The following is a 53,170-nucleotide window of genomic DNA, read 5'->3' as shown; positions in this document are numbered from 1 at the left end:
ACGGTCACCGTCTTGTTGAAGGCTAGCCAGCCACCGCAGACGCAGATTCAGCACCTACTGGAGGAGGTCTTGAGGTTCTCGATGTGATCAACTGAATGTGGGTGTACGATCGCTATCGGCGTGAACTGCTTACGCTTTTGATCGTCGCAGCGACAGTCATCGGCATACTCGAAGGATTCCACATCGGCCAAATTGCGCTGATAAAGGTCGCGTGGGCTCTTGTGTCCGTTTCGCTTCTTTCCGTTGCAGTCTTGAAAACGCTCGCAGTCGCCGACAGCGTATTCATGCTCGAAGCAGTGTTCGTCTCCATCACCGTGCCACCGTTTATCCAGCCGACAGTTCGATTCGAGTTACTCGGTGTCGGGCTCGCAGTCGCATTTCTCGCCGGGGCTATCGCTCATCGAGCGCGGCCAAACCTCGAGCCAGAACACCTCAGGTGAAAACAAAAACGGGGGCGATCGTTTCGGTTACGAGAACAACCGTTCCATCAGTACTCGCTTAATTGGGCTTCGCGAGCCGCTGCGATCGGCGGTCTGCACCATAAGCGCCGTACAGTCGACAGACTCAACCAGCCTGTTTCCAGGTCTGCCGCGGAACCGTCCGAGGAATCCTGGCGTGTCGACACCCGTGATCACGAGGTCGGCCGGCTGTGCGAATCGAGCGGCTGCGGCCACGTCGTCGTCGGCTTCCAGAATTGTCGATCGGGTTGGAACCGTCGTGATAGAAATCAACGCCGTGTGATACTCTTCGACAGTACGACGCTGTGTTTCTGGTGGATCCTCAGGAATCACCTGTATCAGGTTGATTTCTGCACCCGTTTCTTCGGCGACCGCATCGGCAATCAGCAGCTTCAACGGGTCGTACGCGCCACGGTTTGCGACGACCGCAATTTCGTCGGCCCCTTCGAACCCCCGGTCTTCAACTAACACAGTGTCACAGGGCGCGTTTTTCAGAATCCAACCGGTTTCATCACCGAGGATACGGCGGTGAAAGTCCCCTCGGTCGCGTTCTAACACGAGGAGATCGTAGCCCTCGTAGGTCGCGACATCGACGATTGCACGCTTGTGATCTTCACTATCGATTTCGCGGTGTTCAATGCGTGTGCCACGCGTTGTCGGCAGATCCTCGCCGGTATCGCCAACACGGACGCCGCCGGAGGTCCGCGTTGGCTGGCCAACCTCAACGTCTGGCAGCCAGTCGGGTCGATCCGCGCCCGATTGCAGCCACTCAGGGGGGTCTCGAACCTGGATCTCGGCGTGGTCTTGGGCAAACACCCGGTGAGGAATGTTCAGAAACTCAACGAGTGCGACAGTGGTTGTCCGCAGCCGACCAAGATCAGTTGCGATCCGGAGCATGCCTCGCTTCGTCCGATCGCTCGTCCGCTCTGTCAGCGCGACAAGCACATCGAGTTCTGCATCGGTGTCAAACAGTTCGCGGGTCCGGGCAACGGCGTCGTCGCCGACATTCCGCCGAACTGCATCTGTCGCCGCACCCTCGCGAGTGACTCGCGACCGAACGTAGGTGTAGTACCAGAGGAGTGAACCGGCAATGATGACGATGGCACCGACGATCGGCACGGTCCCCATCTGGCTCAATAGGACGAGCCCTGCAACAATGCCAAAAAGCTGCACCCAGGGATACAGCGGCGCGATCCACGTCGGATTGTACTCCTCAACAGCACCCTCGCGAAAGCCGATCAGTGCGATGTTAATCAACACAAACACGAGAATCTTGAACGCACTCGCGAGCTTTGCGATTTGCAAAATCGGGAAAATAGCGATCATAAGCAAAATGACCGCACCTGTCAGCATCACAGCGCGACTCGGGGTATTGAACCGCTCGCTGATCGTCGTCAGTGACGGCGGCGCGAGGTTGTCACGCGCCATCGCAAAGGGGTACCGCGAGGCAGAAAGAATCCCAGCGTTCGCAGTACTCACCAGCGCGAGTGTTACTGCGATAGTGACAATCGCAACGCCCGGCGTCCCAAGCAGCAGTTCGCCAGCCTGTGCAACGACGGCGTCTTCTGCGCCCGCTGTGGTGATCGTCCCGAGTCCTCCCGCAGCGTTGACGGGCAGAACCCCCAGCAGTACGTACACGGTCAAGACGTACAACGCACCGGTAAACAACAGCGATCCGAGCATCCCGATCGGAATGTTTCGTGATGGATTTTCGATCTCTTCGGCGACACTTGCGATTTTTGTTACGCCCGCGTAGGCAACGTACACCGCGCCCGTTGCCTCCAAAAGCGAGAGCGTCCCCGAGGACCGTGGGTCGAACGCCCCAGAGAGTCGCGAGCTTTCGACCGCCGGAAGCCCTGCGACGACGAAGACTGACATCGCAGCAAGCATCACGACGACGATCCCGACTTGGAACCGCCCAGTCACATCTGAGCCGACGAGATTCAACACGATGAGGACGATCGCGATTGTAATCGCTACGATCCTGATCGAGACCGGCAGCTCGCCACCGAGTAAATAGATAAGATACGGCACACCACCGACCAGCGCGAGCGCGCCTTTAAACGACAGTGAGAACCACGTACCGACACCCGCGATTGTTCCAAACAGCGGCCCCATTCCTCGTTCAATGTACAGGTACGTTCCCCCATCCTGCGGCATCGCGGTTGCCATTTCGATCTTACTCAGGGCCGCCGGCAACACGAGCAATCCCGCCAGCAGGAAGGCAAGAAGCATTGTCGGGCCCGCGATTTTGAATGCGAGCGCCGGGAGGATGAAGATCCCCGAACCGACCATCGCTCCGATGCTGATGGCCATGACAGAAAACAGCCCGAGATCGCGTTTCAGGCCGCCTGCCATCGGATCACCCCTGTATGAGTTGTATTCAAACTACAGTCCACACCCAACGTATCACCGACAGCGTGAGACCATGTGTCGGCAAACCGAGTAATTTTATCCGGTGGAGTACTACCAGAACACATTATCGACAGTCAAAGGTAGTGGATATCGGAAATTATGTGTTTCGGGCACCGAGGAATTTTCATCATATGTATGTTAATTATGCCCTAAGCGTTCGGCCTCAAGACCGGAGTATCCATTGAACAAAATAGCCAACCGCGTTTTTGACGGGATGCCAGCACTCGAACGATCGATCGGCCCTAGAAGACAATCATAAGTACGACCGATCCTGAGTTACGATAATGTCGCTTCGTCCCGACTGGCTCACCTTCGGCCGGTTCGCGGCCGCGACGACGGGGTTGACCCTCTCGCTCATCACCCTCGGCGTCTACACCGCCGCAACTGGATCGGGGCTCGCCTGTAACGCAGAGTGGCCGTTGTGTTCCGGACAGCTCATCCCAGCGTTGACCATCAACCCGGACTTCATCGAGTGGTTCCACCGCTTTGTCGCGATGATCACCGGCTTTTTGATCCTCGGAACGGCCCTCTGGGCGTGGATCGGCGGGCAGAGCAAACGGACACGGCTCGCATCTACGCTCGCAGTTGTCCTGTTGCCGCTGCAGATCAGTATTGGCGCGGTGACGGTGACAATCAACGGACTCGTCCCCGGCGGCTACTCTGTGCCGACCCACGCTGCCCACTTGCTGGTCGCGCTGTCAATCTTCTCACTGTTGACGCTGACGACGCTTTGGGCCTACGACGGCCGATTGGCACAATCGCGGGCCGATCGACTGCAGGCGGCGCTCGGCGTTGGTGCGATCGGGCTCGCGGTGAGCACGCTGTTCAGCCGTGCGGTGCCGATCATCGTCTACGATGCCGGCGCACAAGCGTGGTTCGTCGTCGGGAGTCTCATCGCCTTCAGCAGCCTCCTCGCCGCACTCGTCTGGGCGTGGTCGGCTGGTGATGCGGTTCGAATCACCGCAGCGATCGCGCTCGTGAGTCTGTTTGTGACGATGTTGTTGGGCCGCGACATCGTTCTCTACAGCTCAACCGCCCGAGTGGTCAACCTTGGCCTGCTCGTCCTCGCGTGGGCAGGGGTGGCCGCCGGGTACCTCCTGTTGCGCCGATCAACACCCGAATCGCGGTCCGGTCCGGTTTCGGAGTCCGATCCGCTGTAGGTGGAAGTGAATTCCACAACCGAATTCGGCTGTCGATTCAAAGCTTTGTTATACTCCTGCTCACTTCGTTACAGACGACTATGCAACGACGTCAGTATGTGAAAGGTGCAGGAATCGCGCTTGCTGCGCTCAGCACTGCCGGCTGTCTCGGCGGCGACGATGGCAACGGAAACGGAAACGGAAACGGAAACGGAAACGGAAACGGAAACGGAAACGGAAACGGAAACGGAAACGGAAACGGAAACGGTGATGATGAGGACGAAACGATCGTCATCGGCTCAGATATTCCGTACCGCCCGTTCGAGTACTACACAGAGGACGACGAACTCGTCGGCTTCGACGTCGAGATCGCCGAGGCGATCTTTGCCGGCGAGCTCGGCTCCGAGTACGAGTTCCAGGAGACGGCCTTCGACGGCATCATCCAGTCGCTCAACAACGGCAACTTCCGCGTGATCATGAGCGCGATGACGATTACCGAAGAGCGTGCCGAGCAGGTCGACTTCTCGGACCCCTACTTCACGGCGTACCAGACGGTGGTCGTCCCTGTCGACAGCGACATCGAGAGCCAAGAGGACCTCCGCGGTCAAACGGTGGGCGTCCAGCGTGGGACGACGGGTGCCGGCGCGGCCGACGAGCTGCAGGAGGAATTCGACGATGACCTCGAGATCGATCGCTACGACCAGATTCCAGACGCGTTCCAGGCGCTTCTCAACGGGCAAGTCGATGCAGTCATCAACGACAATACCGTCAGCGCCGAGTTCGTCAACGAGAACGAAGATCGAGTCCGGTTCGTCGAAGGCGAGGGCGTCGCCGAGGGTGAAGACGCGCCGGATTACCTCACACTGACAGTCGAAGAGTACGGGATCGCGTTCAGACAGGACGATGATCTCGTCGAAGATGTCAACGATGCGCTCGCGGCGATCCGCGACAGCGGCGAGTACGACGACATCTACGACGAATACTTCCTCGCCTAAGCGTCAGACACAACTCAACGCCCATCCATCATGTCCGACGCATACACAGACGGCGCTGCGGCCGACAATTCAACGATTGAACGGTTTCTGAACGACCACACGCTGAAACGGGTGGGCGCAGCGATCGCCGGAGCGTTCACACTGGCGGTGGGCGTGCTTTTGTATTTCATTATTGACTTTGCGAATCCGGACCTCTTCGTCCGGATTATTCCACGATTCCTCGAAGCGTTCGTACTCGTGCTCGGGATTGTCGCCGGTGGCAGTATCCTTTCGATTCCACTTGGGATCTTTGTTGGTCTGGGACGCGTTTCGAAGACACGCTTTACGAACGCAATTTCGACGGGGTACGTCGAGTTTTTCCGTGGGACTCCGCTTTTGTTTCAGCTGATCGTGATCTACTACGGCATCCCAGCGCTTTGGATCCAGAACTTCGGAGACTTCCCGATCAGCAATTGGGCAATTCCGGCGGCGATTATCGGGCTCATGTTGAATCACGGCGCGTACGTTGGAGAGGCGATCCGCGGAGGAATCGGCGCGGTTCCGGAGGGACAAATGGAGGCCGCCCGATCGCTTGGGATGTCCTACGTGCAGGCGATGCGGGAGGTCATCTTGCCGCAGGCGTGGCGCAACGCGCTGGCGGCGATCGGCAACGATCAGGTGATCCTTGTCAAGGATACGTCGCTTTTGACGGTCATCGCGGTCCCTGAACTCATCAGTGAGTTCCGGCAGGTCAACAGCGCGACATTCGACCCATGGACGCCGATCATCCTTGTGGCGATCTTGTATCTCTGTATCACGATCCCACTTGGCAAGTTTGTTCGCTACCTCGAAGCACGCTCCGACTGGGGCGGAGGTGATCGGCGATGAGCGATCACTCGCTCTTGGAGTTCGACAACATCGACAAGTACTACGGAGACACCCACGTGCTCAAGGAGGTCAGTCTTGAGGTCGACGAGCAGGACGTCTGTGTGGTGATTGGCCCGAGTGGATCGGGCAAGTCAACGCTGCTTCGCTGTGCGAATCGCTTAGAGGAGATTCAGGCCGGCGAGATCCGTCTCGACGGGACGGCGCTGACCCATCCCGACGCAGACATCAACGTGCTCAGACAGCGGATCGGGATGGTGTTTCAGAGTTTCAACCTCTTTCCGCACAAGACCGCGATCGAAAACGTCACGCTCGCGCCGCAGAAGGTCAAAGGAATCGACGATGAGATCGCCTACGAAGAGGGAATGTCGATCCTCGAAGATGTCGGGATGGGCGATCACGCGGATGCCTACCCAAACCAGCTGTCTGGCGGCCAACAACAGCGGATTGCGATCGCCCGCGCGCTCGCGATGGACCCGCGGGTCATGCTGTTCGATGAGGTCACAAGCGCGCTTGACCCTGAACTGGTCGGAGAGGTGCTGGAGGTGATGCGCGCGTTGGCCGAGGAAGGCATGACGATGATGGTCGTCACCCACGAGATGGGATTCGCCCGTGGGGTCGGCGACAAAATCGTCCTTATGGCCGACGGGAAGGTCGTCGAAACCGGCGAGCCGAAGGCGTTCTTCGAGAACCCCCAGACCGATCGGGCCAAGCAATTCCTCTCGCGGATGCTGTGATCGGCCAGGGGCGATCTCGGTCCACAGGCAACGTGTGGCGATCAGCCGAAATCGGTCACGACCTCAATCCCGTCGGTCGCGTATTCGTCCATCGCCTTCAGTCGATCAGAGACATCTGCTACGGCGACTTCCTGGGTGATGAGCGCGCCCGGATCGATATGGCCAGCCTCGAGCAGTCCAAATAGTTCGCCGTAGCGGGTCGGCGGCATGCCACGCGATCCGAGGAAGTCGATCTCCCAGCGGGTCATCCAGTCGGTCGGTAGCGACACCTCGCCTCGTTCGTCGTCGGTTGTGAGCCCGAGTTGGACGTGGGTTCCGCCGTGGCGAAGGCATCGCACGGAGTTGCGACACGTTTCGGCGATGCCGAGTGCGTCAACGGAGACATCTGCCCCGGCTGTGCCCGATCCGTCATCAGTGATCGCAGCGATCGCCTCGATCGGATCTTCGCGTTCGGCGTGGACTCGCTCGATCGCCCCGAGTTGGCGAGCACGGTTGAGCGCAGTGTCTCGAACGTCGACAGCGATCGGCCGTGCGCCGAGCGTCGCGGCGAGTTGGATCGCCGAGAGGCCAACGCCGCCACAGCCGTGGACTGCGACCCAGTCGCCAGCTCCGACGGCCGCGCGGTGTTCAAGTGCGTGAAAGGCAGTCATGTACCGACAGCCGATCGCCGCAACCTCTCGAAACGAGACGCCCTCAGGGATCGCCATCGCGTTGTAGTCCGCGTGCGGGAGGTGGACGCGCTCGGCGAACGCACCGGGGGCATCGGGCTCGAAGCCGATCGCGTAGCCGTCCGCGCAGATGTTTCCGCGGCCGTTTCGACAGCACGGACAGGTGCCGTCGCCGACGCTGAACGGGACGGCAATCCGATCGCCGACGGCGACCGTCTCGACTCGATCGCCAACCTCGATCACCCGGCCGGCAGGCTCGTGGCCGAGGATCTGTCCGAGCGGGACGCGATCGTCGGCCCACTTGCCGTGTCCCTTCCAGGCATGCCAGTCGCTGCGGCAGATCCCACAGGCTTCGACGGCAACGACGACGCCGTGGGGGTCGGGCGACGGGTCAGGAACCGATCGGATCGACAGCGGGTCGTTGTACTCGGTAAGTAACGCTGCGCGCATAGATGGACCATAGAGGGAGTGTAACAAAAATGGACAACCTCGAAAAGTGGTCGACTGAAGGGATAGACATGATGAGTATAAGATAGAAAACATTTACATATTTGAGCGACCAACGATCGAAAGAACAGATGGTGTCGATCACATCTCCGTGTACCCATTCGGCCGACACACAAAGCCGCCGTAACGTGGCCTAACCGATGTCAGGAGAACTAAAAAACTCCTTTCCCGGCGTCATTTACTGGTGTTTGACCGACCCGTCGTGGACGATGCTTGGAATCGACGGCGGCTGTGAAGAGCTCACCGGCTACGATTGTTCGGCACTCAAACACAGCGAAGTGACGTTTGGAACTGATTTGATTCACCCAGACGATCGCGATCGACTCCAGCGAGACGTTGAGAGAGCACTCGCAGAGGGCGAGGCCTTCGAGGTCCAATATCGGATCGAGACCGCAGACGGCGAGACCAAGTGGGTCCACGAATCCGGTCATGGCATCTCGGACGCCGGTATGGAATCACTGCCCAGTCAGGTCAATTCGATCGAGAACGCCGACGGGGGGCTTCCCATCATCGAGGGCTACATCCGTGAAATCGCCACCGAGTCGCCGCTGGAGGCCGAGCGCGATCGCAAGGCACAACTGCTCGATTCGCTGTTCGATTCAATTCCAATACACCTTTTTGTCAAGGACGAGCAAGGTCGACACCTCTACGTCAGCGAAGGCCACGTTTCGGAGTATGAAGACTCTCTGATTGGCAAGACTGACCTCGAACTGGACGGCGTCGACGAGTCACATCGCCGATCGGCCTACGAGGACGATATGCACGTCATCGAAACCAGCGAGCCGATCCTCGACAAAGAGGAGTACATCGAGGCGTACGACAAGTGGAATCTTACATCGAAGGTCCCTTGGCGGGATGAAACAGGCGAAACGATTGGTCTCATCGGAATCGCGCGAGACATCACCGAACGCAAAAAGCGCGAGCAAGAAATCCAACGACAGAACGAGCGCCTCGAACAGTTCACCCGCGTCGTCTCTCATGATCTCCGAAACCCATTGAATGTTGCCGAGGGACGAATCCAGCTCGCACTCAAGGAGGCCGACGAGGACGATGCAAACCTGACAGCGGCACAGGGGGCACTCGACCGGATGGAGCAGCTACTCGACGACCTGCTCGCGCTGGCAAGACAGGGCCAGCCGATTGACGATACGAAACCAGTGTCGATCGACGCCATCGCCGATCGCGCGTGGTCGACAGTGCCAACTCAGGGCGCGACGCTTACCGTCGTCGAGTCGATCGGAGCAGTCCACTGTGCAGAAAGCCGCATCCAACAGCTGTTCGAGAATCTCTTTCGCAACAGCGTGGAACACGGTTCCACGGGCAGCCAGACTCCGCCCGGCGGCGCGATCGAACACGGCAGCATCAAAGACGAACCAATCAAAATCATGATCAGCCCGCTTGATGACGGGTTTTTTGTTGCGGATACAGGCACAGGAGTTCCTGAATCGATCCGTGAGCAGGTGCTCGAACCGGGCTATACGACCGCCGATGACGGCACCGGCTTCGGGTTGTCGATCGTCAACGAAATCGCCGACGCCCACGGCTGGGAACTGACGATCACCGATAGCGAGACAGGTGGCGCACGGTTTGAATTCCGTGGCGTCAAAGGCGCGTGAACCGCCTCGAGCTCCAGCCCCGAGGCTTCCCGGAGAGAGCGTGAATTCTCGCCACAGCGTCGCCGATCGAATCAGATGAAGTCCGAGAGCCCTGCCTGGCCGTCATCGGTGGCGGTATTCTCGTCGTCGCCGGGATCATCGTCCGCAGATTCGGCTTCGTCCTCATTCGTGTGACCTGCGTCCTCGCCAGCACCGTTCGGACCGATCGCTTCGGGTCCCGTCGTCGCCGCATCGTCGGTCGTGTCAGGCTCGTCGGCTCGCGGCGCGAACGCGTCAGCAGTGTGTTCGGTCATCACCGCCTCGCGGATTGCCTGGGCATCTTTGACGATCGAGGCGACCTTTTTTGTCGTCTTGCCGCTCCCAGTGACGAAGGCGACACCTTCCTCGTCGAGGTCGTAGGCAGCCGCCATCGCAACCGTCAGCTCCCGAGGCTTACAGTGGTGGGTCATCGCCGAGAGGTACGGGAGAATTTCGCGGCGAGCGATCGCCATGCTGACGCCGCTGCGTTCGGCGATCTGCTGGCAGAGCTCCTCGCGCGTCGAGTCAGATGAGCCCCAAAACTGCGGCCGGCGATAGCGGGTCCAACCGCCCTTCGGTTCGTCGCGTGCGGCCGCGACGCCCGCCGCGAGGTTGTCGGTCGCGTACCGCCAGTAGCTGTAGTTTTGACTCGCACGGACCCGCCCCAGCCAGCGATCGGCGTTCGAAAGCGCATCGTACGCGGAGATTGCCTCTCTGGCGGTGTACACCGACAGAAGATTGTGTTCGATCCAGGCAGTCAGGTCGTCGGGCGTCTCGTCGACCGCGTACGCAGACTGTAGCGCCGCTTCGGCGGATTGTTCTTTGAGCACCGCGTCGAGGAACGGAAACAGGTCCATCGATCGATCGCGATCGCTCGTGACGACATCTTCGAGAACGAGGCGATCTTTCCCTTCTGCGACCGCCTGGAGATCCTTGACAGCACCCCTGAGATCGCCGCTGTTGGCCTCGGCGATCCGATCGAGCGCATCGGTGTCGAACTCGATGCCCTCGCGGCGACAGATATCGCGCAATACGGGGACGATCGATCGCTTCGAGACGTCGCGGAACTCGATCTCGCGGCAGGCGTTTCTGAGCCCGCGACTCATATCGTAGAACTCGTTGGCGATGAGGACGATCGGCTGGCCCGAGGATTTGACGAGCCGGGTGATCGCCGAGGCGCCGCCGCGATCGTAGTTGCCGTGGATGTTGTCGGCCTCGTCGAGGATGACGAGCTGTCGGCCTCCACTCGTGTCGCCCCCGGCGTCGCCGCTGGCAACGCTGCCGGCGAGCGTGGCGTTTTGTGCGGCCCGCCCGGCGAAGCGCTCGATCACGTCAGCGGTTCGCTGATCGGAGGCGTTCAGTTCGACGGTCTCCCAGCCCATGTCGGCGGCCAGCGCGTGGGCGGCGGAGGTCTTGCCGATTCCGGGACTGCCGTGGAGGATCGCCGCCTCGCAGTGGTCGTCCCAACTGGTTGCCCACTCTCGGAGCGCGTCACGGGCCTTGTCGTTGCCGCGCAACTCAGAGAGTGACTGTGGACGATACGTTTCGGTCCAATCGGCCATTACCGAAGACAAGTGTGTGCGTCGTATAGTGGTTGCGGAGCGCCAGTCGCAGCCGGAACCGTCCAGTTCGATCGGGGGCACAGATCAAGAATACATTGCGTGACGGTCAAAGAAGACAAAACACGTTCCCAGATTGTGTGCGGGTTTGGGTTAACGTGAACATTACCAGAAGGGAAGAATTGAATATAGAATTACACAACCAACCGATAATAGATAGACATGACCACTACAATACTCACAGACGACGAGATGGCCGATTTCCTCAAGCCCGGTGGGACCGGCGTGATCTCGATTTCCCGGGGGGACGAGGAACCGCCGTATTCGATTCCAGTTTCGTACGGATTCGATCCCGACGCCGATCGGTTCTGCTTTCGACTCGCCCGAACCGACACCGAGAAAAATCGGCTTGGTCGGTCACACCGCCCGATTACGTTCGTCACGTACGGGCGGGTGTCCGGGCGGTATCACAGCGTGATCGCCACGGGGATGCTCAGCGAAATTGTTGAACAGTCGATCGATTCAGACGTGCTGGATTCAATGCAGCGGGTGATGATTCCCGTTGTCGACATTTTTGAGGCGCATCCCCGAGAGATGTCCTTCGAGTTCTACCGGCTCGATCCGGAGACGATGACGGGGATCGCAGAACCGCTCCGTGATGATTGAGACGGGTTTGGGCGTCTGAGTAACTGACAGAAATATCGTAAGAGACACTGGGCGTATAGCGATTGGAGTTTACGGGTCGGCGGCGAGAAGAGACTCGGTAGCACAGTGCATTCTAATGAGAAGCGTTATGTCTTACCAAGACGTTACAGAGCTTCGAGTACTATGACTCACAACGCATCGGTAGACGAGAGTATCGCGATCGGGCGCCGTACAGCCTTGAAAACAGTTGGCCTCGGATTGGCTGGTACAGCTCTTCTCACCGGCCCCGTCGGAGCCGTGAGCGCGAGGAGTGACGAACTCTCCCACGAGCTTAAACAAACCCGGGCAGCGACCCGAACGTACCGGAACGTGGCTACCGCCCGAGAAGACGGATACGGCACCATGGTATCTCCGTACGTCCCGAACATGGGATTCCATTTCGTCAATCCAGGCCTCGTCGCTGCTGACGCAGATACCGAGGTGAACCTTTCGGAACCACCCATCCTCGTCTACTATACGACCGGTGACTACAACCCTGGACCAGGCGACGTGCATGACCCGGCACACGACGACGACCTTCGGCTCGGGGCCGTTGAATTCGCCCACGCAGAGACTGGTGTCGCCGGCAATGTGTTCTCCGACGAGTCCACCAGCCGAACGCTCAAAGTGTCGGAATCGGACGGTTGGGGGCCGATACCCGGCGCACCGCTCATGGCGGTTCACGTCTGGGTTCACCGTGGAAACCCCGCTGGCGTGTTTAACCCGACGAATCCGACGATCGAGTGACGAAGTCCCCCAACGATCGTCTCCAGAGGCTGGTGAATAGACGCTGTGTCCTGCGTGCGCTAAAACCGACCAGGATTAACCAACGGAACGAGTGGAACGCGCAAGGCTACGGTTGACGAACCACTGAAAGCTATCAGAGAGACGAATATGTTGGCCGGCACACAATCTGTCTTACCGAAGGAAAACGGCTATCACGCTCCCCACAGAGGCTCTCGTATGGATCGCGCGACGCTCGCAGGGATGATCGACCACACCGTATTGGGACCAAAGACGACGATCGCCGACGTCGAATCCGTCCTCTCGGCTGCGGAAACGTACGGCATGAACGCCTGTATTCCGCCGTGTTACGTCGCCGAAGCGGCCGAGATGGCCCCGGATGTCACGATCGCAACCGTGATCGGATTTCCACACGGCCAAGATAGCATTGAGGCCAAACGCGAGGCCGCCGAAATCGCATGGAAAGCTGGGGCGGACGAACTGGACATGGTGATCAATGTTGGCCGAGTCAAGGCCGGCGAAGACGACCTCGTGGAAACCGAGATCTGCGAACTCGTTGCTGCGGTCCCGATCCCGGTGAAAGTCATCATCGAGACCGCCTCCCTCACTGACGAAGAGAAACACCGCGCCTGTGCGGCCGCCGTGAACGCGGATGCCGCGATGGTCAAGACCTCGACAGGGTTTGCAGATATCGAGGATCTCGACGTCGAGACGGCTGGTGCGACTGTCGAGGACGTTTCGCTCATGGCTGAGTATCTCCCAGTGAAAGCAAGCGGTGGGATCGGCGACTACGAGGCGGCGATGGCGATGATCGACGCTGGTGCCGAACGAATCGGCGCGTCCAGCGGCGTGGCGATCCTCGAAGGAGCACCGGCGTAACAACACGGTCGTCGTCTTGACCCATTCCTATCGACAGAGAGACAGATCGACGATCTGTTGGCTCGCTCATCGATATCGCACAGTTTCTTAAGATGCACTTGTATACCGGCAGGTATGAATCGTGACGACGAGGCCGAGACTGACACCCCACTCGCGCCGGTGCCCGTACCGATCGCCAACGAGGCGAACGGACTGGCGACGACACAAGCATTTGAACCGCATCGCTTACATCAGGTCACGGTGCTGCACGTCGTCGAAGCACTCTTTGGTGCCGCCGTCGGGGGCGCTGCAGGCTCAATCGCATCTATACCCCGACCCAGCGGTCGCCTCATGCGGTCGCTCGCCGGGAGGTGGTCGATGAAGTCACGCCCGAACACACCAATTCTGAAATCCTCACTTGTTGAGTCGGGGGGAGCGGTATGAGCGAGGAAGAACTCGCCAAAGACCTCGGACTTGTCTCGGCGATGACGATCGGGATCGGGACGATGATCGGCGCAGGGATCTTCGTCCTTCCGGGGGTTGCAGCCAACGCTGCCGGGCCGATCGTCGTCGTCTCGTTCGTCGTCGGTGGAGTGATCGCGATGGTCAACGCCCTGTCGGTTTCAGAACTCGGCACCGCGATGCCGAAAGCCGGGGGTGGCTACTACTACATCAACAAATCGCTCGGGCCGATGTTTGGCTCGATCGCCGGTATGGGCGATTGGATGGGGTTAGCGTTCGCCTCAGCGTTTTACTGTATCGGCTTCGGGCAGTACCTCGTCGTCTTCGTTGGGTTGCCCTCGATCGCGTTCCTCAATCCGATCCAGATCGGCGCGCTCATCGCGGGGCTCATCTTTGTAGGTGTCAACTATATCGGCGCGAAAGAGACCGGCGGCGTCCAGACCGTTATTGTCTTTTTGTTACTCTCGATTCTCACTGCCTTTGCGGTCGCGGGATTCTTTTCGTTCGATTACGCCACGCTCGCCGGCGCTGACGGACTCACACCGTATGGGACTGGAGCGATTCTCCCGGCGACGGCGCTCGTGTTCGTGTCGTTTCTCGGCTACGCGAAGATCGCGACCGTCGCCGAGGAGCTCAAAAATCCCGGGCGAAACCTCCCGATCGCGATCATCGGAAGCGTGGCGATCGTAACAGTCATTTACGCAATCTTGGTCACGACGATGCTTGGGGTAATCCCGTGGCCCGAACTGAGTCAAGATGCGCCGGTCGCACAGGCCGCCGAGGTCGCGTTCCCGCCGTCGATTGGCCCCATCGGCGGAATTGCCGCCGCTGCTGCGGGCGTGATGACGGTGGGTGCACTCCTTGCGACCGCCTCCTCGGCGAACGCGTCGATCCTCGCGTCCGCACGGATCAATTTCGCGATGGGTCGCGACAAGATCGTCACCAACTGGCTCAACGAGATTCACCCCAACTACGCGACGCCGTACCGATCGATCATCGTGACTGGCGGGCTCATTATTGTCTTTATCGCGGCGTTAGGCCAAGAGATCGAGGTGCTCGCAAAGGCGGCGAGTGTCCTCCACCTCATCGTGTACGCGCTGATGAACGTCGGGTTGATCGTGTTTCGTGAGGCCGATGTCCCCGAGTACGATCCAGAGTTCACGGTTCCGCTGTATCCAATTACGCCGATTCTCGGCGCAGTGTTATCGCTCGGATTAGTCGCGTTTATGGACGGGTTCGAGATCGCGCTCTCGGGGGCGTTCGTCCTCGCTGCGGTCGCGTGGTATTTCATCTACGCTCGGAGCAACACCGACAAACAGGGCGTCCTCTCTGAGTACATCCGACGCCGTGAGGAGGAACTGCCGGACCAACTCGTCGACGCCGCTGACGCGGTCGCACCGACCGGCGTGAACGAACCAGACGGACCGACGATCATGGTCGCAGTGTCGAACCCACGAACAGAGAGCGCGCTCATCACGCTCGCCGGCGCGATCGCCAAACACGAAGGCGGTCGCGTGCTCGCAACGCACATCGTCACGGTGCCTGACCAGACGGCGCTTTCGACCGCCGCTGAACACAGAGAAGGCATCGACGCCTCCTCAGAACTGCTTCTCGATGCTGCAAAAGCTGACGCCGAGGCGTTTGGCGTGCCGATCGATACCAAGACGATTCTCTCACACCGCGGCGTCGAGGAGGTGTTCGATGCCGCCCGGACGAACAACGCGGACACAGTCGTGATGGGTTACAGCGGCGCGCAGTTCACCGGTGGCCGCGCGGAGGGTTCGCTGGACGAACTGACACACGATCTGCCGTGTGATTTCCTCGTATTGGACGGCCAGGAACTCGATCTCGCCGACATCCTCGTGCCGACTGCGGGCGGTCCCTCCTCGGACCTCTCTGCGGAGGTCGCCCGATCGCTCCGGGAGACGATCGGCGTCGATGTGTCACTCCTGCACATCGTCGACGCCGGCCAAGAAGACGAGGGCCGAACCTTCCTCCGCGAGTGGGCTGCCGGGCACCAGCTTGCGGACGCGGAGTTGCGCATCGAAACCGGCGACGTCGAGGCGACGATCGCTCGTCTCGGTGCGGACTACAGCCTGGTGATCGTCGGCGCGACCGAGCGCGGGCTGCTCTCGCGGATTATCCGTGGTTCGCTGGTATTCGACACGATCAAAAATCTCGATACCCCCGTGCTCCTGGCCGAACGGCCATCCTCACGATCGCTGTGGGAGCGGCTGTTCGGGTAAGCACTCGGGGAGCGACTACCGGCCACCGATCGGTTCGTGACGGCGACACGGTAACCAATCGGATCGAAACAGGACAGAGCAACCAGTGCGATTTTTGCGCGGGGGATGTGACTCACAGCGTACATGTACATCATCGTCGTCGGTGCGGGCGATATCGGGACGCCGCTCGTCGAGATCGCGATCCAGTCAAAAAACGAGGTTGTCGTGATCGAGCGCGAGGCGGCCAGAGCCGACCGGATTGCGAGCGAATACGACTGTCTGGTCCTCAACGCGGACGCGACCGCCAAAGGGGTCCTAACCGACGCGGGTGCCGAGCAGGCGGATGCAATCATCTCGACGACCGATCAGGACGCGACGAACGTCATGGTCTGTCTGCTCGCGACAGAACTCGAGATCCCAATGGTCGTCTCTGTCGTCCCCAACCCCGAACACATGGACCTGTATCGGCGAATTGGCATTAACACGATGGAAAACCCGCAGCGACTCATCGCAGAGTACCTCTATCGATCGGTCGCTCGCCCGGCGATCGTCGATTATCTGCAAGTTGGTGACGAGGCAGCGGTGTTCGAGATTACAATAACTGAGGATGCACCGATCCGCGGGAAAACGATAGAACAGGCAGCCCAAGACGGACTCATCCCAGAAGATGTGCTTATTATCGCAGTAGAGCGGGATGGAGCGGGGCCGCCGATCACACCCCGCGGAAACACCGAAATCAAGGCCGGCGATCTGGTGACCGTCTACTCAGCGTTCGGGGCAGCTCCGGATTTGACGGACCTGTTCGGACACGACGAGGATCACTGAGTCACACACCGCCTGCTTCAACCCATGAGAGCAAATATCGGAACAATTGCACGGGACGTTGGGCGTATCCTCCAGGCCGTTTCGATCATGTTGGCCGCCTCGATCGTCGTTGCGGTTCTCAACGGTGAGTACTACGCGGTACCGGCGTTCGGTACCTCTGCATTCGTCGTCGCCGGGGTCGGAACCGGATTATCGACCGCTTATCAGGACGCGGACGCGCCGGGAAAGCTCGAGGCGATGATCACCGCCGCGAGCGCGTGGGGAGTCACTGGGGTGCTCGGATCGTTGCCGTTCGTGTTGATCGCGTGGACGATGGCTCTCGATCCGTTCCCAGCCTGGGCACAGACGCCGGCGATGAACGAGACGATGGCTGTGTTTCTCTCCCCGCTGGATTCGGTGTTCGAAAGCATGAGCGGGTTTACCGGAACCGGGCTGACGATGGCCGCCGTCGAAGCGGACCTCCCGCGATCGATCCACTGGTGGCGTTCGTTCACCGAATGGATCGGTGGCGTTGGGGTGATCGTGTTGACAGTCGCGATCCTCGCCCGCCCCGGCAGCGGTTCGTTCACGCTGTACGAGAGCGAAGCCCGATCCGAACGGATCCATCCAAGCATCGTTTCGACTGTCCAGGAGATCTGGAAGATCTACCTCGGATTGACGCTGGGTTCGATCCTGTTGTTCTTCGCGGTCGGCATGCCCCCGTGGGACGCGATCAACCACGGCATGACTGGCATTGCAACCGGCGGATTTTCGGTGCACGCAGATTCGATCGCCCACTACAATAGCCCGCTCATCGAGTACGCCGTCGTCCCCGTGATGCTCGCCGGCAGCATCGCGTTTCCCGTGCACTACCTTGTGTTCAAAGGCGAGATCAAAAACCTGTACACGGATCTGCAGACGCGGTGGGTGTTCGGATGGTTCGCGATCGGGTCGATCGGGTTAACCGCGCTCCTCTATGCGAATGGCCAGTACGGATCACTCGAAGAGACGTTCCGGATCGCGCTGTTTCAGTTCGTCTCGGCGACCTCGAACGCCGGCTTCGGGACGGCGACAGTGGGGGACGGAACGGGGGAGGTCTGGAGCGCGGGCGCGACGCTGCTTATGTGTCTCGGCATGTTGACCGGCGCTGCCGCCGGCTCGACGGTGAGCGGAATCAAACTCATCCGCGTTATAACGATCCTCAAAGGAACCGCGTGGCACATCCGGGGCGTCTTTGTCCCCGAGCGTGCGGTCCGGTATCTGCAAATCGGCGATCGCCGGCTTAGCGAACAACAGGTCGAACGCGAATACACTGAGGCGACGGTCGTGTTCATTCTCTGGGTGGCGTTTCTCTGTCTTGGTGTTACCGTGTTCCTGTACGCCTTACCCTCGGAGTATCCGCTGGAGTATGTTATTTTCGACGTGATGAGCGCGCAGAGCAATGTCGGACTCGACGCGGGAATCACCGGGCCTGAGATGCCGTCGATCACCAAGGCGATGTTGATCCTCAACATGTGGGTCGGTCGACTCGAGATCATCCCGATCGCGGTGCTCCTTGGGTCGATCCTCGGTCGGCTCAATCTGTACAAGTGAGGTTGCCCGTGGGAGAACTTGCGATCGTCCGGGTTTCGAACACGCGATTGCGATCAGCGCCGTTTCGTCGGCTCTTCGTCGGCTCTTCGTCGGCGCGATCGCCACCAGCGCCGCCTCATCAGAGTCCTCGTCGACGCAAGCACCAGCACGTTCGTTCGGTGGATTGCTCAACGTGAAACGGGAGACGAACGCATCGATGACCGCAAACCGGCGGTCGATCGTCGTCCTTTTGCCCGATCGGACGTAATCGAAGATAATCGAATGGCCACGTATCACATCGAGACGTACGGGTGTACGTCAAACCAGGGGGAGGGCCAACAGATCGAGCAGGCGCTCCGGGAGGGCGGTCACTACCCAGCGCCGTCGGTCGAGGCCGCCGACGTCGCGATCCTCAACACCTGTACCGTGGTCGAAAAGACCGAACGGAACATGCTTTCGCGGGCCAAAGAGCTCGAATCCGAGACCGCGGACCTCATTGTCACCGGCTGTATGGCACTCGCACAGGGCGAGGAGTTCAAAGACGCCGGTGTCGACGCACAGGTACTGCACTGGGATGAGGTGCCCACCGCCGTGCTCAACGGCGAGTGTCCGACAGTCACCCCCGATACCGAACCCATCTTAGACGGGACGATCGGCATCCTCCCGATCGCTCGCGGCTGTATGTCGAACTGCTCGTACTGCATCACCAAGTTTGCGACCGGCCGGGTCGACTCCCCACCCGTCGAAGAGAACGTCCAGAAGGCCCGTGCGCTGGTGCACGCCGGCGCGAAGGAGATCCGGATCACCGGCCAGGACACCGGCGTCTACGGCTGGGACACCGGCGATCGCACGCTTCCAGAACTGCTCGATCGGATCTGTACGGAGATCGACGGTGACTTTCGCGTGCGGGTCGGGATGGCCAACCCCGGTGGGATTCACGGCATTCGCGAGGAACTCGCGGACGTGTTCGCCCGCCACGAGAAGCTGTACAACTTCATTCACCTGCCCGTCCAATCAGGGAGCGACGCGGTCCTCGAAGACATGCGCCGGCAACACCGCGTCGAACAGTTCGTCGAGATTGTCGAGACGTTCGAGGCGGCGCTCGACCACTGGACGCTGTCGACGGACTTCATCGTCGGCTTCCCGACCGAGACGGACGCCGATCACGAACAATCCATGCAGCTCCTCGAATCTGTCCGCCCAGAAAAGATCAACGTGACTCGCTTTTCGAAGCGGCCGGGGACCGACGCGGCCGACATGAAGGGCCTCGGCGGGACAAAAAAGAAGGAGCGATCGAAGGCGATGTCCGAACTGAAGATGGACGTCGTCGGAGCGGCCTACGAGTCGATGATCGGCACGACTCGAGAGGTGCTCGTCGTCCAAGAGGGCGTGGGCGACTCGGTGAAGTGCCGCGACGGTGCCTACCGGCAAATCATTGTCCAGAACGCGTCCGAACACGGCCTCGAACCCGGCGATTTCACGACTGTCGAGGTGACGGGCCACCAGACGGTGTACGCGTTCGCCACGCCCCTCTGAGCGGGGTATTATAGCTGGCTGACCGATCTATTTGCTCGTTCGAGCGAGCAATCGAGTTTTGGGTCCACGACCCGTTGTGCGGATATGGGTCGCCGTGCACTCGCTGTCGACGTTCTCGGACCGATCGGGATCGTCCTCGTTCTCGCGGCTGTGCTCGTGCTGGCAGCCGGGATGTGGCCACCGATGGTCGCCGTCGAGAGCGGAAGCATGGAGCCACACGCCGAGGCGGGTGATCTGATCGTCGTGTCCGCGACTGATCGCTTCGGCGGTCCGAACGCCCAGGACGGCATCGTCACCGCCGAAGAGGCGGAGACGAGCGGATACGGACGGATCGGCGGGCAAGGCGACGTGATCGTGTTTTCGCCACCCGATCGAGAAGGATCGCCGATCTTCCACCGGGCTGCGTTTTACGTGACAGCGGGCGAAGACTGGACCGACAGAGCCGATCACGATCGGCTGGGTGAAACCCACTGTGCACTGATCGACAACTGCCCGGCTCCACACTCGGGATACATCACCTACGGCGACGACAACCCCTACTACGATCAGGTTGCCGGGACCGCCCCGCCGGTCAAACCAGAGTGGATCGAGGCCAAAGGACAGCTCAGGGTGCCGAACGCCGGCTGGCTCAGGCTGGCACTCGCGTGGGCCGATTGGACCGGCCCGATCGCTTATGAGCCTATGGATGCTACGATGTACCATGTCTGATGAGACTGAGCACCAAAGCAGCGTATCGACGATCGGCCGGGTACTCCTTGGACTGGGGTTAGCACTGCAAGCTTCTGAGGATTTCCGTGATATGGAGGACACGATCGAGTATGCCGACTCCGCCGGCGTCCCGATGCCTGATATCCTCGCACCGATGGCCTCGGGGATGATGCTCGTTGCGGGATTCGGAATTGCGCTGTGGCGGCTCCCGCGGGTCTCGACGGGCGCGGCGGCGGCGTTTCTCGCGGTGGTGACGACGACAATGCACGACTTCTGGAACGCAGACGAGGACAGTGCCTCCGGCGAACGGCTCGCGTTTTTCGGCAACATGGCGATGTTCGGCGGGGTGCTCGTCTTCCTGCGGAAGGCCTACAACAGGTAACTGACTGATTTATTTCTTCCCGTGACTTACACGAGTGGAGATGAATACGAATAGTTACACGAATATCGAATCGGTGAAGACTGCTGATCGCTCGCTTGTGACGACACGACGATCGATTCTCACGGCCGGTGGCATCGTCGCGCTCGGGAGCCTCGCTGGCTGTACGACAGTCAATGGATTGGTCGACCGCGCCGGCGAACAAGTCGTCGGAACCACCGCGGCATCACCGGCAGGCTTCTACGACGGATCGGCGAGCACCGCCGCCGGTGGCGGTGGTGGTGGTGGGCGAATTGCGCTTCACCGGAGCGACCCGATCGATGTCAGATATATACCGCCGAGTCTGCAGGCCGCCTCACAGGAGATTGAGATCGACGGTTGGAGTACCAGCGCACCCACAAAAGCCCGGGACTACAACTCGTCGCGATCGAATAAGCCCAGCACGATCTGGTGGCCCGGTCCAGATGATGAAGGTGATACCGACGCTGACGATGACACAGGGGTACTCGTGACGGTTCTGGACATCGAACGAGCGCTGTTGGTCTACGCTGACGCTGCCATCGCAGGCGTTGACGATCGAGCAAGCGACGACGCAAAGATCGCTCTCGACGCGTTCATCAACGCGACGACCACGGTGCGGACGGAACTCGACGGCTGTCCCTCAGAACTTTGCGTCACCGTCGCCGAGAACGCCGACAGCCGTCATGGCCTCGCCCAGGACGCGAGCGACGCCGTCGACGCCGGCGAGTGGGACCGCGCGAGGAGACACCTACAGGAAGCCCGCCGCATCGTGCAAGGCGATATCGATCGCATCTTCGAGGACCTCGACAGCGATGGCGACGGGATCGTCGACGAAGCGGAACCGCTCTACGAGTACCTCGACGGAGAGCCCACGATCGGCGAACGCTTCGTCGTCTGTCTCCCCGACGCTCGCGTTCGGGGGGACGGCCCGGCGCTGGCCGACGAACTCACACCACAACGCGTCCTCGCGTACTTCATTGGTGAACGAGACGCCGACAGCTGTGCGGAGAGCGACAGGGCTGTCGCGATCCACCGGGATCTGGCGTGTCGAAACCTCCTCACCGCGACGCTCAAACTCGGGAGCGATATTTCTCTCAGTCAACTTCGGGGCATCGACAAGAAAGACATCCGCCGCGGTGTCGCCGCGTTCGAGACCTCGGGTGGGATTGTCGTCACTGCCGCGCCCCCAGCAGCCGAGGTTGTAGAGCCACTGTTGCTCGTCTCTGAGGACGGGTCAGCCGCGGTACCCGACGACCTGAACTCGTGGGGAGAGGAGACGATCGCAGAAGGTAGTGCCGTGACCGCAACGTTCGTCGTTCCCGTTGCAGCGACACCGCCTGGCTGCCCGTCACCGATGCCCGCGCTGTTGTACGTGCGACGGATCCGCCACGAGGAACAGCTCCTGTACGCCGGCGGGTGGATGATCGACGACGGCGCGCTCTACGAAGACGCCGCGACGCTTCTGGTCGGCGACGGCCCGACTGTCATCGCAGGGGTTGGTCGATCAGATATTGAAGAAGGGGGTGTCGATCTTCGATCGCGCGTTACGGGACGGAAAAAGCCCGGCAGGACCACGTATGGGAACATAACGCTTCGTGCGCCGTACGACCCAAACGCGGAGTATCTTCCTGCCGGCGCACATCCAGTGTGCAGGGACGACGGGAACGTCTACTGCTGGGGTGTTCAGTCACGGGAAACACTCGCCAAGCACACGGGTGATTGCGATGATTACGACAGCGATGTCTCGCCGGTATGTGTCGTCACCGCGCTGGATGCGCCGGTTCTCCATCTTGTTGGAGCGGCGGAGGCGTCGAATGATGTGAAATTTAAAACGGGCGCAGAGCTGTCGAAGGCAGTCAACTGAGTCGCGATGTCGCCGTGAGTATCAGCGAATATTTTGCTTGAAACGTGAATCAGGAGTTCGAATCGGTACCGGCCGATCGGGCCCCTGCAGTTCAACTGCTGATCAATCCTCGGCGGTTTACTCCGCTGACCCGTCCACAGCGGTTCGATCGGACGGTCCTCCGGTCACGTCCCCGTCAAGCGTGATCGAGTCCGTCGCCGCGTTCCTGAGCGCGTCCGATCGCCCGTAGGTCCCAGGGGCGATCGCAAACGTCCGGAGCCCGCGGGCGTTGGCGATCTCCAAAACGGGTTTGAAATCGGTGTCTCGAGAGGCGATCGCGAGCAGCGAGGCCGCCCCGTCGATCGCGAATTCGGTCGCATCAACCGCGAGCTTTACGTCGACGTCGCCGCTTGTGACGATGACCTCAAAGCCACGGGCTTCTGCGGCCTGGATCAATCCGGGCGTAGCGTGTTCGTCGACGTACAGTCGGGTCGCAACGAGGTGGCCCTTCACCTCGGCGGCCTCACGGATGTCATCGAGATCGACATCGAACTCCTCGCGAAGGATGTTCGGCCCGTCAACGAACAGCGCGACGCCCTCCTGGAGGCTGTCGCCTCCTCGATCGGCACTCATACTCACCGTTCGGCACCCTACGTACATGATCGTGGCGTTTGTCTCTCGTGGACCGGATTGCTGCTCGTCGGCGACCGGGATGAAAAAAGGTTACACGCTCGGGCGAGACGATATGGATATGTCCCGAATGCCACCACTACACACGGTCCACGACGATCGTGGCGCGAAATTCACCGACTTCGGCGGCTGGGAGATGCCCGTTTCGTTCGATTCGATCCGCGAGGAACACGCTGCGGTCCGCGAACGCGCGGGGATATTCGACGTCTCCCACATGAGCGAGATCGACGTCACTGGCCCCGATGCGATCGAACTCACCCAGCGGCTCACAACGAACGACGTCACGCGGCTCGAGCCAGGAAACTCCCAGTACGCCTGCATAACCACCGACAAGGGGATAATCCTCGATGACACGATCGTCTACCGGTTGGCCGATCGCGACGGCGAGCCGCTCGTGCGGTTCGTCCCGAACGCGGGCCACGATCAACAGATGTACGATCGCTGGGTCGATCACCGCGACGAATGGGGCCTCGACGCAACCGTCGAGAACGTCACCGACGAGTGGGCAATGTTCGCCGTCCAGGGTCCCGAGGCGGAGGGGCTCATGACCGAAGCGGCCGATTCCGCCGCTGCCGATCTCTCGTGGACGGAGTTCGAGTCGTTCGAGATCGCTGGCGTGCGGTGTCTGGTTTCTCGGACCGGCTATACCGGCGAAGACGGCTTCGAGGTGCTGTGTCCCGCAAGCGATGCCGAGCCAGTGTGGTCCGCCCTCGATTGTCAGCCCTGTGGGCTCGGCGCGCGCGACACGCTCCGGACGGAGATGGGGTATCTCCTCTCTGGGCAGGACTTCGATCCCGACGAGGAGCCGCGGACACCGCTTGAGGCGAAGATCGAATTCACCGTCGCGCTCGATACCGACTTTGTTGGTCGAGATGCGATCGCCGCCCAGAAAGACGCCGGGGTCGACGAACGCTTCACCGGACTCATGCTTGAAGAACGAGGCGTTCCCCGGCACGGCTACGAGGTGACGGATACCGACGGGGAGCCGATCGGTCATCTCACGAGCGGCACAATGAGCCCAACGCTCAGCGAGCCGATCGGGCTTGGTTACCTCAACGCGGGCGTCGAAGCGGGCGAGACGGTCCACGTTCGTGTCCGCGGCGAGCCAAAAGAGGCCACGGTCACAACACCGCCATTTATCACAGACTGAGGTCAAATCACACGAACGATGAGCTTCGACGTACCTGAAGACAAGCGATACCTCGAATCGCACGAGTGGACGAGTACCGACGACGAGACCGTTCGAGTCGGAATCACCGACTTCGCACAGGACGAACTCGGTGATGTCGTCTTTGTCGAGCTGCCGTCGGTCGGAGACACAGTCACCGCCGGAGAGACATTCGGAGTGGTTGAGTCGATCAAAGCAGTCTCGGATCTCTACTCGCCGGTCACCGGCGAAGTGGTGGCCGTGAACGAGGCACTTTTTGACGAGCCCGAACTAGTGAACGATGATCCGTTCGGGGACGGCTGGATGCTCGAAGTTGACGCCGACGATCCGACAGGCCACGACGCACTCCTGTCGCCCGACGCATACGCTGCACAGATCGAATAACACCGGACGCGATCGACCGTCCCCGCAAGACAGGATTCGATCGTACTCAGACTCAAACACCATGACAGCACACATACCAGACGGGAGCCCGTTCGCTCCGCATACAACAGCAGACACCAAATCGATGCTCGAGGCGCTCGAGGTCGACACCGAGGCCGATCTGTTCGACATTCCAGCCGACGTCGCATTCGACGGCGAGTTGGGAATCGACGCCCAGAGTGAGCGGGCAGTGCGAACAGAGCTTGCGGAGATGTTTTCTCAAAACGACTCGCTCACCGAGTTCATGGGACGGGGCCATTACAGCACCTACGTCCCCTCGATCGTCGATCATCTCGCCGATCGTGCCGAGTTCATCACGAGCTACACCCAGTATCAACCCGAAATTACGCAGGGATTCCTGCAGGCGCTGTTCGAGTATCAGTCGATGCTCGTCGAACTCACCGGCCTGCCGGTCGCGAACTGTTCGATGTACGACGCCGCAACCGCACTCGCAGAGGCAACCCTGCTCGCCGGGCGGGTCCGATCGACGACCGGAGATACCGTTCTCGTCCCCGAGACGCTGCGGGCGGGCAAACGCGCAGTGTTGGAGAACTACGTCGACGGTTCCGGAATGCAGATCGAGACGTACGGCATGGATGACGGCAACGCGGATCTCGACTCGCTGCGGGCGATCGCCGGTGAGGAGACCGCCGCGGTGTACGCCGAGAATCCAACCGTTCGCGGGACCATCGAAGAATCACTCTCCGCGATCGCCGACGTGGCCCACGACAACGAAGGGCTGTTCGTGCTCGGAACGGATCTGCTCGCGCTGTCGTTGCTATCGGAACCAGCGTCGGTTGGCGCGGATGTGGTTGTTGGCGAGGCAGACGTGTTGGGACTCCCGACAAGCAACGGCATGGGACTCGGTATCTTTGCGACCAAAGAGACGTTCCTCCGGCAGGTCCCCGGCCGACTCGTCGGGGCAAGCGAGGACGCCGACGATCGCCGGGCGTACACGCTGACACTGCAGACTCGCGAACAGCACATTCGCAAAGAGCGGGCGACCTCAAACATCTGTACGAACCAGGCGTGGGTTGCACTTCGGGCGGCGATCCACGCCGCGTGGCTTGGCCCTGAGGGACTGGTTTCGCTCGCAGAAGACAGCGTCCGAAACGCCCAGTCGCTGGCAGCCGAGATCGACGAGATCACCGGATACAAAGCACCGGTCCACGACCGACACCACTTCCGGGAGTTCGTCGTCCATACCGAGCAGCCTGCGGCGGCGATCGCCGGCGAGTTAGCGTCCGAGGGGTTCGCTGTCCACGTCGTTGGCGAACACGAACTGCAGGTGTGTATCACAGACGTGAATGAGTCCGCGGCCGACGAACTCGTCGCCGCGTTCGAGGAGGTGGCCGCATGATCCACGACCAAGCACGCTACACCCACGACGAAACGAAGCGCGAACCGCTGCTTTCCGAGAAGGACCAGACCACCGTCGAGATCGACGACGACGACGACGGGCCACTGCCGGCTGATCTCACCCGTGATTCAGTGACGCTGCCATCGCTGTCGGAACCGGAGATCGCCCGCCACTACACCCGACTGTCGCAGATGAACTGGAGCATCGAAAGCGGGCCGTACCCGCTTGGCTCCTGTACGATGAAGTACAACCCCAAGTTCACCGAAGACGTCGCCGCCGACCCCAACGCGGCGATTCACCCCGATCGGGCCGCCGAGACCGTACAGGGCAACCTCGAACTCCGCTATCGATTGCAGGAGTACCTCGGGACGATCGGCGGAATGGACGCGGTGACGCTGCAGCCACCCGCGGGTGCGGCCGGCGAGTTCACCGGGATCCTGATCGCGAAGGCGTACCACGAACACCACGGAAACGACCGCAGCGAGGTCATCATTCCCGCCTCCGCACACGGAACCAACTTCGCAACGGCCTCGATGGCCGGCTACGATGTTGTCGAACTTCCACCCGGCGATGACGGTCGTGTCGATCTGGAGGCGCTCGAAGCCGCCGTCTCCGAGGATACCGCGGCGCTCATGCTGACGAACCCGAACACGATCGGCCTGTTCGAACGCGATATCGTCGAAATCGCCGAGATGGTCCACGACGCCGGCGGACTCCTGTACTACGACGGTGCGAACCTCAACGCGCTGCTCGGACGGGCCCGGCCAGGGGATATGGGATTCGATATCATGCACTACAACGTCCACAAGACGTTCGCAACCCCGCACGGCGGCGGTGGCCCCGGTGCGGGTCCGGTCGGCGTGGTGTCGGAACTCGAATCGTACCTGCCCACACCACAGGTCAAACAGACAGACAGCGGAACGTACGAGGAGTTCGAGCCCGAGCGATCGATCGGGAAGGTCCACGGCTTCACCGGCAACTGGCTGGTGTTGATCAAGACGTACGCGTACATCGCTCGACTCGGCGACGAGGGGCTGTTGGACGCAAGCGCAAAGGCGGTTCTCAACGCGAACTACCTCGCATCCCAGCTGGATCTGGAGATTCCCTACGGCCCATTCCACCACGAGTTTGCCGCAACGTCGGGCGATCGGGACGCCGCAGATGTCGCAAAGCGAATGCTCGACTTTGGCGTCCACCCACCGACGACAAAGTGGCCTGAAATGGTCCCCGAGGCGATGTTGACCGAACCGACCGAGATTGAAACGAAACGCTCACTCGATTCGCTCGCGGAGGCGTTCAACCGCGCGTACGCCGACACCGACGAGGCGATCGAATCCGCGCCGAGCCGAACGGCTGCGACCCGGATCGATCAGGCCAGCGCGGCGCGAAATCCCCGGCTGTCATGGCACGCGCTCGAGCCTGACGAGTAGCCAGTCGACAGGGCCAGCGGCCGCGACACGAACCCAGCCACCGGCCGATGCCGCCGGGGGGTCAACGGTTTTGTACGTGCCGGCCGCCGATGGTGGTATGGATCTCGAACTTGACGGCAACGTCGCCCTCGTTACCGCATCCAGCCGCGGGCTTGGCAACGCATCCGCACGCGCACTCGTCCGCGAGGGCGCAAACGTCGTGATCAACGGTCGCGACGAGACGACCCTCGAAGAAGCGGCCGCGGACCTCCGCGAGGAGGCCGCCGGCGAAGCCGAAGTTGTTGCTGTACCGGGCGATCTGACCAGTGCAGATGATATCGAGACGCTCGTCGAGACGCCGATCGATCGGTTCGGCCGACTCGATCACCTCGTCACCTCTGCGGGCGGGCCCCCGAGCGGCCCGTTCCTCGAAACGGACGACGAGGACTGGTATGACGCGTACGATCTACTCGTGATGAGCGTCGTCCGGCTGTGTCGGGCTGCTGCAGAGCCGCTCGCGGCCGACGGCGGCGGGACGATCGTCAACATCACCTCCCGAAGCGTCAAGGAAGCGATCGACTCGCTCGTCTTGTCGAACTCGGTGCGAATGAGCGTGATCGGCCTGGAAAAGACGCTGTCGTTGGAGCTCGCCCCGGATGTGCGGGCCAACGCGGTGCTTCCGGGATCACATGAAACCTCCCGGATCCGTGACCTGATTGAGCAGGCGATCGAGCGCGGTGAGTACGACAGCTACGAGGAAGGGCTGGCTGACTGGGGCGCGTCGAACCCGCTGGAGCGGATCGGTGATCCAATGGAACTGGGGAATACGGTTGCGTTTCTCTCGTCGCCGAAGTCCGGCTACATCAACGGCCAGTCGATCGTGATCGACGGCGGCAGCGGCGGGTCGAATCTGTAGGCTACTTGTATCAACCGCAGCGGTTGTTGCCGTGAGGATTCCAGCGTGCCGCCGTCGCAACCGATTTGTTCAGTCCCTGTGAGAGTCGAGTATGGAACACGTTCCCTTCGACGACGCGGAGACGTACGAACCCGACAATGGCTGGGGTCGAGCTGCCCTGGCCGGCAGCGACGCCTTCTCGTTCGAGTGGTTCGAAAAACCCTCGGGACATAGCTCCCCAATGCACGACCACGAGAACGAGCAGGTCTGTGTCTGTCTCAAAGGCGAGTTGACCGTCCACACCGAGACCGAGACAGTGACGCTCGAACAGTACGATTCGGTCCATCTGGAGGCGTGGGAAGCCCATCGCGTCGAGAACACCGGCGAAACGACCGCGATCGGCCTCGACGTCTTCGCGCCAGGACGATCGTTTGACTTCTGGACCGACAAGGCGGAGTGATGGCCCGAATGCTTCAATTTGGCCGGACGATCGACGGACGCCGCGTCGTCGGTGACGACGAGGGATTCGTTCCGCTATCTGCGGCGCTGCCGGATGTGACAGGTATCGTCGCCGCCGCGCGGGACGCAGACGCGATCGACCTTGACGCAGTGCCAGCCGATCGGATACCAGCCACAGCGCTGTCGTTCGGGACCCCGTTCGAGCCGCGAAAGCTGTGGGGAATTGGGTTGAATTACGCCGATCACGCGGCTGATCTCAAGGAGACAACGCCCGACGAACCAGCGAGCTTCCAGAAACCACACACCGCGATCGCCCCGCCAGGTGGTCCGATCCGGTTACCCGAAGTGAGCGATCGCGTCACCGCCGAGGCTGAACTCGGGGTCGTGATCAGCCGAACCTGCTCAGAGGTTGATCCAGCGAGCGTGTCAGACGTGATCGCTGGGTTTGTCCCCGTGATCGACATGACCGCCGAGGACATCCTCGAACGGAACCCGCGGTTTTTGACCCGCGCGAAGAGCTTCGACTCGTTTTTGATTTTTGGACCACATCTCGTCGTGCCGTCTTCGGGCGCTGACGCGGTTTCAGCCGACACGATGGTTCGCACCGAGATCAACGGCGAGACGATCGCCGAGAATACGATCGACCACATGCGACATTCGCCCGCCGAGTTGGTCGCGTTTCACTCTCGGGGCATGACGCTCGAACCGGGTGACGTGATCTCGACTGGGACGCCAGGTGCAGGGGTAATTCGATCGGGCGATCGCGTTCGGGCGATCGTCTCCGGAGTTGGGGAACTCGATGCGATCGTCAAATAATCAGTACGATCGTTCAGTGAACTCGCCACAGCAGTTCAACAGCGCTCGTACTCGACAAACGAAAAGCCGTCACGATCGTCGCGCCGCACCTCGATAAATTCCGTCTTGTCGAACTCAGGAAACCTCGTGTCGCCGTCGTAGGACGACTCGATCTCGGTAAGCACGAGCCGATCGGCACGATCAAAGAACTGCTCATAGACGGTGCCGCCACCGATCACGAACAGCCGTTCGGTGTCCAGTTCTCGTGCGGCCTCGAGTGCGTTGTCGATCGACTCAACGACAATCACATCGTCGGGGACATCCGGATCGCTACGACTCAGTACGATGTTGGTTCGACCCGGAAGCGGGCCGTCGATCGCACGCTCGATGCTCTGGTACGTCCGTCTGCCCATTACGACGGGATGACCCATGGTCGTCTGCTTGAAGTGTGTGAGATCCTCGGGGAGGTGCCATGGCATCTCGCCGTCGACACCGATCACGCCGTTTTCGGCGACGGCTGCGATGAGGACAATTTCTGGATCGTCGTCTGTCATCGCCACCTCATCGTAGCTGCCTCGTCTGTGGTGTCTGCGGTCATTCGGCGACTCCGAAATCGATCGCAGCAGCCGGATCGTACCCCTCCAGCCGGATGTTCTCAAAGCGGAGGTCCGACAGGGGAACGTCGTCGACCTCGATCGTCGGACGCGCACGCGGCGACCGCGAACACTGGGTGAGAAGCCCAGGGACGTGATCAAGCGGATTTCCGTACGGTCCGGTGTCACCCGCAGGCGCGGTCTCGTCGATCCACGCGCGGACGTCGAGATAGTCTGCTGGGTCGTCGACTGCGGCGACGCGGTCGCGCAGTTCAGCGAGATGCTCGCCATACCACGCGCCGCGGTCGCCGGTCCCGCAGTAGACGTGTGCGTCGACGATCGAGTGTCCGAACGTTCCGACCTCAAAGTCAGTCTCGTTGGCCACGACGTGCGTCAAAAGCGCGTAGGCCGCGATGTTGAAGGGTATCCCGAGCGCGATGTCACCCGATCGCTGGGTGAGATGGCAGTTGAGCCGATCGCCTTGGACGTTGAACACAAATGTGTAGTGACATGGCGGGAGGGTCGAGACGGTCGCGTTTGCCGGATGCCAGGCGTTGACAACGAGCCGTCGAGAGTTGGGTTGTTCGCGAAGGGTGTCGATGACGTAGCCGAGTTGGTCGAACGTCCCGTCGGCGTTCAGCCAGCGGTGATCGTCGTCGGGCCAGCTCTCGCCGTCGAGACGATCGCCTTCTGGCGGAAACGGGTATCGCCGCCAGAATCGCCCGTAGGCGGTGTCGAGCCGTCCCTCCGCGTCGGCCCACGAGTCCCAGATGCTCGTCTCTTCCTGAAGCGATCGGATGTGTTCTTCCCCAGAGAGATACCACAGGAACTCGTGGATGAGCGAGTTCCATCGAGACCCTGAGAGATCTTTGGTCGTGACCAGCGGGTAGCCCTCCCGGAGGTCGATCCGGTAGCTGTGACTGAATGAGGAAATTGTATCCACGCCGGTGCGGTTCGGCTTGTGTGTTCCCCCCGAGAGAACATCGGTGATGAGGTCCAGATATTGGCGCATGGGCTTGCTGTTCGATCGGATGTCGCGGCGGATAATAATTCCGTCCGAGTGCAGAGAAACCGCAAAGTCGATCGACGCCGTAGTTCCAGCATGGCACCTATCACGAACCTCGCGGCGGGCGTACAGGCGTTTACCGCCAACGCCTTTCTCGTCGAGGGCGATCGGCCCGTCCTCGTCGACACGGGCGCGAACTTCGACATCGTCTCACGAATCCGGACGCACGTCGACGCTCTCGAGGCAATCGTGCTCACGCACACCCATCCCGACCACGTGGGCAACGTCGACGCAGTCAGGGATGCCTTCGGGGTCAAAACGTGGGGATACGATCCCGAGCAGCCCGCGGTCGACAACCCGATCGCCGACGGCGATAGCGTCCAACTGGGCGATCACGAGTACGTCGCGGTCCACACTCCCGGACACAAAAAGGACCACATCTGTCTGTACGGCGAGGCGCCGCACACGCTCTTTGCGGGCGATCTGGTGTTTCAAAACGGCTCCTTTGGTCGGACCGATCTCCCGGAGGGCGATCGCGAGGCACTGATCGAAAGCATCGATCGCGTGCGCTCGATCGTCGGCGTCGATCTGGCAGCGATGTACGTCGGCCACGGGCCAGACGTGCTCGACGATCCCGCCTCGCACATTGATCTGGCCGCTCGGATGGCCCGGAGCATGTGACCAGCGCTCGACAGCGCTACGCGAAGGCGACGTCCAGAAGCGATCGGTACGCCTCCGCGTAGCTCGCAGCGATCGCGGACGGGTCGGCGCGGTCGTCGCTCGTGAGTGCTGGCAGTTCGTGGGTCGCCTGCGGGTCGAGGAGATCGACGACGCGCTCGACGCGCTCTTCCAGTTGGCCCGCACGAGCGCTGCCGCTCGCGATCTCTCGGGCCTTCGCGTATCGTTCGCCGTCGTATACCCGGACGCGACTCGGCTCGACAACCGCCACCGCGTCGAATGAGACTGCCGAGACTGGGGCGGCGATGTCGCCGTAAGATTCGACGACGACGGGGTCGGTCGCCGCGATCTCCGATTCGATGCGATCGAACGCCGGGACGTACAGATCGACCATGATCTCGTTGAACGCAGGAATCGTCTGTACCCGCACGGCATCCTCAAGCGGCAGCGAGTCTCGGACGGCCGCAGGAAGCAGGTCGGCGTCGATCGCATTCGCGTTTACGACGAAGCGATCGCCGTCGACCGTCCGGACCCGATCGACGAGAAACGTCCGACCCTCCTCACCCAGCATGCCACGACGCCCGGGGGTCGGCCGCCATAGCCGATGGACTGGATTGAGCCGCTCTTCTTCTCCCGGGCGATCGCACCCAGCAGCCAAGCGGTGGACATCTTTGCCGTACAGCCGCCCGTCGTCGATCGCCCGGCAGACGTCGTCATGGTCGAACCAGTAGTCGTTTCCCGCACGGGGCTTGAAACCGATTGCGCCGTCGATCGAACCGAGGAGCCCGACCGAAAACGTGGTTTTGCCGGCGTCGACGGGCGCACCGCCGGCGACGAGTAGCTTCATTTACGCATCGACGTCGGTGTCGGTGTCGCTGTCGGTTTTCAGCCCGTAGTAGCCGGGTGCATCGTCAGTTGGTGGCTCTGCGATAACCAGCTCCGCAGCGTGTTGCATCACCCACGGGATCGCCCAGTCTAACAGCACATCCTCGACGCCCTCGTCGATCGCGGCGTCGGGATCGAGCCCCTGCAGGAGTCGAGCAATCTCGTAGACGGTGTACATCTGATCGTGGTCGAGTAACTCTGCAGGCGTGTAGAAATCGCACGGATAGAGCGCTTCGAAGTCGGATTTGGGTTTGGGCATGCAGGTCGCTTTGACAGCGATCGCGTAAACGGTGGCGATCCAAACCTACGAGATTCGGTCCGAGAGCATTTTCGCCGATAGCGTCTGAACAGCAGTAGAATAACGTCGTATTGCCGCCGTCGAAAGCTGAATGCGGTGGGTACCCCTAGTACGAGCGAATGCGCGTCATTGCACCGGGACGGCTACACTTTGGCTTTGTGAACCTGAGCCTCTCGCATTCGCGACTATACGGAGCGGTCGGTGCCGCGATCGACGGGCCACACACCGTCGTCGAGGCGACACCCGCGGAGACGATCGACTGCGAAGACCCAGCGGTTGCGGAGTACGCCGAACGAAGCTGTGCAGCGCTTGATCTCCCCGGGGTGAAGATCCATGTCGAATCCCAGCTTCCGAGACATTCGGGACTTGGCAGTGGGACCCAGCTCGCATTGGCGACGCTTCGCGCGACGGCCGGCTGTTATGATCGATCGGTCGACGTCCGAGAACACGCCCCTGGGTTAGGACGGGGCGGTCGATCGGGCGTCGGCGTCGCCGCGTTCGAAACGGGAGGCTTTATTCTCGACGGCGGGCACCCAACCGCGCGATTTACCACAGAGCGGCCGGCCGATGGGACGTGGCGGGTCCCGCCGGTAACTGCGCGCCACGAGATTCCCCCTGACTGGCGCTTTCTCCTCGTGATCCCGGACGCAGAGACGGGTCGAAACGGCGCAGCCGAAGACGAGAGCATGCGATCGGTCGTCGAGCGCGCGGATCCTGCAATCGCCGATCGGATCGCAGGCCTCGTGCTCCGACGCGTGCTGCCGGCGATCGTAGACGGCCGCGCAGAGGCGTTCGGTGACGCGATCGCCGAACTTGGACGACTCAACGGCGCGTGGTACGCTGACGAACAGGGTGGGGTCTACCGTCCGCCGGTGGGTGAAATTGTCGATCAGCTCGATACTGCCGCGTCTGTGTACGGAGCAGGACAGTCCTCGTGGGGCCCGATTGTTTACGGCGTCACAGACACACAAAACGCCGACCTCGCGGCCGAAGCCGGTCGCAATGCACTCGACGCGAGTGGCTACGACGGACAGATACTCGTCGTTGCTGGTCACAACAGTGGTGTGACTGTTGAATCCAGGTAATGGCCATAACGGCTAAACGGACAAAGCGAGACGAAAGTGTATGGAGAACATCCCGTTCGGTATCGCACAGTTGGATGAGACTCTGAAAGGCGGCGCACCGCCCGGAAACGTCGTTCTCCTGGCAGGCGAATCCGGTGCAGGGGCCCGTGAGTTCATTCATACGAGCGCTGCGATGCACGCAATCGGGCACACCGATCCCGACCTGTTTGAACTGTACTACGGGACGCCTCCAGCAGCGACACGACTGCCCGAAGAGATTCACTACTTATCGATCACCGCGAGTCAAGCAGCGATCGAGCGGGAGCTACGGTACACGCTTGACGAAGAAATCGTCGAGGCAGCGGTCCCGCGAATTACCTTCCGCGACTTTGCGGCAGAGTATTTTCAAGGCAGCGCCATTCCTCGCGAGTGGTACGCTGGGCAGGCGATGAAGATCTCTGATCTTTCGAAAGAACGGCGCCAAGATTCGGTGTTCGGTGCACTTGGGGGATATCTCTCCGAACACGCACAGGGCAATCTCGTCGTCATCGATTCACTAACTGATCTGATCGGTGCAATCAACGAAGACATCGAGTGGAGCGACATTGCAATGTTAATGCGCGGGCTCAAACGCGCAGCCCATCACTGGGGCGGACTCATTTTGGTTGTCGTGAATACGGAGACGCTGTCGGAGCCACAGTTCGGTCAACTCATGGATTCAGTTGGTGGGACGTTTGTGTTTTCGTGGGAGTCTGGCGGTTCAAAACGGGCTCGCGTTATGATTGTTCGCGAGTTCCGTGGCGTCCTCTCACGGCTTGAATCCAAAGATATTGTGCAGTTTGAGACTGAAATACACGACGGCGGATTCGATATCAGCGATGTCCGGAAGATTCGGTAGCTGATATTTTGCAGTGTACGCTTAAGTATCAGGACCCGTGAGTATTGGTGTAGATGTCCCGTGAACAGCCGCAGTCGATTGAGCTTCCAACAGAACTTGCGTCATGGCTTGACGACTACGCAGACCAAACCGATCGAACGTTCGAATCGGCGCTCGCTCGATCGGTTATGGCGCTCAGGCTCATCGACGAAGGAGACCCGAGCGGGACACTCGAGGACCGACTCAATGAACTGCTCGATCGACTCACGTCGATCGAATCCCGAGTTACGGCTGTCGAAAACAAACTCGACGCGGACGCACACGCGGCTGGCGCGGACTCAGATGCCGAGATCGAGGCAGTCGAATCACGGCTCACCGAAGAGATTGAGAATACGCGAAGTCGAATCATCGACGTGTTGCGAGAGGCTAGATCGAAAGCAGACTCTGACCACGAACACCCAGCGCTCGCGCCGACAGATCACGACCACCCGGCGCTTTCTGAGCGCATAACGAGAGTTGAGTCACTGCTCGAGGCGCTTGAGGCAGACCTCTCGTCGGGATTTGACAACTACGAGACGATCCTTGAGGCACACGACAAATCCATCGTCGATATTGAATCTGAGGTTGAAACGATTGGCGAGGCGCTCGGTGGTCGGCTCGCGTCGATCGAGCAGGCACACGCGACTCGCGAGCGGGGACGGGAACTCAAACAGGAGGCAAACCGAAAAAACGTGACGCAGGGCAACTGCGAAGCGTGTGGCCAACAGGTGGACCTATCACTACTTGAGACACCGGAGTGTCCGCACTGTTTGTCGCGGTTCAGCGGGATCGATCCTGGCAGGCGGTTTATTGGCCGACCGACGATCAAAACAGACAATCACCCAGCGCTCGAAAGCGGTGAACACGCGCCAGTAGACGACCAGAAACACCCCAACAGAGAACACCAATCAGATGGTATTTGATGAAGAGAGCACCGACGAGCCAGACAGGGCAGACACGGGAGACAACCCGACTGAACCAGCACGTCAGCGGGAGGGGCCACTCTCAGATCTTGCCGATCGAGTTGAGTCCCGGCGTACAGATCGTGAGACCGGGCTCTTCGAATCGGTCGATGTCCCGTCAGTTGACGGGGAAAAGGTGCTGAACGAGGTCATTGAGACGCCGATTGAGCCAGATCACGGTCCGGAGTCAGTGGACAAGGGCCTGTCTGAGAGCGCGACCGCAGACGAGGACATACTCGATAAGCGGACGTACTGCCAACGGTGTCCATACCTCTCGGAGCCGCCGAATCTGTCGTGTGAACACGAAGGCACAGAAATCGTTACGGTGGTCGATATCGATCACTTTCGTGTCCGGGGCTGTCCGATGGTCACGGAGGTTGGACCACAGTTCAATCACGAACAAAAATAAAGCCGTGAACCTTTGCCGATCGACGGCCTACAGTGGGTATGCAGTTTTGCGACAGCTGCGGCTCGATGATGGTGTCCGACGGCGAATCGATGGTCTGCACCAACGATGACTGCGGCGCGCAGACTCGTCGCGACGAAGCGCGCGCCGCCGAGTTCGTGTCCACAGACAAACAACGCGACGACGACGTGATTGAGACCGAAGAAGGCGCAAACTTCGAAGGAAAACCAACGGCGACCGATGTGATATGCGATGCGTGTGGCCACGACGAGGCGTGGTATACGATCAAACAGACCGCCTCGGCGGATGAGCCCCCAACACGATTCTTCAAATGCAAGGAGTGCGGTCGGCGGTGGCGCGGATACAACTGAGCGTCAGATACGTTCGATGCGATCGTCAAGCGCCAGTTCACCGACCCCGTCCGAATCAAGCCTCCACGCGGAGTCCAACAGCGCAGTCTTGTAACTCGCCGGCCCGCCGTAGTCGGCGTCGGCCGCGAGTTCGCCGGCCAGCCCGTACGCGAGAGCAGCGTAAACACTTCCAATCAGCGGATCGTCGAGCGCGCCACAGAAGGACGCAACCGACGCACCGAGCATACAGCCCGTCCCGACGACTTCCCCGAGCAACTTGTGACCGGCCGTGATCTGGTATGCTCGATCGGCGTTGGCGACGACATCTGCCGTCCCAGAGGCGACGACGATCGCACCCGTTTCACGCGCCAGTGATCGGGCAGTTTCGGCGATCTGCTCGTATTCGCCCACCGACTCGACGCCCCGGACGATCGCGTCCTCGCCGGCGAGCGCGGAGATTTCTCCGTAGTTCCCCTTGATAACAGCGAAGCGATGCTCTGTGAGCAACTCCGAGAGGACAGCGTTCCGGGTAGGGGTTGCGCCAGCGCCGATCGGATCGAGCACCATCGGAATCCCGCGGTGTTCCGCAACTGCGGCGGTCTCGCGGATCGCCTCGATCCGTGTGTCCGACATGGGGCTGGTGTGATACAACAGCGCGTTCGCGGTTTCGGCCATCTCTGCGGCCTCGCCGGGCGCGTCGGCCATCACCGGCAACGCGCCCCAGTGCAACGTGAGGTTCGCCACGTCGTTCGTCGTCACGCGGTTGACGAGCGACTGTATCAGCGGTTGTGTCGCCGCGACGGCCTCGAGGATTGAGCCTAACGACGCCGAAGCCGTCTCTTCGGGGCCGATCGCCGCTGCGGAATTCGTGCGGTCGGTCACGTCGGTTGGCTGATCCCCCTCAGACATCTGCGGACACCCCCGTCCCCGCGGCCACGAGCGATCGCGTCGCCGCCTCGGGGTCCTCAGCCGCAGCGATCTCGCTCACCACGGCGACGCAATCTGCACCTGCAGTGCGGACCGCAGCGGCGTTCTGGGCGGTGATCCCACCGATCGCGACAATCGGAACGTCGACTGCCTCGGCGATTACCGACACGCGATCGAGGCCGATTCCGTTGCGATCGCCACTGACGTCTTTTGAGGTCGTCTCGTACACTGCGCCAACCCCAAGATAATCCACGCCTGCATTGACAGCCGCACGGGCCGCCGAGACTCTTGAGGCCGAACAGCCGACGATCGCGTCTTCACCGAGCAATTCGCGAGCAGCCTCGATCGGGAGGTCCGACTGCCCGAGGTGAACGCCGTCGGCGTCGATCGCCGCAGCCAGATCGGCGCGATCGTTGACGAGTAGCGGAACGTCGTGTGCTGCGGTCAGTTCCCGAAGTTCGACGCCAAGCTCGTAGCGCGACCGTGCGTCGACTCCCTTCTCACGGAGCTGTACAACGTCGATCCCGCCGGCGATCGCCCCCTCGACGACCTCGAGTGTCGATCGATCGCCGGACACAGATGCCTGTGTGACCAGGTACGTCTGCCAGTTATTCATCAAAGATATTATAGGGTAATCGCACAAAATCGCTTTGGAATCGACGCGAAGCCAGCGGCGACAGCCACGGCCAACTGTCCAACAGCCTGAACTATATTTGTGGGCCGAGATATCCCCACGCCTGCAGACGATCGCCGTCGCCGTTGATCCACCGCTCGCCAATGTCGTCTCGGTAGTACATATTCGGCATCACGATGTCGTCAATTCGATCGTACGCCTGCTCTCGGGCAGCGTGCATCGTCTCGCCTTTCGCGGTCACGACGATGGGCATGCCGTTGTCGCCAGCCGCACGCCACTGGCCATCGACCTTTTTTGCATCTTCGAGATGGATCCCTTCGCGGCTGTCCGTCTCGAATACTACTGCTGCATTCCGAGAGTTCTCATCGTACGTCTTCTCGTCGTCGAACGGAAACGGTGGCAGGACGATCCGCACGCCGATCTGATATCCGGTGTGAACGGCGACGTCGGGCTCGTTGCCGTGAGCGAGATGATAAAAGAACTCACCGGTAGACGACTCAATGGATTCTTCTTGCAGCGCGATCGTCGGGTACCCGAACCGCGGGGTGAACTCCAGTGGGTAGATTCCGTTCTCGTTGACGATGCAGTTGAGATCGATGCTTCCAACGTATCTTTCGTTGGCGAGCCAGTCTTCTAGTTTGCCAAAGGTTTCTTTAAACAGTTTGTTCTGTCCCGCCCAGAACATCGATGTGCCCATCTCACCGGTCTGTGGCCCGATGTTTCCAGGGAATAATTTCTTATGCTCAAAGTTGAAATTGACCTGGTCAATGAACTCGTTACCATTGAAGAACCCGCAGATAGCGACTTCAACCCCCTCAACTTTCCGCTGCAGCTGAAATCCCTTCATCCGGTGGCCCCACGCCTTGTTGTAGGCTTTCAGCACCTCAACGACGTCACTCCCGTCATCCTCATTCCCGACGTAGAGGAGCCGTTTGACGTTCTGGACCTCACCGAGCGGCTTGATCACGTACGGTGCAGGATTCTCCTGAACGTGTTGGATCCCGGCGTCGAAGTCGTGGAAGATATGATGTTCGACGGTGTTAACGCCGTGTGCTTCAAGAATTTCCATCGCATATCCCCGGTCCGCTTCGAGATGATCGGTGTTCGGCGTCCCACCGACGACGGCTTTCCCTCGCTCGCGGAGTTCCTGTGCAAGTCCGCCAGTGCCGATATCGGAGCCGACCCAAATATCGTCGAAGATGATCACGTCAGCCCACGCAACCTCCGCGCGCCAATCGTCCGTTTTGGGGACGAACCCGTTGCCGATCTGTTTGTCGCTTTCAGCTTCGATATAGTACTTCACATCGTGGCCTTCGCGGTAGATTTGCCAGGCCAGGTCGGTGATCAGCGCCGCGTCCAGCGAACAGAATAGAAACCGTTTGGAATCCATGCAGACCGGGGTGAGCCAACGAACTAAAACGCACCGCCGATCATAGCACTATCCGTGGCTGCGATCGGCCGCAGTGCGCCGTTTTGTCGGCTGAAGGCCAGCTGTCGAGATTCTCGCGGCCCGAGACAGCGGGATACGCTTATTCCGCCGCCGATCGATCGCTTACGTATGAACACATTTCTCGTTCCGACAAACTCAGTGCACGTCAGCGCAACCCTGTGTGACTACCTGATCGACCGCGTCGATGAGGACGATACTGTCCACGCGATCAATTCCCAGGTCGGGGGCGATGAGACGACTGCAGACGACATCCGCGACGGCGAGGATGCGCTCAACGCCGTCAAATCGCGACTGGGGGCGGTCACGACCGTCGAGACCCACCAGTTCGTCCGTGGCAACGATCCGGCAACGGACGTGCTCTCGTATGCTGAGGAGATCGATGCTGACGAAATCGTCATCGGGATCAGGAAGCGAAACCCGACCGGAAAGCTACTGTTCGGCAGCGTCGCCCAGCGAATCCTGCTGAATGCCGATCGGCCGATGGCGGTCATCCCGCGAGCGGAGTACTAATTTTCAAGCACGAATTCAGCAAGTGTCGGTACGAACGTCCCGACATCGGTGACCATCCCGATCGCCTGTGCGGAGCCGCGATCGATCAGTTGTGTCACCGTCGCGGGATTGATGTCGACACAGACGACTTTCGTCGTCGACGGCAGGCAGTTCCCAACGGCGACCGAGTGCAACAGGGTCGCGAGCATGAGCACGAGGTCCGCGTCGCGGGCCTGTTCGCGGATCGCATTTTGCGCCGCGACAGCGTCGGTGATCGTATCCGGCAGCGGGCCGTCGTCGCGGATCGACCCCGCGATCACGTAGTCGCGATCGTTTTCCACACACTCGTACATCACGCCGCCGGTGAGCACACCCGATTCAACTGCGGGTTCGATCCCGCCGGCGCGGATGATCTCACTGATCGCGTAGATGTGGTGTTTGTGTCCCTTTCGGGGATGGTCCATCGTCTCGATATCCATGCCCAGCGAGGTGCCGTAGCGGTTTCGCTCGATGTCGTGGGTCGCAAAGCCGTTGCCTGCCGAGATCGCGTCGACGTATCCCGCACGAACGAGCGACGCGAGCGCGTCGCCTGCTCCCGAGTGAATCACCGCGGGGCCGGGAACGGCGAGGACAGTGCCGCCGCGCTCGTGGGTTTCCTCGATCGCATTCGCGATCTCTCTGATCAGCGATTCAGAGGGGCGCTCCGAGGAGATCCCTCCCTGCATGAAGCCGAACGGGCCCTCCGCCTCGCGAGGGCGCTCGGGCGGGTGAACCTTGATTCCGCTTTCGTCTGTGGCAACGAAATCGCCGGCCTCGATCGCGTTGAGCACTTTCGTGTACGCTCGGGGGCTGCCGTCCGGGACGTCGGGTTCGACGACGATCGCACAGTCCATCTCGATGTGTTCGACGTCGATCCACTCGCCGTCGTAGCGGATCTGCGTCGGGTGGTTCGTTGTCGAGTAAAACCCTGATGGAACAACCTTGTCTTTTGGCGCAGCCTCGAGCGTTACGTCGGCTGGGTCGGCCAGCGTTGCGCCGATCTGGTGTAATTCGTGGAGGATCGATTGCAGCGTCGCCGCTTCGGACGCGCGTACCCGCAGGCGGCAGTAGCTCTCAGAGTCTTTGTGTTTGCCGACGTCGAAGCATTCGACCTCGAAATCGCCCCCAAGATCCATGACGATCCCGAACGCGCGCTGCATCGTCCCCGAGTCAATGATGTGGCCCGCCAACTCGACGGTGCGTTCCTGCATGTCCGCGCAGACGCAGCCAGGGGTTTTGTCGTTGTCCCTCCGCTGCGGTGAGCTTCTCTCGTCATTAAAGCGACAATCCGCCGTTTCCCGAACGGTTATGCGCCCGGCGATCGGTTCGATAGCTATGACTACAGCCGCCGATCTCCTCGTGACGAACGCGGAGGTCCACACGCTGACCGACCCCAACGAGACCTACGAGGCGATCGCGATCCGCGACGGGCGGATCGTCCGACTCGGAAGTACCTACGACATCGAGTTCCTCGCCGGAACCGAAACCACGACGATCGACCTCGGTGGACGGACGGTGCTGCCCGGATTCATCGACGCGCACACCCATCTGCTGATGACCGGACGCGCACTCGTCCACGCCGATCTCTCGGGTGCGGCGTCGCTCGAGGAGGCGCTGTCGCGGCTGGCCGATCGGGCTGACGAACTCACAGACGGCGATACCGCCGCTGGTAGCTCCGAAGCCACTGACGAGTTGATTCTCGGATTCGGCTACGACGAGAGCGGCTGGCCCCATCGCCGCTACCCGACCCGTGAGGACCTCGATTCGGTCAGCGAGACCCGCCCGATCGTCGCGTTCCGCGAAGACATGCACGTTGCGTCTGTCAACTCCGCCGCGCTGGATCGCTTCGGCGGTCGCTTACCAGCCAAAGACGTCAAAACTGAGAACGGTCGGCCGACGGGTGTGCTCGTCGAAACTGCGATCGACCCGATCTACGAGGCGGTCGAACCCGATCCCGCGGGCACCGAGAGGCTCGTCCGAGCAGCACAGGCAGCGGCCAACGAGCGCGGCGTGACGATGATCCACGACATGGTCAGAAATTCCCACGCGCCGCGGGTCTACCGGGATCTCGATCTCGCCGGTGAGCTGTCGATTCGCGTCCGTCTGAACTACTGGACTGACCACCTCGAGTCGGTGCTTGACGCCGGCCTTCGGACCAATGCGGGCAGCGAGATGCTCCAGACGGGCGCGATAAAATCCTTCTCAGACGGCAGTATCGGTGGCCAGACGGCCAAGCTCTCCGAACCGTTCAGCGACGGCGAGGACAACGGGCAGTGGGTCGTCGATCCCGAGGAGCTCCGATCGCTCGTCGAACGCGCCGACGAGGCCGGACTGCAGTTTACGACCCACGCGATCGGCGATGTGGCGATCGACACCGTTCTCGACATTTTCGAGGAGTGTGCGGACCCTTCGGCGTCGAGACACCGGATCGAACACCTGGAGTTGGCGACCGACGAGGCGATCGAACGCTTCGCAGAGAGTGGCATCGTCGCCTCGATGCAGCCGAACTTCCACAAGTGGGCCGCCGAGGGCGGCCTGTACGCCGATCGACTCGGCGACCGACGAACCGAAACGAACCGGCTTCGATCGCTCCTCGACGCCGGCGCGCACGTCGCGTTCGGCTCAGACTGCATGCCGCTCGATCCGCTGTTTGGTGTCCACCACGCGGTCAACGCGCCCGAGGGGCTGGAGTCGATCAGCGTCACTGAGGCGCTGCGTGCGTACACCACCGGAGCCGCGTATGCGGGATTCGACGAGAACCGTCTCGGGACGATCGAACCCGGCAAGCTGGCCGATCTGACGGTGCTGGACGATTCGCCGTGGGAGACCTCCGAGGCGATCGCCGACATCGACGTCGTGGCGACGATCGTCGGCGGAGAGGTCGTCTACAAGGATCTGTAGGTGTGTAAGTAAGCACCACGGTTGCTCCGTCGCGGAAGGCAACGCACTTACTGGTGTTGCCCGATCGGATAGGTAATGGCTATCGCATTTTTCGACCGGCTGGCCGATCGCATCGCAACGACCAACAGCGTCGTTTCGGTCGGCCTCGACACCGATCCGCGACGGATTCCTGAACACCTCCAAGACAAAGACCTCCCACAGTGGGCGTTCAACCGCCGGATCATCGACGAGACCTGCGAGTACGCCGCCTGCTACAAGCCGAACGCGGCATTTTACGAGTCCGCAGATGGCTGGCGATCGCTCCGGGAGACGATCGCGTACGCCCACGGCAAGGACGTGCCCGTGCTCTTGGACGCGAAACGCGCAGATATCGGGAACACGACCAGACAGTACGCGAAACTGCTCGACGAAGTCGATGCGATCACCGTCAACCCCTACATGGGACGGGATTCGCTGCAGCCGTTTCTCGATCGCGACGACAAAGGGATCTTTATTCTCTGTCGGACTTCAAATCCTGGCGGCGCAGATCTACAGAACCTCCAGCTCGATTCGGGTGAGCCGCTCTACGAGCGCGTTGCGGCGCTTGCGGACCTGTGGAACACACACGAAAATGTCGGCCTTGTCGTCGGCGCAACCGCACCCGAGGAACTGGCTGATATCCGCGAGAGCGTCCCGGATCTACCGTTCCTTGTCCCCGGAATCGGCGCACAGGGCGGCGACGCGGAGGCAGCGATCGAACACGGCCTGCGCGCAGACGGCGTCGGACTCGTGAACTCCTCGCGCGGGATCATCTTTGCCGGTGAGGGTGAGCGCTTCGAGAAGGCCGCCGGGGCGGCGGCGAAGTCGCTTCGCGATCGGCTCAACCGCTACCGCTGACGCTGACAGGTGGGCGGTTCAACGCAAACGCTCCGGGACGCTCCGGGATGCTCCGAGACGCTTACAACGATCGCTCTCGTATGGGGTGTGTGGACGAAAACAGGCTCCTGATGGGACTCGCCGCGGTGTTGGCTGGGCTGACCGTGACAGTCATCGCGCTCGGGTTCGCTGTGAGTCTCTTTTTACTCCCGCTTGCGATCCCGTTTGGCGGCGCGGCGTACCTCTTTTGGTATCACGCCAGCGGCCGCCTCATGGCCGACGCCCGCGAGAACGCACGAACGTACCGGGTTGGCGGGGCGGCCGGGCCTGCTGCAGACGGCCGCGGCGGATTTGGCAGGGCTGGCGGACCGTTCAGCGAGGCGACCGCTCGCGAGCGCGTGCGATCGAACCGCCGAGACGCCCGAACCGGCGCTCCCCGCACCACGGTTACAATGAGCCCAGAGAAAGCCTCCCGTGTTCTCGACGTCTCCGTTGAGGCGACCAACGCCGAGATCAAAACTGCCTATCGAGAGAAAGTAAAAAAGGCGCATCCCGACACGGACGGTGGGAACGAGGAGGCGTTCAAGCGGGTGAATCGCGCGTACGACACGCTGCGGGAGCAGTAGGTCGCCTGCGAAACGCTTCCCAGTCGCGATGCCCAGTGATCTCTGCCACGTTGACGCTACAACCGCAGCGTGTGAAGTACCTCGGGGTCAAGCCCCGAGGCTTCACCGTCTTGGGGCTGCACCGCACCCGCAGGCGAATTTAATTCCCCTCGACCTTCTCCAGTTGGAGTCGGTTGGAATTCACACCCGAACACGCCGATGTGTCCGTGAGGGTCTGTCGCTCCACCACGACACGACAACTCCCGTCTCACCTACCGTGGCGGCAGGGTTTTGAGAGGAGTCGCATTTCCATAGTTGCCTCAGTCAGCACTGGATTAAGGCCTTTAATCCGTCTTTTGGATTCTCTGACTGTACTCTACTGTACGAAACGTGGTTAACTAAAAGTTCGTGTTGGCTTCACCCTCGGGGTCAAGCCCCGAGGCACTCGCCTTGCTCATCTGTAGATGTCGGTCGGGTACTCGGTCCCGCCGATTTCGTGTGTCGCTGTGCCGGTTCGTTTGAATCCCCGTGCCATGTAGAACTCGTGTCCGATCTCGTTGCCCGAGAGCATTTCGAGCCGTATCGCCTCCACGTCTGCGGGGAGATTCTGTATTCCGTGCTCTAAGAGCGCCGTCCCGATTCCCTCGCCCCAGCGATCGGGATGAACATAGATCGCTTTGAGCCCTGCCTCGTCCTCGCCGACAAACTCCTTCGTCTCCGCGGCTCCCCATCGAAAGTCGGCGAAGCCGCAGACGGTCTTGTCGCTGTCGACGGCGACAAAAACACCGTCAGAATTCTCTGATAGGCCCTCGTACCACCGTTGTACTTCCGCATCGGCGGGAGCAACCGGTTGCTGTTCAATGAGGGCCGCCGGGAGGATGTCGGCGTACGCCTCCCGCCATGCAAGCGATTGTACCCGGATGATCCCGGCAGCATCCGATTTCTGTTCGAATCGTCGAACTTCCATACCAACGGCTACTGTCTCTGCGGTCAAATACGCTGTCAGGAGGATTGTCTCGTTTGACCCGCTTCGATTCCCAGCGGACAGATCGATCGTCTCACCTGTATCCGTCGGCTATCCGTCTCACCCGTATCCCTCGGCTATCCGTCTCACCTGTATCCGTCGGCTATCCGTCTCACTGACGTGCTGTCGGCGGACGGTTTTAGTAGCCTGCAGGCGATCGATTGGTGTATGTTCGATCGATCAGGAGTTCGACGGGGGCGATTCGATGACTGAGCCCCTCCTTTCGGCGGGTCGGGTCGTCGCAGCATTGTTTCTTGTCGTCCTGAACGGATTTTTCGTTGCAGCTGAATTTGCGTACGTTCGGATTCGATCGACGACCGTTGACTCGTTGGTCGATGCCGGCAAACCCGGCGCAGAGACGCTGGATGCGGCGATGGACAACCTCGATGACTACCTCGCGGTGACCCAACTGGGAATCACGCTCGCCTCACTCGGACTCGGGTGGATCGGCGAGCCGGCTGTCGCGGCGCTCATCGAACCGGTGCTCGGTGGGCTGTTGCCGCAGAACCTCGTCCACCTCGTCGCGTTCGCGATCGGCTTTGGGACGATCACCTTCCTGCACGTGGTCTTCGGCGAGTTGGCGCCAAAGACGATCGCGATCGCACAGGCCGAACGGATTGCATTGCTCGTCGCCCCGCCGATGCGACTGTTTTACTACCTCTTCGTGCCTGGCATCGTGGTCTTCAACGGGACGGCAAATGCCTTCACGCGGGCGATCGGCATCCCACCTGCCTCGGAAACAGACGAGACACTGACCGAAGCAGAAATCCGTCGGGTGTTAGCACAATCCGGTGAGGAGGGCCACATCGCCGGTGCCGAAGTCGAAATGATCGAAGGCGTCTTCGAACTCGACGATGTCACTGCTGGGGACGTGATGGTCCCGCGGCCTGACGTCGCGACGGTCCAATCAGACCTCAGACTCTCGGCGCTCCGCCGGGCGATCGTCGAAGCCGGTCACACCCGGTATCCGGTCGCCGATGCGGATGAGCCAGACCGCATCATTGGACTCGTCGACACGAAGGACGTCCTTCGGGCGGAAACCGTCGGCGAGGCCGAAACGATCGAGGCAATGACTGCGGCCGACCTGGCTCGCGATATCCCAGCGTTCCCGGAGACGACCGCGGTGAGCGACCTCCTGTCGGCGCTGCAGGATCGGCGCACGCAGATGGCCGTTGTTATCGACGAATGGGGCGGATTCGCGGGGATCATCACGATCGAGGATATTGTCGAAGAACTGGTTGGTGATGTCCAGGATGCTTTTGATGTGCCCGAGTCCGAACCGTCGATCGTCCACCGCGACGATGGGAGTATCGTCGTAAACGGTAGTGTCTCGCTCGCATCACTCAACGGAGAGTTGGCGACTGCGTTCGCCCACGACGCCGTCAGAACTGTTGGTGGATTGGTCCTCGGCGAACTGGGCCGTCCTCCCTCAGTTGGCGACACCTTCGCGCTCGACGGCTACCAGTTTGAGGTCACTAAGATCGACGGCATGCGTGTCACGACCGTCGTGTTGATGCGAGAGGACGAATCCGAAAACGAATCCACTGTGTAGGGGTCCATCAATATGTCATGGTATTTCACAACACGAAAAGCGTTTTAGCGGCCGATCGCTAACGAGGCTCCATGAGCGCCGATCGGGCGGCCCTTGAGGCCGCTCTCGAACGGGGCGAGGAGGAAGGCGGCCACATCGAGTTCAAAGAACGACTCACGCGGGACGTTCACCTCGCGGACGGTCGCATGGAAAGCCTCGCCGCCCAACTCAGACACCGGGTGTTATCGGGCGACGGAACCGCGACGTACGTGGTCGGCGTCACAGACGACGGCGGCATTGCCGGAATCGAACCGGATGCGTTCTCAGAGACGATGGATGTGCTCTCACTGTTAGCCGAAGAGGCCGGGGCACACATCGCTGACGTCGAAACGTGGAGCGCCGGTGACGACGGGCTTGTCGGGATCGCCACAATCACCGAGGGATCGATGATCGAATCCGACGACGGCCACATTGTCGTCGGGACCGCTGGCCACGTCGATCACGGCAAGAGCACGCTCGTCGGTTCGCTCATCACAGGCCAGGCAGACGACGGCAACGGTTTTACACGGAGCTTCCTCGACGTCCAGCCACACGAGGTTGAACGCGGGCTCTCTGCGGACCTCTCGTACGCGGTATACGGATTCGAGGACGACGGGACGCCGATCCGAACCGAAAACCCCGATCGCAAGGCCGATCGCGCGGCGGTCGTCGAGTCGGCCGATCGCCTTGTTTCGTTCGTCGACACCGTCGGTCACGAGCCGTGGCTCCGGACGACGATCCGCGGGCTCGTCGGCCAGAAGCTCGACTACGGCTTGCTCGTCGTTTCGGCCGACGATGGACCGACGAAGACGACACGCGAGCACCTCGGCATCCTGTTGGCAACGGAGTTGCCGACGATCGTCGCCATTACCAAAAGCGATCTCGTCGACGACGAGCGTCTCGACGCAGTCGAACGCGAAGTAGAGCGGTTGCTCAGGGATGTCGGCAAAACGCCGCTGGGGGTCGAGCGCTACGGTATCGAACAGGCGACCGCAGAGCTGTCTGAGACGGTGGTCCCGATCGTCCGAACGAGCGCGGTCGAGGGCGAGGGGCTAGCTGCCCTCGATCGATTCTTCGAGCGGCTTCCGAAGCGTTCGACCGAGTCACGGGATACGTTCCGGATGTACATTGACCGCAGCTACAGCGTCACCGGCGTCGGCGCGGTCGCCTCAGGGACGGTCAACTCCGGCACGGTCGAGGCGGGCGACGAGCTACTGCTCGGGCCGATGGCCGATGGAAGCTTCCGGGAGGTCGAGGTCCGATCGATCGAGATGCACTACCACCGCGTCGACAGCGCGACCGCGGGTCGAATTGTCGGAATCGCGCTCAAAGGCGTCAAAGAACCCGACGTTGAACGCGGGATGGTCCTGCTCCCGCGGGAGGCCGACCCCGAGCCGGTTCGGGAGTTCGAAGCGGAGGTGATGGTGTTGAATCACCCGACGCGAATCCGATCGGGCTACGAACCGGTCGTCCACCTCGAAACCGTCAGTGAGGCAGCGGTATTCGATCCGGCTGGGGGGAAGCTTCTGCCCGGCGATACCGGCGAGACGACAGTTCGATTCAAGTTCCGACCCTACCTCGTCGAGGAGGGCCAGCGCTTTGTTTTCCGGGAGGGCTCGAGCAAAGGCGTCGGAACGATCACGTCGGTCGGAGAATCGGACGACTAGGCCGATTCCTCGTCGGCGTGGGCCCGAACCCACAGTTCGCCGATCCGCGAGAGCCGCGTCCGGTAGGATTTGCCGTGGTCTTCCTGTTCGATGTATCCTTTGCCGCCGGGGCCGAGCCGATCGACGTTGTAGATCACCTTCGATCGGAAGCTGTCGGTGTACTCCTCGTTGAGTTCGCGCGCGAGCGTCGAGGCGAGTTCACTGACCGATTCGAACTCCCCGTGCTCACCGAGCGTAAAGAGGATCAGCTCCTCGAACGGCTTGACGTTCGAAAAGGACGCGACCGGCAGCTCGACGATGTGGCCGTCACCGATTCGTTTCGCGCCGATCGTCGTCCCCCGCTCGTCGAACTCTGCGAGGAGCTCGGTCGCGCTGTCGAGGTGGGTCGCGATCGACTCCGCAGGAACGTCTTCGCTGGCCTCTTCGCCCGGTTCGATCGCCCGCAACAGATCCCGACACGCCCGTAGCTCTTCGGCCATTTCGGTTTCGAGATACTTCTCTGGGGCGGTGTAGTAGGTATGGATGCGATCGCGATCGGCCTGCCGTTCGACCATCACCGAGTGTGCGGCGGTGGCGAACGCAAACGAGACGGGTCGGGGCATCGAACAGACGTTGACCCACACCTCCGAGCCGTCATCAAGTTGGTCGTTGATGAGGTCGAACGCCTGCTCGAAGGCGGCGTCGTAATCGTAGACGTCCTCGATCCGAAGGCGCTCGGTCGACGCCCCGAGCAAATTCTGAAAGTCCTGCTCGAGCTTTCTGGCGATGTTTCGCGAATACTCCACGTTGGCTTCGCTGCCGACGGCACCCTCCAGTAAGATGACGAGGTCCACATCGAACTGATCGCGGATCAGCGGTGCAATGAGTCGATCGTAATCGAAGCCGACCGGGACGATGTGGGTTTGCATACGTGGGACAATGACTGGCAACTAGTAAAATGGACGGATAAAGCGGAACCGTCTGATGAGATCGGCACGTCGAATCCTCGTCGCGGCAATGATAGTAGCGTTTGCAATGCGTTACAACGAATCGTATCATTGATGAGGTTTTGACAGGGCAGCCGGCACTCAGAGGACGGTGTCGTCGACCGTTTTCGGGACGATCTCCGCGGCAGCCAGCGGCGTGATGTTGATCGCAACGCCGTGTTTGAGGTTCGGGCGATAGCCGGCGGTGGTGATCTCAGAGCGGGCGCGATCGGCCCAATTAGTGGCAATATCCCCGGCTAACTCATCGCAGGCGTCGCCGATCGCCTCTGCGAGTGATTCGTAAGCGTCGAGTCCACGTGCCAGTTCAAAAAGAAGCCGCTCGCGTTCAGAAATTCCGCCGCTCCCGATCTGTGCCTGTCCGACATCGTCGAACCGTCTGAAGTAGTAGTTCATAAACAGAATGCCGTTGCTCGCAAAGTGCGTCGTGCCGACGAGGTCGTGATAATATATGAAGAGATCGTACAGATGGGCTTCGACCGGTTCGGAACCCTCGCGTGCGTATGCGTCGAAGGCCGCTTCAAGATCGGCCAGTGCGTCGAGCCACTCCTCGCGGTTGTCCTCGATCGTGCTGTAGAACGTGGGCGTGAAGCGTGTCTCCATGTCGACGTCGTCCATCGCGGCGAGGGCGTCTAGTTGTGACAGCCGATCGGCCACCTGCTCGCGGAAGTCTGCGACTAGATCGGCAGCCTCAGTGGCGAGGTGGCGGCTCTCAGTGGACCACGTGCGGGGATTGGGCTGGGCCAATTCGACGAGTCGATCTTCGAAGGCGGCGATCTGTTCGAGGCCGCTTTCGCAGCGATCGTACTCGGCTTCGGCAGCGGCCTTTTCGGTTGCCGACAGTGAGTCGTCGCTGTGGCGCCGGTTGGACGCACTGCGCTTTTCGCGTAGCAGAGCTTTGCGCGGTTCGAGATAGCGTTGGAGCCGGTCGAATAGCCCTGAATCCAGCTGGTGGTAATCAACCAAGCAGGCGAAACCCTCCCCCTCAGGGTCGGGGACGAGCCGCTTGGTCGTCACCCGCCAGAGGATCGGCACACGATCGAACGCCTGGACGTGGTACTCGAAGAGATCATTTTCGAGCCATGTCCGGAGGTTCGGATAGGCTTCGTCGGCAGCGCTCCGAGTCCCAAGTGCCGCATCAGCCTCTCTGAGTCGGTCACTTGCGTGTTCCCCAAAGACCGTATTAAATTCGTCCTCGAGACGGTCGAAGAGCGGTGGTTTGGTATGTGTACTAGATATGGGGACAATACCGTCATCGCTCTCGGTGACAATTCGGAGCGTGAGATGGTGGAGGAGGGCTTTCACCATCTCGGGGAAATCGTCTGGCGTGTTCGGTACGTCCGCGGGATCTGGAGTGCGCCGATCTTCGGGTTGTTCGACCGTTCGAAGCCAGATTTCCTGTTTTAGTTGTTCTCGTGTTTGTTCGCTAATAGACAAGGCTTCGGCGATTGACTGGTCTATGTCTTCGGCGAGCGCTTCGATACAAATTCGATCGGCCCGTGCGGCTGATATTGCGTTCCGACAGCGTTCGAGGAGTGAATCCTCCGGGCACCCTGTATCGAATAACACATTGGGATCTATCGAAGCGCTTTGTTGATGGTGGTGATCGTAAAAAAACCCAGCAGCGGCGGATGGTGGCAGTAGTGCTGGGCCAATATAATACGGACTTCGAACGTCAAATACTCGCTGTTTGATGAACAGATTGTGCTGTTTTTGTACCTTCGTATCCACGTTACAGTTCGTCTCGATGTCTCGAAACCACGGTAACTTCCCGACATACCCGGCCTCCCACTTTCGCTCTGGTGTGAGACATAACATAAGGCCGTGGTAGATATCAGAATTTAGCGCAGCCAATAGCGTCCAGAGTGACGTTTCCTCTGAAAAAACCATATTACTGGCATGTCCGAAGAGGCCACCGCCTGGATAGTACCCAAACCGGCGGCCAGTCCGTTTAATATACGCCCATGTCAGTCCTTCTCTCCGGTAATAGTGTGTATTTTGAAACCGAGCTCCGGCGTATCGCTTGATTCGTCTCCCCCTATCAGTCCAGTCAATAACTTCATCCACAGCGGGGAGTACCCACACATCCCCTCCGGCATTTGTGAATGGCGGGAATTCCTCAGCCGGGGCTTCCCAATGCTTTCGCAGAAACCGATCGTTGTTACCGCTTGCGAGACCCTGTTTGACATCCGCAATAGCAGTGTCCGAATGCTCACGGCCAAGTTTTCGCTCAGTTGTATGCAGATGACGTATTGCTGGTGGCAGCGAATAGCATAGAGAACGGCCCGGGATGTCGTTGAACTGTGCAACTGGAATTTCAAAAAACCGCGTCACATCACTGGGTTGTTCGCGTTCGAAAAGGGTATGGAGATAGACGCGTTCTTTTTGTCCTTTTTCGACATCATGTAGTCGAATAAAATTGCCAAGCGTTTCTTGGCCAGACCCACTTCGAACGATCGTACCGGCTGTGCCGACCGTTGCATTATCCAAGATCCCGTAGCCGAACTCGGCCAGAAAATCAAATGACCCACTTGGTCCAATAAAATCGGCTCGAAACGGCTCTAATGTCTGATTAAATAAAAATGATCGAGGAACCAACATTCCGACTCGACCCGCGTTTCGAGTCAGTCGATCACATGCCTCGAAGAAATTCACATAATACTCAGTCATATATTCGTAGTGGTCAGTGACGTACGCTTGGACATCATCTGGCATCCGTCCACCCGATCCGTACGGAGGATTCATAAGCGAAACATCATATTTCTGAGTCAATACGATCAACAGGCTGAGAAAACTCCTGAGGTTCTGCTCGCCGAACGATTCTGATGTGCGCTCAGCGACGGCCTCGCGAAGCGCC

The 53,170-nt window shown here is 60.7% G+C and carries 51 protein-coding genes (1 of these 51 running past the window's edge); 36 read left to right on the top strand and 15 right to left on the bottom strand.

The window, feature by feature from the left end; translation table 11 throughout:
* The first annotated feature begins 95 nt into the window (after positions 1-95).
* Positions 96-440 carry a hypothetical protein gene (locus tag E5K03_RS02670; RefSeq protein WP_138004825.1) on the top strand — a complete coding sequence of 115 codons (345 nt, stop codon included), beginning with the start codon at positions 96-98 and terminating at the stop codon, positions 438-440.
* A gap of 27 nt (positions 441-467) precedes the next feature.
* Here E5K03_RS02670 and E5K03_RS02665 read toward each other — a convergent pair whose 3' ends face one another.
* Positions 468-2,816 (bottom strand): amino acid permease, encoded by a 2,349-nt coding sequence (locus tag E5K03_RS02665; protein WP_138004824.1) that lies wholly within the window; start codon positions 2,814-2,816, stop codon positions 468-470.
* A gap of 398 nt (positions 2,817-3,214) precedes the next feature.
* Here E5K03_RS02665 and E5K03_RS02660 point away from each other — a divergent pair, with 398 nt between their 5' ends.
* From E5K03_RS02660 to E5K03_RS02645, 4 genes are all read left to right on the top strand, one after another.
* Positions 3,215-4,033, top strand: coding sequence for a COX15/CtaA family protein (locus E5K03_RS02660; protein WP_394343959.1), 819 nt, complete (start codon positions 3,215-3,217; stop codon positions 4,031-4,033).
* Between the two features lie 80 nt (positions 4,034-4,113).
* On the top strand, positions 4,114-5,007 hold the full coding sequence (locus E5K03_RS02655) for a basic amino acid ABC transporter substrate-binding protein (RefSeq protein WP_138004822.1): 894 nt from the start codon (positions 4,114-4,116) through the stop codon (positions 5,005-5,007).
* Between the two features lie 30 nt (positions 5,008-5,037).
* On the top strand, positions 5,038-5,874 hold the full coding sequence (locus tag E5K03_RS02650) for an amino acid ABC transporter permease (protein ID WP_138004821.1): 837 nt from the start codon (positions 5,038-5,040) through the stop codon (positions 5,872-5,874).
* Positions 5,871-6,608: an amino acid ABC transporter ATP-binding protein gene (locus tag E5K03_RS02645; RefSeq protein ID WP_138004820.1), complete on the top strand. Its 738-nt coding sequence runs from the start codon at positions 5,871-5,873 to the stop codon at positions 6,606-6,608. Before E5K03_RS02650 ends, E5K03_RS02645 begins: the two co-directional genes overlap by 4 nt.
* A 41-nt stretch (positions 6,609-6,649) precedes the next feature.
* Here E5K03_RS02645 and E5K03_RS02640 read toward each other — a convergent pair whose 3' ends face one another.
* On the bottom strand, positions 6,650-7,726 hold the full coding sequence (locus E5K03_RS02640) for a zinc-dependent alcohol dehydrogenase family protein (protein WP_138004819.1): 1,077 nt from the start codon (positions 7,724-7,726) through the stop codon (positions 6,650-6,652).
* 197 nt (positions 7,727-7,923) lie between these two features.
* Here E5K03_RS02640 and E5K03_RS02635 point away from each other — a divergent pair, with 197 nt between their 5' ends.
* Positions 7,924-9,399 (top strand): PAS domain-containing sensor histidine kinase, encoded by a 1,476-nt coding sequence (locus E5K03_RS02635; RefSeq protein ID WP_138004818.1) that lies wholly within the window; start codon positions 7,924-7,926, stop codon positions 9,397-9,399.
* Positions 9,400-9,470: 71 nt separating this feature from the next.
* On the opposite strand, the gene E5K03_RS02630 is transcribed toward E5K03_RS02635, so the two are convergent.
* Positions 9,471-10,979 (bottom strand): replication factor C large subunit, encoded by a 1,509-nt coding sequence (locus E5K03_RS02630; RefSeq protein ID WP_138004817.1) that lies wholly within the window; start codon positions 10,977-10,979, stop codon positions 9,471-9,473.
* Positions 10,980-11,198: 219 nt separating this feature from the next.
* On the opposite strand from E5K03_RS02630, the gene E5K03_RS02625 reads away from it, so the two are divergent.
* From E5K03_RS02625 to E5K03_RS02575, 11 genes are all read left to right on the top strand, one after another.
* Positions 11,199-11,642: a pyridoxamine 5'-phosphate oxidase family protein gene (locus tag E5K03_RS02625; RefSeq protein ID WP_138004816.1), complete on the top strand. Its 444-nt coding sequence runs from the start codon at positions 11,199-11,201 to the stop codon at positions 11,640-11,642.
* A gap of 276 nt (positions 11,643-11,918) precedes the next feature.
* Positions 11,919-12,407 carry a hypothetical protein gene (locus E5K03_RS02620; RefSeq protein ID WP_138004815.1) on the top strand — a complete coding sequence of 163 codons (489 nt, stop codon included), beginning with the start codon at positions 11,919-11,921 and terminating at the stop codon, positions 12,405-12,407.
* Positions 12,408-12,623: 216 nt separating this feature from the next.
* Positions 12,624-13,283, top strand: a complete 660-nt coding sequence (gene deoC, locus E5K03_RS02615) for a deoxyribose-phosphate aldolase (RefSeq protein WP_138004814.1) — start codon at positions 12,624-12,626, stop codon at positions 13,281-13,283.
* A 114-nt stretch (positions 13,284-13,397) separates the two neighbouring features.
* Complete coding sequence (locus E5K03_RS02610; RefSeq protein ID WP_138004813.1) at positions 13,398-13,706, top strand: hypothetical protein; 309 nt, start codon at positions 13,398-13,400, stop codon at positions 13,704-13,706.
* Positions 13,703-15,970 (top strand): amino acid permease, encoded by a 2,268-nt coding sequence (locus tag E5K03_RS02605; RefSeq protein WP_138004812.1) that lies wholly within the window; start codon positions 13,703-13,705, stop codon positions 15,968-15,970. The genes E5K03_RS02610 and E5K03_RS02605 overlap by 4 nt, the downstream gene beginning before the upstream one ends.
* Before the next feature lie 123 nt (positions 15,971-16,093).
* Positions 16,094-16,774, top strand: coding sequence for a potassium channel family protein (locus E5K03_RS02600; RefSeq protein ID WP_138004811.1), 681 nt, complete (start codon positions 16,094-16,096; stop codon positions 16,772-16,774).
* Between the two features lie 24 nt (positions 16,775-16,798).
* A complete protein-coding gene (locus E5K03_RS02595; protein WP_138004810.1) occupies positions 16,799-18,346 on the top strand; it encodes a TrkH family potassium uptake protein in 1,548 nt (515 codons plus the stop codon).
* Positions 18,347-18,607: 261 nt separating this feature from the next.
* Positions 18,608-19,861, top strand: a complete 1,254-nt coding sequence (locus E5K03_RS02590) for a tRNA (N(6)-L-threonylcarbamoyladenosine(37)-C(2))-methylthiotransferase (protein WP_138004809.1) — start codon at positions 18,608-18,610, stop codon at positions 19,859-19,861.
* An 84-nt stretch (positions 19,862-19,945) separates the two neighbouring features.
* Positions 19,946-20,569 carry a S26 family signal peptidase gene (locus E5K03_RS02585; RefSeq protein WP_138004808.1) on the top strand — a complete coding sequence of 208 codons (624 nt, stop codon included), beginning with the start codon at positions 19,946-19,948 and terminating at the stop codon, positions 20,567-20,569.
* Complete coding sequence (locus tag E5K03_RS02580) at positions 20,562-20,951, top strand: DoxX family protein (RefSeq protein ID WP_138004807.1); 390 nt, start codon at positions 20,562-20,564, stop codon at positions 20,949-20,951. Before E5K03_RS02585 ends, E5K03_RS02580 begins: the two co-directional genes overlap by 8 nt.
* Positions 20,952-20,991: 40 nt before the next feature.
* Positions 20,992-22,833: a hypothetical protein gene (locus E5K03_RS02575; RefSeq protein ID WP_138004806.1), complete on the top strand. Its 1,842-nt coding sequence runs from the start codon at positions 20,992-20,994 to the stop codon at positions 22,831-22,833.
* A 117-nt stretch (positions 22,834-22,950) separates the two neighbouring features.
* Here the strand turns inward: E5K03_RS02575 and E5K03_RS02570 are convergent, their stop codons facing one another.
* On the bottom strand, positions 22,951-23,445 hold the full coding sequence (locus tag E5K03_RS02570; RefSeq protein WP_240729919.1) for an NYN domain-containing protein: 495 nt from the start codon (positions 23,443-23,445) through the stop codon (positions 22,951-22,953).
* A 118-nt stretch (positions 23,446-23,563) separates the two neighbouring features.
* On the opposite strand from E5K03_RS02570, the gene gcvT reads away from it, so the two are divergent.
* From gcvT to E5K03_RS02535, 7 genes are all read left to right on the top strand, one after another.
* The gene (gene gcvT, locus E5K03_RS02565; protein ID WP_394343956.1) at positions 23,564-24,652 is read left to right on the top strand and encodes a glycine cleavage system aminomethyltransferase GcvT; all 1,089 of its coding nucleotides are present in this window, start codon (positions 23,564-23,566) and stop codon (positions 24,650-24,652) included.
* A gap of 18 nt (positions 24,653-24,670) precedes the next feature.
* Positions 24,671-25,054, top strand: a complete 384-nt coding sequence (gene gcvH / locus E5K03_RS02560) for a glycine cleavage system protein GcvH (protein ID WP_137196556.1) — start codon at positions 24,671-24,673, stop codon at positions 25,052-25,054.
* Between the two features lie 61 nt (positions 25,055-25,115).
* The gene (gcvPA, locus tag E5K03_RS02555; protein WP_138004803.1) at positions 25,116-26,453 is read left to right on the top strand and encodes an aminomethyl-transferring glycine dehydrogenase subunit GcvPA; all 1,338 of its coding nucleotides are present in this window, start codon (positions 25,116-25,118) and stop codon (positions 26,451-26,453) included.
* Positions 26,450-27,883 carry an aminomethyl-transferring glycine dehydrogenase subunit GcvPB gene (gene gcvPB / locus E5K03_RS02550; RefSeq protein ID WP_138004802.1) on the top strand — a complete coding sequence of 478 codons (1,434 nt, stop codon included), beginning with the start codon at positions 26,450-26,452 and terminating at the stop codon, positions 27,881-27,883. The genes gcvPA and gcvPB overlap by 4 nt, the downstream gene beginning before the upstream one ends.
* 97 nt (positions 27,884-27,980) lie before the next feature.
* Entirely contained in the window at positions 27,981-28,778 is a 798-nt protein-coding gene (locus E5K03_RS02545; protein ID WP_138004801.1) for an SDR family oxidoreductase, read from the top strand.
* Positions 28,779-28,869: 91 nt separating this feature from the next.
* Entirely contained in the window at positions 28,870-29,217 is a 348-nt protein-coding gene (locus E5K03_RS02540; protein WP_138004800.1) for a cupin domain-containing protein, read from the top strand.
* 8 nt (positions 29,218-29,225) lie between these two features.
* Positions 29,226-30,032 carry a fumarylacetoacetate hydrolase family protein gene (locus E5K03_RS02535; protein ID WP_138004799.1) on the top strand — a complete coding sequence of 269 codons (807 nt, stop codon included), beginning with the start codon at positions 29,226-29,228 and terminating at the stop codon, positions 30,030-30,032.
* A gap of 35 nt (positions 30,033-30,067) precedes the next feature.
* On the opposite strand, the gene E5K03_RS02530 is transcribed toward E5K03_RS02535, so the two are convergent.
* Entirely contained in the window at positions 30,068-30,565 is a 498-nt protein-coding gene (locus E5K03_RS02530; RefSeq protein ID WP_138004798.1) for a dihydrofolate reductase, read from the bottom strand.
* A gap of 40 nt (positions 30,566-30,605) precedes the next feature.
* Positions 30,606-31,616, bottom strand: coding sequence for a thymidylate synthase (gene thyA, locus E5K03_RS02525; RefSeq protein WP_138004797.1), 1,011 nt, complete (start codon positions 31,614-31,616; stop codon positions 30,606-30,608).
* 90 nt (positions 31,617-31,706) lie between these two features.
* On the opposite strand from thyA, the gene E5K03_RS02520 reads away from it, so the two are divergent.
* Positions 31,707-32,291: an MBL fold metallo-hydrolase gene (locus E5K03_RS02520; protein WP_138004796.1), complete on the top strand. Its 585-nt coding sequence runs from the start codon at positions 31,707-31,709 to the stop codon at positions 32,289-32,291.
* A gap of 16 nt (positions 32,292-32,307) precedes the next feature.
* Here the strand turns inward: E5K03_RS02520 and E5K03_RS02515 are convergent, their stop codons facing one another.
* Complete coding sequence (locus E5K03_RS02515; RefSeq protein ID WP_138004795.1) at positions 32,308-33,135, bottom strand: ATPase; 828 nt, start codon at positions 33,133-33,135, stop codon at positions 32,308-32,310.
* Entirely contained in the window at positions 33,136-33,432 is a 297-nt protein-coding gene (locus tag E5K03_RS02510; RefSeq protein ID WP_138004794.1) for a DUF5827 family protein, read from the bottom strand.
* 158 nt (positions 33,433-33,590) lie between these two features.
* Between E5K03_RS02510 and E5K03_RS02505 the strand changes: the two genes are divergently transcribed.
* The 5 genes from E5K03_RS02505 to E5K03_RS02485 are packed head-to-tail and all read left to right on the top strand — an operon-like array spanning position 33,591 to position 37,190.
* The gene (locus E5K03_RS02505) at positions 33,591-34,556 is read left to right on the top strand and encodes a beta-ribofuranosylaminobenzene 5'-phosphate synthase family protein (RefSeq protein ID WP_138004793.1); all 966 of its coding nucleotides are present in this window, start codon (positions 33,591-33,593) and stop codon (positions 34,554-34,556) included.
* 40 nt (positions 34,557-34,596) lie between these two features.
* Entirely contained in the window at positions 34,597-35,433 is an 837-nt protein-coding gene (locus tag E5K03_RS02500) for an RAD55 family ATPase (RefSeq protein WP_138004792.1), read from the top strand.
* 53 nt (positions 35,434-35,486) lie between these two features.
* Positions 35,487-36,374, top strand: a complete 888-nt coding sequence (locus E5K03_RS02495; protein WP_138004791.1) for a hypothetical protein — start codon at positions 35,487-35,489, stop codon at positions 36,372-36,374.
* Positions 36,364-36,822: a hypothetical protein gene (locus E5K03_RS02490; RefSeq protein ID WP_138004790.1), complete on the top strand. Its 459-nt coding sequence runs from the start codon at positions 36,364-36,366 to the stop codon at positions 36,820-36,822. The genes E5K03_RS02495 and E5K03_RS02490 overlap by 11 nt, the downstream gene beginning before the upstream one ends.
* Positions 36,823-36,860: 38 nt before the next feature.
* Positions 36,861-37,190 carry a transcription factor S gene (locus tag E5K03_RS02485; protein WP_138004789.1) on the top strand — a complete coding sequence of 110 codons (330 nt, stop codon included), beginning with the start codon at positions 36,861-36,863 and terminating at the stop codon, positions 37,188-37,190.
* Positions 37,191-37,193: 3 nt separating this feature from the next.
* Here E5K03_RS02485 and thiM read toward each other — a convergent pair whose 3' ends face one another.
* The 3 genes from thiM to E5K03_RS02470 form a co-directional block, all read right to left on the bottom strand.
* Complete coding sequence (gene thiM / locus E5K03_RS02480; protein ID WP_394343958.1) at positions 37,194-38,021, bottom strand: hydroxyethylthiazole kinase; 828 nt, start codon at positions 38,019-38,021, stop codon at positions 37,194-37,196.
* Between the two features lie 49 nt (positions 38,022-38,070).
* Positions 38,071-38,712: a thiamine phosphate synthase gene (thiE, locus tag E5K03_RS02475; protein ID WP_138004787.1), complete on the bottom strand. Its 642-nt coding sequence runs from the start codon at positions 38,710-38,712 to the stop codon at positions 38,071-38,073.
* A 91-nt stretch (positions 38,713-38,803) separates the two neighbouring features.
* Complete coding sequence (locus E5K03_RS02470; protein WP_138004786.1) at positions 38,804-40,120, bottom strand: phosphoribosylamine--glycine ligase; 1,317 nt, start codon at positions 40,118-40,120, stop codon at positions 38,804-38,806.
* Between the two features lie 168 nt (positions 40,121-40,288).
* Between E5K03_RS02470 and E5K03_RS02465 the strand changes: the two genes are divergently transcribed.
* Positions 40,289-40,690, top strand: coding sequence for a universal stress protein (locus E5K03_RS02465; protein ID WP_138004785.1), 402 nt, complete (start codon positions 40,289-40,291; stop codon positions 40,688-40,690).
* Here E5K03_RS02465 and E5K03_RS02460 read toward each other — a convergent pair.
* Complete coding sequence (locus E5K03_RS02460) at positions 40,687-41,919, bottom strand: ornithine cyclodeaminase (RefSeq protein WP_138004784.1); 1,233 nt, start codon at positions 41,917-41,919, stop codon at positions 40,687-40,689. The genes E5K03_RS02465 and E5K03_RS02460 overlap by 4 nt on opposite strands.
* Positions 41,920-42,043: 124 nt before the next feature.
* On the opposite strand from E5K03_RS02460, the gene E5K03_RS02455 reads away from it, so the two are divergent.
* The 3 genes from E5K03_RS02455 (at position 42,044) to E5K03_RS02445 (ending at position 45,090) form a co-directional block, all read left to right on the top strand.
* Complete coding sequence (locus E5K03_RS02455) at positions 42,044-43,609, top strand: amidohydrolase (RefSeq protein ID WP_138004783.1); 1,566 nt, start codon at positions 42,044-42,046, stop codon at positions 43,607-43,609.
* Between the two features lie 81 nt (positions 43,610-43,690).
* Positions 43,691-44,485, top strand: a complete 795-nt coding sequence (gene pyrF, locus E5K03_RS02450) for an orotidine-5'-phosphate decarboxylase (RefSeq protein ID WP_138004832.1) — start codon at positions 43,691-43,693, stop codon at positions 44,483-44,485.
* 89 nt (positions 44,486-44,574) lie between these two features.
* Entirely contained in the window at positions 44,575-45,090 is a 516-nt protein-coding gene (locus E5K03_RS02445; protein ID WP_138004782.1) for a J domain-containing protein, read from the top strand.
* 433 nt (positions 45,091-45,523) lie between these two features.
* Here the strand turns inward: E5K03_RS02445 and E5K03_RS02440 are convergent, their stop codons facing one another.
* The gene (locus E5K03_RS02440) at positions 45,524-46,036 is read right to left on the bottom strand and encodes a GNAT family N-acetyltransferase (protein WP_138004781.1); all 513 of its coding nucleotides are present in this window, start codon (positions 46,034-46,036) and stop codon (positions 45,524-45,526) included.
* A gap of 262 nt (positions 46,037-46,298) precedes the next feature.
* Here E5K03_RS02440 and E5K03_RS02435 point away from each other — a divergent pair, with 262 nt between their 5' ends.
* Positions 46,299-47,645, top strand: a complete 1,347-nt coding sequence (locus E5K03_RS02435) for a hemolysin family protein (RefSeq protein WP_138004780.1) — start codon at positions 46,299-46,301, stop codon at positions 47,643-47,645.
* A gap of 71 nt (positions 47,646-47,716) precedes the next feature.
* A complete protein-coding gene (locus tag E5K03_RS02430) occupies positions 47,717-49,330 on the top strand; it encodes a GTPBP1 family GTP-binding protein (RefSeq protein WP_138004779.1) in 1,614 nt (537 codons plus the stop codon).
* On the opposite strand, the gene E5K03_RS02425 is transcribed toward E5K03_RS02430, so the two are convergent.
* Positions 49,327-50,238 (bottom strand): HFX_2341 family transcriptional regulator, encoded by a 912-nt coding sequence (locus E5K03_RS02425; RefSeq protein WP_138004778.1) that lies wholly within the window; start codon positions 50,236-50,238, stop codon positions 49,327-49,329. The genes E5K03_RS02430 and E5K03_RS02425 overlap by 4 nt on opposite strands.
* 159 nt (positions 50,239-50,397) lie before the next feature.
* Positions 50,398-53,170: the 3' portion of a BREX-5 system adenine-specific DNA-methyltransferase PglX gene (gene pglX, locus E5K03_RS02420; protein ID WP_240729918.1), read on the bottom strand. It continues 1,415 nt past the right edge of the window; the window shows 2,773 of its 4,188 coding nt (coding positions 1,416-4,188); its start codon lies beyond the right edge, outside the window; the stop codon is at positions 50,398-50,400.

It is taken from the genome of Halalkalirubrum salinum (genome assembly GCF_005543295.1).
Taxonomy (GTDB): Archaea; Halobacteriota; Halobacteria; order Halobacteriales; family Haloferacaceae; genus Halalkalirubrum; species Halalkalirubrum salinum.
The sequence above is the reverse complement of the archived record's forward strand: the minus strand, read 5'-3'. Positions and strand labels throughout refer to the sequence as shown.

Excerpts from the sequence above, each read along its gene's own strand:
- E5K03_RS02665 (WP_138004824.1), bottom strand. The coding sequence starts at position 2,816 with ATGGCAGGCGGCCTGAAACGCGATCTCGGGCTGTTTTCTGTCATGGCC.
- E5K03_RS02575 (WP_138004806.1), top strand. The coding sequence starts at position 20,992 with ATGAATACGAATAGTTACACGAATATCGAATCGGTGAAGACTGCTGAT.
- E5K03_RS02585 (WP_138004808.1), top strand. The coding sequence starts at position 19,946 with ATGGGTCGCCGTGCACTCGCTGTCGACGTTCTCGGACCGATCGGGATC.
- E5K03_RS02545 (WP_138004801.1), top strand. The coding sequence starts at position 27,981 with ATGGATCTCGAACTTGACGGCAACGTCGCCCTCGTTACCGCATCCAGC.
- gcvH (WP_137196556.1), top strand. The coding sequence starts at position 24,671 with ATGAGCTTCGACGTACCTGAAGACAAGCGATACCTCGAATCGCACGAG.
- E5K03_RS02580 (WP_138004807.1), top strand. The coding sequence starts at position 20,562 with ATGTCTGATGAGACTGAGCACCAAAGCAGCGTATCGACGATCGGCCGG.
- thiE (WP_138004787.1), bottom strand. The coding sequence starts at position 38,712 with ATGAATAACTGGCAGACGTACCTGGTCACACAGGCATCTGTGTCCGGC.
- E5K03_RS02465 (WP_138004785.1), top strand. The coding sequence starts at position 40,289 with ATGAACACATTTCTCGTTCCGACAAACTCAGTGCACGTCAGCGCAACC.
- E5K03_RS02500 (WP_138004792.1), top strand. The coding sequence starts at position 34,597 with ATGGAGAACATCCCGTTCGGTATCGCACAGTTGGATGAGACTCTGAAA.
- E5K03_RS02520 (WP_138004796.1), top strand. The coding sequence starts at position 31,707 with ATGGCACCTATCACGAACCTCGCGGCGGGCGTACAGGCGTTTACCGCC.
- E5K03_RS02460 (WP_138004784.1), bottom strand. The coding sequence starts at position 41,919 with ATGCAGGAACGCACCGTCGAGTTGGCGGGCCACATCATTGACTCGGGG.
- E5K03_RS02495 (WP_138004791.1), top strand. The coding sequence starts at position 35,487 with ATGTCCCGTGAACAGCCGCAGTCGATTGAGCTTCCAACAGAACTTGCG.
- E5K03_RS02440 (WP_138004781.1), bottom strand. The coding sequence starts at position 46,036 with ATGGAAGTTCGACGATTCGAACAGAAATCGGATGCTGCCGGGATCATC.
- E5K03_RS02570 (WP_240729919.1), bottom strand. The coding sequence starts at position 23,445 with ATGAGTGCCGATCGAGGAGGCGACAGCCTCCAGGAGGGCGTCGCGCTG.
- E5K03_RS02670 (WP_138004825.1), top strand. The coding sequence starts at position 96 with ATGTGGGTGTACGATCGCTATCGGCGTGAACTGCTTACGCTTTTGATC.
- E5K03_RS02530 (WP_138004798.1), bottom strand. The coding sequence starts at position 30,565 with ATGACAGACGACGATCCAGAAATTGTCCTCATCGCAGCCGTCGCCGAA.
- E5K03_RS02430 (WP_138004779.1), top strand. The coding sequence starts at position 47,717 with ATGAGCGCCGATCGGGCGGCCCTTGAGGCCGCTCTCGAACGGGGCGAG.
- E5K03_RS02625 (WP_138004816.1), top strand. The coding sequence starts at position 11,199 with ATGACCACTACAATACTCACAGACGACGAGATGGCCGATTTCCTCAAG.
- E5K03_RS02515 (WP_138004795.1), bottom strand. The coding sequence starts at position 33,135 with ATGAAGCTACTCGTCGCCGGCGGTGCGCCCGTCGACGCCGGCAAAACC.
- E5K03_RS02455 (WP_138004783.1), top strand. The coding sequence starts at position 42,044 with ATGACTACAGCCGCCGATCTCCTCGTGACGAACGCGGAGGTCCACACG.
- deoC (WP_138004814.1), top strand. The coding sequence starts at position 12,624 with ATGGATCGCGCGACGCTCGCAGGGATGATCGACCACACCGTATTGGGA.
- E5K03_RS02540 (WP_138004800.1), top strand. The coding sequence starts at position 28,870 with ATGGAACACGTTCCCTTCGACGACGCGGAGACGTACGAACCCGACAAT.
- E5K03_RS02590 (WP_138004809.1), top strand. The coding sequence starts at position 18,608 with ATGGCCACGTATCACATCGAGACGTACGGGTGTACGTCAAACCAGGGG.
- E5K03_RS02605 (WP_138004812.1), top strand. The coding sequence starts at position 13,703 with ATGAGCGAGGAAGAACTCGCCAAAGACCTCGGACTTGTCTCGGCGATG.
- E5K03_RS02595 (WP_138004810.1), top strand. The coding sequence starts at position 16,799 with ATGAGAGCAAATATCGGAACAATTGCACGGGACGTTGGGCGTATCCTC.
- E5K03_RS02470 (WP_138004786.1), bottom strand. The coding sequence starts at position 40,120 with ATGGATTCCAAACGGTTTCTATTCTGTTCGCTGGACGCGGCGCTGATC.
- thyA (WP_138004797.1), bottom strand. The coding sequence starts at position 31,616 with ATGCGCCAATATCTGGACCTCATCACCGATGTTCTCTCGGGGGGAACA.
- E5K03_RS02655 (WP_138004822.1), top strand. The coding sequence starts at position 4,114 with ATGCAACGACGTCAGTATGTGAAAGGTGCAGGAATCGCGCTTGCTGCG.
- E5K03_RS02640 (WP_138004819.1), bottom strand. The coding sequence starts at position 7,726 with ATGCGCGCAGCGTTACTTACCGAGTACAACGACCCGCTGTCGATCCGA.
- E5K03_RS02535 (WP_138004799.1), top strand. The coding sequence starts at position 29,226 with ATGCTTCAATTTGGCCGGACGATCGACGGACGCCGCGTCGTCGGTGAC.
- E5K03_RS02600 (WP_138004811.1), top strand. The coding sequence starts at position 16,094 with ATGTACATCATCGTCGTCGGTGCGGGCGATATCGGGACGCCGCTCGTC.
- E5K03_RS02510 (WP_138004794.1), bottom strand. The coding sequence starts at position 33,432 with ATGCCCAAACCCAAATCCGACTTCGAAGCGCTCTATCCGTGCGATTTC.
- gcvPA (WP_138004803.1), top strand. The coding sequence starts at position 25,116 with ATGACAGCACACATACCAGACGGGAGCCCGTTCGCTCCGCATACAACA.
- E5K03_RS02650 (WP_138004821.1), top strand. The coding sequence starts at position 5,038 with ATGTCCGACGCATACACAGACGGCGCTGCGGCCGACAATTCAACGATT.
- E5K03_RS02610 (WP_138004813.1), top strand. The coding sequence starts at position 13,398 with ATGAATCGTGACGACGAGGCCGAGACTGACACCCCACTCGCGCCGGTG.
- gcvPB (WP_138004802.1), top strand. The coding sequence starts at position 26,450 with ATGATCCACGACCAAGCACGCTACACCCACGACGAAACGAAGCGCGAA.
- E5K03_RS02630 (WP_138004817.1), bottom strand. The coding sequence starts at position 10,979 with ATGGCCGATTGGACCGAAACGTATCGTCCACAGTCACTCTCTGAGTTG.
- E5K03_RS02505 (WP_138004793.1), top strand. The coding sequence starts at position 33,591 with ATGCGCGTCATTGCACCGGGACGGCTACACTTTGGCTTTGTGAACCTG.
- E5K03_RS02485 (WP_138004789.1), top strand. The coding sequence starts at position 36,861 with ATGCAGTTTTGCGACAGCTGCGGCTCGATGATGGTGTCCGACGGCGAA.
- E5K03_RS02435 (WP_138004780.1), top strand. The coding sequence starts at position 46,299 with ATGACTGAGCCCCTCCTTTCGGCGGGTCGGGTCGTCGCAGCATTGTTT.
- E5K03_RS02490 (WP_138004790.1), top strand. The coding sequence starts at position 36,364 with ATGGTATTTGATGAAGAGAGCACCGACGAGCCAGACAGGGCAGACACG.
- gcvT (WP_394343956.1), top strand. The coding sequence starts at position 23,564 with ATGTCCCGAATGCCACCACTACACACGGTCCACGACGATCGTGGCGCG.
- E5K03_RS02425 (WP_138004778.1), bottom strand. The coding sequence starts at position 50,238 with ATGCAAACCCACATCGTCCCGGTCGGCTTCGATTACGATCGACTCATT.
- E5K03_RS02645 (WP_138004820.1), top strand. The coding sequence starts at position 5,871 with ATGAGCGATCACTCGCTCTTGGAGTTCGACAACATCGACAAGTACTAC.
- E5K03_RS02635 (WP_138004818.1), top strand. The coding sequence starts at position 7,924 with ATGTCAGGAGAACTAAAAAACTCCTTTCCCGGCGTCATTTACTGGTGT.